The following is a 56,720-nucleotide window of genomic DNA, read 5'->3' as shown; positions in this document are numbered from 1 at the left end:
CGCTGCTGGCCTCCGGCGTCGCCAAGGGCGACCGGGTGGGCATCTGGGCCGTCAACTGCGCCGAGTGGGTGCTCGTCCAGTACGCCACCGCCCGTGTCGGCGCGGTCATGGTGAACATCAACCCGGCCTACCGCACTCACGAGGTCGAGTACGTCCTCCGCCAGGCCGGAGTCCGGCTGCTCTTCGCCTCGCTCGGCCACAAGAGCAGTGACTACCGGGCGATGATCGACCAAGTGCGGCCCGGCTGCGCCGAGTTGCACGAGGTGGTGTACTTCGGCGACCCGAGCTGGGAGGCCCTGCTCGCCCGGGCCGCCCCGGACGCCTCCTTCCCCGAGCTCTCCTGCGACGACCCCATCAACATCCAGTACACCTCGGGCACCACCGGCTTCCCCAAGGGAGCCACCCTCTCCCACCACAACATCCTCAACAACGGTTACTTCGTGGGCGAGATGATCGCCTACAGCGAGCAGGACCGGATCTGCATCCCGGTGCCCTTCTACCACTGTTTCGGGATGGTGATGGGGAATCTGGCGGCCACTTCACACGGCGCCTGCATGGTGATCCCGGCCCCCTCCTTCGACCCGAAGGCCACCCTGGAGGCGGTCCGCCGGGAGCGGTGCACGTCCCTGTACGGCGTCCCGACCATGTTCATCGCGGAGCTCGGACTCCCCGACTTCGCGACGTACGACCTGTCCTCCCTGCGCACCGGCATCATGGCGGGCTCACCCTGCCCGGTGGAGGTGATGAAGCGGGTGGTCGCCGAGATGAACATGGCGGAGGTGTCCATCTGTTACGGCATGACGGAGACCTCGCCCGTCTCCACCCAGACCCGCCGCGACGACGACCTGGAACACCGCACGGCCACGGTCGGCCGAGTCCTGCCGCACATCGAGGTGAAGGTCGTCGACCCCGCGACCGGGGTCACGCAACCCCGCGGCAGCGCGGGCGAGTTGTGCACCCGCGGCTACAGCGTGATGCTCGGCTACTGGAACGAGCCCGAGAAGACCGCCGAGGCGATCGACCCGGGGCGCTGGATGCACACCGGTGACCTCGCGATGATGCGCGAGGACGGCTACGTGGAGATCGTCGGCCGCATCAAGGACATGATCATCCGGGGTGGGGAGAACATCTACCCGCGCGAGATCGAGGAGTTCCTCCACGGCCACCCGAAGATCAGGGACGTCCAGGTGGTCGGAGTGCCGCACGAGATGTACGGCGAGGAGGTGCTCGCCTGTGTGATCCCGCGGGACGCGGCCGATCCGCCGACGCTTGAGGAACTGCGCGGCCACTGCGAGGGCCGGCTCGCGCACTACAAGATCCCCAGCCGGATCCGGGTGCTGGAGGAGTTCCCGATGACGGTGTCCGGGAAGGTGCGCAAGATCGAGCTGCGGGAGACCTACGGCGCCTGAGCCGTGACGCCGTCGCCTCAGGCGCCCTGGGCGTCCAGGGCGGCGGCCTGCGTGTTCACGGGCTGCGGGGTGCCCGTGAGGTCCAGCACGAACAGCGGGACGCGCAGCCGCTCGGCCCCGGCCCTCGCCTCCTCGGCGTACCCGGACAGGGAGAAGTACACGCAGTCCGCGGACTGTGTCATCGCCGTCAGCCACAGGCACTCCACGTCCCGCAGCGAGGCCGGGCTCACCCTCGGGTCCACCTGCGCCAGCAGTCCGCGGGCGGCGAGACCGATCCCGGCGGTGGGCCGCTGGTCGGCCCGCCGGACGTCGCCGTAGCCGAGCCAGCGCAGATAGAGCGCGGCGGCCGTGACGGCGTCGAGAGCGGTGCGTATGGCCACGGACCGGAAGACGGGCCGACGGGGTGTGGTCAGCGGTGCCTCGGTCACCGGGATCCTCAGGGCAGTCCCGCAGGGGCAGCCCAGTTCCGGGCGCGGCCACTGGCCGCGGCGGCCGCAGGCCCCGCAGCGCAGGGTGATCCACTCCTCGTCCCACGCGCGGTGGGCGACCGCCGTGGGCGCCGCCCGCCGGTCGAGCACCGGCGTGACGAGGGCGCCGCACGCGCACGGATAGGACGGCGCTGTGAAGGCACGTTCGGTCCGGCAGGCCGGACAGCGCACCGGCACGCTCTCGGACATGACCCCCATCGTCCTCCTTCGGAACCCTCTTGTCCGTCTCTTGACGACCTTGGCGCACCCACTTGCGCGGCGGGCGCCGCGTTCGTCGATCAGGGCACTCGGGGTCCGGTGATCGACTGATTCAGTACGAGCTCCCGCAGGAGGCCCCTGCGCCGCACGAGAAGCCGCCCCCGGTTCCGCCGCCGCCACCGCGAGGTGCACGGCGGTGGAAGGCCTTGTCGTCCGTCACCTCCGCGCGGGGGACGAGCCCCGCCCGCATCGCGAACCGCGGCACGAGGAGGCTCAGCGCAGCCTCGCCGTGGAGGGCGACCGCCATGACGGCGGCGTCCGCCGCGACCCCCTTCCTGCTCTCCGGGAGGGGGTGCTCGGCGCGCAGGGCCGCGAGTGTCCGCCGGCCGGCGCGGCTTCGGCGCGGCGGAAGGACGCGCAGGAGCCGCGCCGACCGCAGGGCTTTCACCAGGTCGGCGAGGGCCGCGCGCACGGCGGGCCGGGTCGACAGCTCAGGCAGGCCGACGGGCTGGACGAGTGCCTCGCGCACCGCCTCGGCCAGCGGTGGAAGGGGAGGCGGGGCCTGGCCGGCAGCCTCGGAGGCCTCCGAGGTCCGCAGTCTGCCGGGCCGGCCCGCCTCCACGACGCCCCGCAGATGCAGATCGACGACGGCCGCGGTGACGGCGGCCCGTGGGCCGCCGCGCAGCAGCGCGACCTCGTACGGCTGAAGCAGGACCGGACTGTCGACGCTCATGGTGACCCCCTGCGGCGGGGCCCGCCGCCCCCGTGCCGACGGGTCCCGCCTGACCACAATGTGCCCCGCCCCAGGGCCGGTCGAAGCCTCTGGAACCATGTTCAGAGGTTGATTTGAGGTTGTCGTACCCGGCCTACGGCACCTGCGGTCCGTGGGGCTCCGTCAGTCCCGGCCAGTCGTCCGGGCCGCCGCCCTGCCACTCGATGAGGTCGTCCACCTCCACCTCGATCCGGTCCAGGTCGGCCAGGCGCAGGATCTCGACCACGTCGTCGAGGTGCGAGGCGACCCCGAGGACGGTGTCGCCCGAGGTCACCCGGCGGGAACCGTCCAGGGCGGGTGCGTGGACGACGATGTGCGGGTACGGCGTCGGATTGCCCATGTCTTCAGGATGCGTGGTGGCGTCCGGCGGCGCGAGGCCGGGCGCGAGGGCGTTCGCGCCGCCGCACGGGGTCCTTCGCCGTCCTCGACCAAGGGCTCGGCGAAAGCCGTACAGGGCGTTAGGTTGAGGGCGTGCGATTGAAAGTGGAGTTCACCACCGAGCCCTTCGACCTCGACGAGGCACCCCCGCACGCGCTGGCCGCGCGTGAGGTGATCGAGGCCGCGGACCTGGACGCGGTGGACGTCGGGCCGTTCGGCAACACCGTGGAGGGTGGTGCCGAGACCGTGCTCGCCGCCGTGGACACCCTGTTGCGCAAGTCGCTCGGCGCGGGCGCCACCCGGATCTCGCTCCAGGTCAACGTCCTCGGGGAGGGCGAGTGACCGGGGCCGGTGACGAGCCCTTCATCGCGGCCGTGAAACCGCTGGTCGACGCGATGGGCGGGGAGATGGTCCCGCCCGACGAGGCCGGACCTGACGACGTGGTCCTCGCCTGGGAGGGCGCCGACGTCGTCGCCGTGCGGCTGCCCCAGCTCGCCGACTCCCTCGATCACATCCTCGCTGCCATGGAGCGCAAGAAGGGCAGGCCCCTCGCCGACCTGGACCGCAAGGCCAAGCAGGAGGTCGTGCGGACGCTGGAGGCGCGGGGCGCGTTCTCCGTCCGGCACGGCGTGGAGACCGTCGCGAGTGCCCTCGGGGTCAGTCGCTTCACCGTCTACAACTACCTCAACCGCGAGAAAGAGGCCTGATCGCAGGTCTGCGGACGCACGAGGGCTCGTAACCCGGAATTTTCAACAAAGTGTTGACGTGGTGTCGTGGGGAGGCGTTAGCTGACCCCGTGACTTCGACTTCCACGCCCCCGGGCCTGGCTCGGTTCAACGCGCTCGAGGAGTCCGCGGCCCGTGCCGTCCTCCTCGACGCGTGCGCCTCCACGGCGTGGGCGGACCGGCTGCTCGCGGCCCGCCCCTACGCCACCGCCGACGGGTTGTACGCCGCGAGCGACTCCGCCACGGCCGGGCTGACCGCGGCCGACCTGGCCGAGGCGATGGCCGGGCATCCGCCGATCGGCCGCCCCGAGCCGGGTGATCCCGCCTCGGCCCGCGAGCAGCGCGGCATGGCGGACGCCTCCGCGGAGCTCAGGGCGGAGATGCTCGAACTCAACCTGGCCTACCAGGAGAAGTTCGGCCATGTCTTCCTGATCTGCGCCACCGGCCGCACCGGCGAGCAGATGCGCGACGCGGTGAAGGAGCGACTCGGCAACGCGCCGGAGCAGGAACGTGAGATCGTCCGCACCGAGCTGGGCAAGATCAACCGTATCCGTCTGGCCCGACTCGCCGAAGAGGACTGACGAAGCATGAGCACCGGCACCACCGCCTCCGTGTCCACGCACATCCTGGACACCAGCGTCGGCCGCCCCGCCCGGGGCGTCGCCGTCCGGCTCTCCGTCCGTGCGGTCCGTGACGCCGCATGGCAGGCGCTCGGCGGCTCCGCGACCGACGCGGACGGCCGGTGCAGGGACCTCCCGGCCCTGCCGGAAGGGACCACCCAGGTACGGCTCGACTTCGCCGTGGAGCCGTATCTCGCCGAACGGGACAGCGGTGCCGTGTTCTTCCCGGAGGTCGTCATCACCTTCGCGGTGGAACCCGGCGAGCACTACCACGTACCGCTGCTGCTCAACCCGTTCGGCTACTCCGTATACCGAGGGAGCTAGCTCCATGCCCATCCTGGGACAGAACCAGTACGGCAAGGCCGAGAACCGGGTCGTGAAGATCACGCGGGACGGCGCCACCCACCACATCAAGGACCTCAACGTGTCAGTGTCGCTGAGCGGCGACATGGACGAGGTCCACTACTCCGGCTCCAACGCCAACGTGCTGCCGACCGACACCACCAAGAACACGGTGTACGCGTTCGCCAAGGAACACGGCATCGAGTCCGCCGAGCAGTTCGGCATCCACCTCGCCCGGCACTTCGTGACCTCGCAGGAGCCGATCCACCGGGCCCGGATCCGCATCGAGGAGTACGCCTGGGAGCGCATCGACACCCCGGAGAGCCGGCACTCCTTCGTCCGTCAGGGGCAGGAGACGCGTTGCACCCAGATCACCTTCGACGGCTCGTCGTGGGAGGTCGTCTCCGGGCTGAAGGACCTGGTGGTCATGAACACCACCGACTCCGAGTTCTGGGGCTACGTCAAGGACAGGTACACGACGCTTCCCGAGGCACGCGACCGCATCCTCGCCACCGAGGTCTCCGCCCGCTGGCGCTTCGGCTGGTCCGACGACGCCAAGGAGACGCCCGACTGGGACGACTCCTACGCGCAGACGAGGAAGCACCTGCTCCAGGCGTTCGCCGAGACGTACTCGCTCTCCCTCCAGCAGACGCTGTACGCGATGGGCTCGCGGATCATCGACCGCCGCGAGGAGATCGACGAGACCCGCTTCTCCCTCCCGAACAAGCACCACTTCCTGGTGGATCTGGCCCCGTTCGGGCTCGAGAACGACACCCCCGACGGAGCTGTGTACTTCGCGGCCGACCGCCCGTACGGCCTGATCGAGGCCACCGTCCTGCGGGACGGCTGCGAGGCGAAGATCCCGGCGGACCTCACCCACCTCTGAAGGACGGACCATGGCAGCAGCCCAGCGCGTCGTCATCGAGAACTGTTCGATCGCCACCGTCGACGCCGACGACACCGAGTACGCGGCCGGACATGTCGTCCTGGCCGGCAACCGCATCGAGGCGGTGGGTGCGGGCCCGGCCCCGGCGGACCTGGACGACGTCGTCCGGCGGATCGACGCCACCGGCCATCTGGTCACCCCGGGCCTGGTCAACACCCACCACCACTTCTACCAGTGGATCACCCGGGGCCTGGCAACCGACCACAACCTCTTCGACTGGCTGGTCGCGCTGTACCCGATGTGGGCGCGCATCGACGAGGAGATGGTCCGCGCCGCCGCCGAGGGGTCGCTGGCGATGATGGCCCGCGGTGGTGTCACCACCGCCATGGACCACCACTACGTCTTCCCGGAGGGCTCCGGCGACCTCTCCGCCGCGATCATCGGCGCCGCCCGCGACATGGGTGTCCGCTTCACCCTCGCCCGCGGCTCCATGGACCGCAGCGAGAAGGACGGCGGTCTGCCTCCGGACTTCGCGGTCGAGACCCTCGAAGGCGCCCTCGCCGCCACCGAGGAGACCGTACGACGGCATCACGACACGTCCTTCGACGCGATGACCCGGATCGCCGTCGCCCCCTGCTCGCCCTTCTCGGTCTCCACCGAACTCCTGCGTGAGGGCGCGGAGCTGGCCCGCCGCCTCGGTGTGCGCCTGCACACCCACGGATCGGAGACGGTCGAGGAGGAGAAGTTCTGCCACGAGTTGTTCGGCATGGGCCCGACCGACTATTTCGAGTCCACCGGCTGGCTCGGCGACGACGTGTGGATGGCGCACTGCGTCCACATGAACGACTCCGACATCGCCGCCTTCGCGCGGACGAAGACCGGCGTGGCCCACTGCCCGTCCTCCAACGCCCGCCTGGCCGCGGGGATCGCGCGGGTCCCGGACATGCTCGCCGCCGGCGTCCCGGTCGGTCTCGGGGTCGACGGTACGGCGTCCAACGAGTCCGGCGAACTCCACACCGAACTGCGCAACGCCCTGCTCGTCAACCGCCTCGGCGCCCACCGCGAGGCCGCCCTGAACGCCCGTCAGGCCCTGCGGCTCGGCACCTTCGGCGGCGCGCAGGTCCTGGGCCGGGCCCGGGAGATCGGCTCCCTGGAGCCCGGCAAGCTCGCCGACCTGGTGCTGTGGCGGCTGGACACCCTCGCCCACGCCTCGATCGCCGACCCGGTCACGGCACTGGTCTTCGGTGCACCGGCCCCGGTCACCGCCTCGTTCGTGAACGGCCGTCAGATCGTCGAGAACGGCCGCCTGCTGACCGCCGACGAGGACGCCGTCGCCCGCTCGACGAGAGAGCAGGCCCAGCGCCTCGCACGGATCGTGGCCGCAGGCTGAGCGGACGTACCGGGAACGGGCGCGGGATCACCGTGAGGCGTTCGGGCAGGCCGTGACCCGAGTGGTGACTACAGCCCGAACAGACCGGGATCCGACGCCAGTTCCTTGAACCAGCCCTGCGGGTTCTTCACCATCCGGCGTTCCTTCAGGTCCAACAGCCCGCCGACGGCGACGATTTCGGCCGCCACCGTGCCGTCCGTCCTGCGGATGGTCTGGTGGATCCGGAACGTCTTGCCCTCGCCCCACTCGAAGGCGCACGTCACGTCGATCTCGTCACCGGCGAGGAGCTCCCGCTGGTAGCGGATGGTCGTCTCCAGGGCGACCGGACCCACCCCTCTTCCGTTCAGACCGGCCTGGCTGATGCCCGCGGCCTGCAGCAGGGACCAGCGGGCGTGCTCCGCGTAGTTGATGTACACGCTCTGGTTGACGTGCCCCTGCACGTCCGTCTCGTACCCGCGGACGGTGATCCGGACGGAAAACGGCTCGGTCACTGCTTCCCCTTCTCCTCGACGCCATCGATCTTGGCATGCTTGCTACACCCGGCGCGGGGAAGCCAGCAGATAGCGCGCTCTGGTCCGGGGATCGGTGTGCTCGCCGGCCTGCCAGCCCGCCTTCTCCAGCGTCGCCGCGCAGGCCCGCAGAGTCGCCTCGTCAGGCCCGCGCACCGCGACGGCCTCGGGCTGCGGGGTGGCCCGCACCCGATAGCCGGGAGTCCCGGGGCCGGCCGGCGGGTGTCCCGCCGCTTCCAGCGCCAGCGCGGCCGCCCGCACGAGATGCTGCCGCTCCCAGCCGCACGGCCGGTCCGTGGCCCCGTCGGCATTGGTCATCCGGCGCAGCTCCAGCAGCCCCTGCCAGGCGCTGTGCACCTCGCGGGCGCGGGCGGGACCGGAGGGTCCGGCGTCCTCCTCGCCGCCGACGCGAGCCGCGAAGCCGCCGGCGGTGGGCCGCGGGGGTTCGGCAACCGGCTCCCGCTCCGGCTCGGCCTCCCGCAGCCGGTGCCCCGCCGGAGTCAGGAAGTGGTCGTGCGGCGGCCGCGGGTGGCGGAACGCGAGGCCGCGCCCCACCAGTGCCGCGAGCTGCGCCTCCGTACCCCTGAGCCGCCCGGTGACGGGCTCGGCGGCGTCGATCACCCGCCGCTGCGCGGCGGTCGGCGGTCGTGTCACGGCGGCTCCCTCCCAGTCCGGTGTCCTCTTCTCGAAGGCTACGGCTGGGCTCTGACATTCCAGGCGGCGATCACCGGCCGCCCGTGCTCCGTGCCCAGTCGGCCGAGCGTCCCGGTCCCGAGCTGGAACAGCGCCCCCGCCGACGGCGCGAGGCCGAGCCATCTCGCGGTCAGCACCCGCAGGACGTGCCCGTGTGCCACCAGCACCACGCCGGCGGCGGGCTCCGCCTCCACCTTGGCCAGCATCCGGTCCGCGCGCTCCCCGACCTGCTCGGGCGTCTCGCCGGGGTGCTGGGGAGGGCCGGGCGCGACGCCGTCCCTGAAGAGGAACCAGCCGGGCCGGGTGCGCCGGATCTCGAGGGTCGTCACACCCTCGTAGCCGCCGTAGTCCCACTCCCGCAGATCGGCGTCGACCCGCGGCGCCCGCAGCCCGATCAGCTCCGCCGTCTCGCGGGCCCGCCGGAGCGGGCTGACGAACGCGGCGCCGACCTCGAGCGACCGGACCAGCGGCGCGAGCCGCCGTGCCTCGGCCCGCCCGTCCTCGGTCAGCGGGACGTCCGTCCAGCCGGTGTGCCGCCCGGAGCGCGACCACTCGGTCTCACCGTGCCGGACGAGGAACAGGTCGCCCACCGCGTGTCCTCCCTGCCGTACCCCCTGCCTCCCTGCCGTAGGTCTTCTTGCCTGTTTTCTGCTTTTTCTACCGGTTACTGCCGGTATCCGCTGAGGAACCGCCCGATCCGCCCGATGGCCGTCTCCAGGTCCTCCGCGTGCGGGAGGGTGAGGATGCGGAAGTGGTCGGGGGTGGGCCAGTTGAAGCCGGTGCCCTGCACGACCTGGATCTTCTCCTGCAGCAGCAGGTCGAGGACGAACTTCTCGTCGTCGTGGATCGGGTGCACCTGGGGGTCGATGCGCGGGAACGCGTACAGCGCGCCCTTCGGCTTCACGCAGGACACGCCCGGGATCTCGTTGAGCTTCTCCCAGGCCACGTTGCGCTGTTCGTGGAGCCTGCCGCCGGGGGCGGTGAGGTCGCGGATGGACTGCCGGCCGCCGAGCGCGGCCTGGATGGCGTACTGGGCGGGCGCGTTGGCGCACAGCCGCATGGAGGCCAGCATGGTGAGGCCCTCCAGGTAGTCCTTCGCGTGCTGCCTGGGCCCGGTCACCACCAGCCAGCCCGAGCGGAAGCCCGCCACCCGGTACGTCTTCGACAGGCCACAGAAGGTGAGGACCACCAGGTCGGGGGCGAGCGCGGCGGCCGAGTGGTGCACGGCGTCGTCGTAGAGGATCTGGTCGTAGATCTCGTCGGCGAACACCATCAGGCCGTGCCGGCGGGCGAGGTCGAGGATGCCCTCGACGATCTCCTTCGGGTAGACCGCGCCGGTGGGGTTGTTCGGGTTGATGATGACGACGGCCTTGGTGCGGTCGGTGATCTTCGACGCCATGTCGTCCAGGTCCGGGTACCAGTCGGCCTGCTCGTCGCACAGGTAGTGGACCGCCCTGCCGCCCGCGAGAGTGGTCACCGCCGTCCAGAGGGGGAAGTCGGGGGCGGGGATCAGGATCTCGTCGCCGTCCTCGATCAGGGCCTGTACGGCCATCGAGATCAGCTCGGAGATGCCGTTGCCGAGGAAGACGTCGTCGACGCCGACCTCCAGGCCCAGGGTCTGGTAGCGCTGGGCCACGGCCCGGCGGGCGGAGAGGATGCCGCGCGAGTCGGTGTAGCCGTGCGCCTGCGGCAGCATCCGGATCATGTCCTGGAGGATCTCCTCGGGCGCCTCGAAGCCGAAGAGGGCCGGGTTGCCGGTGTTCAGGCGCAGCACGCTGTGGCCGGCCTCCTCGAGCGCGTTCGCGTGCTCGACCACCGGGCCGCGGATCTCGTAACAGACCTCGCTCAGCTTGTTCGACTGCCGGAACTCCATGCGCGCTCGCCCCTCCGGTTCGTGGTGTTGCTTGGTTTTACCAAGTTCCAGCTTGGAAAGTCCAACGACATGTCTAGACTGCGTGCCATGTCACCTCGCCGAAGCTACGACCAGTACTGTTCCGCCGCCCGCGCGCTAGACGTCGTCGGTGACCGCTGGACCCTGCTGATCGTCCGGGAGCTGCTCGCCGGCCCGCGCCGCTACACGGACCTGCACGCCGACCTGCCGGGCGTCAGCACGGACGTACTCGCCGGGCGGCTGCGGGACATGGAGCGCGACGGCCTCACCACCCGCCGCAGGCTGCCGCCGCCGGGAGCGGCCTACGTGTACGAACTCACGCCCCGAGGGCGGGAGTTGCTGCCGGTGATCCAGGCTCTGGGGAAGTGGGGCGAGGGTGAGCTCGGTGAGCGCACGCCCACCGACGCCGTCCGCGCCCACTGGTTCGCGCTGCCGCTGCTGCGCTCGCTGGAGGGGGAGGGGCTCGTCGAAGTCCGGCTGGAGGAAGGGGACTTCCACCTGTATCTCGGGGAGGCGGAGGGGCCGGTCCTCGGCGGTGGCCGCGCCCCCCGGGAGCCCGACGCGCGGCTCTCGCTGGACGCCGACACCGGTGCGGCCGTCGCCCGCGGGGAGCTGGGCCTGCTGGACGCCGTACGCGCCGGGCGGATCGAGGTCACCGGCGAGGGGACGCTCGCGAAAGAGCTCCGGGAGGCATGAGAAAGGGCCCACCGCGCCGCCGCGGTGGGCCCTCCGGGGGAGCGTCAGGCGCCCGGCGGTACGTTGCGCGGCCGTCCCGACCCGCGCGTCAGCGTGTACCCGCCGATTCCGGCGAGCGCGGCCAGGATCGCGCCGATGCCCGTCCACACCCAGCGGTCGGACCACCAGCCGGACGCCCAGCCGTCGTCCGGCTCGATGCTCGACAGCACGGCGGACGCCGACGAATCGTCGTCCTTGGCCTCGGACTTGACCGCGACACCGGGGACGAGCGGCTGGGACAGCGAGCCGTCCACGGCCGCCGCACCGCCGATGTCCTTGGAGTCCACCCGCAGTTCGGCGCTGACCGGCAGCCCCAGGTCGGACGCCTTGAGGCCGGTGGCCGTCAGACGGACGTAGTACGTGCCCGGCAGCGGGTCGTCCGCCCACGGCTCCGACCAGGCGCGCACGGTGCGCAGCACACAGGCCAGCTCGACCGAGGCGCTGCCCTGGGCGGCGGTGCGGGTCTGGGCGCCGTACTGGCAGGCCTGACGGCGCCGCAGACCGTCGTACACGTCGATCTGCCAGGTCTGCGCCACGTGCTCGTCGGGCAGCTTCACCGTCGCCTTCACGGTGGGCCGCTGCCCCGTGTCGGCCGGGAACGACCAGTACAGGTAGTCACCCGTGGAGGCGCTCGCGGTGGCCGTCCGCCCCTGCTCCACCTCCGTCGCCGTACGGAACGACGTGCCGGCCGAGGTGGGCGCGGAGGCGTCGCCCGAAGGGCTCGCGCTCGGGCTGGAGTCGGCCGCGGCCGGACCGGCCGCCAGGCCCAGCGACAGCAGGGCGCCGCTCAACACTCGTGTGATCCTCATCAGTTGGTCCTCCAGACCGCGACACGCCAGCGCGACAGCCAGCCCCAGAGCACACCCGCGAGGAAGCCGACCAGGACCAGCAGGCCGAGCAGCCACCAGCCGCGCCCGAGGCCGAAGGAAGCCACGTCGCTCGCCTGCGAGGGGCCGTCGACCACGTCCACCGTCAGCTCCACCGGCATGCCGGGCGTGGTCTTCACACCGGAGGCCGCCGAGTAGGAGTTCGTCACCTGGAGGCAGACCGTCTCGGCCGGTGCCTCGTCGTCGCTCTCCGCCTTCGGGTAGCGCAGACCGGTCGAGATGACGTCCGTGCGGCCGATGCCGGCCCCCTCGCCGCGCACGATCTCCCGGCCGTGCACCGTCACCGCCCGCAGCAGCACGCCGTAGTCGGGGTTCATGGCCCGGTCCGCCGCGACGCTGACCGAGGCCCGCAGTTCCTGGCCCGGCTTCACGTCCACCCGGTACCAGCGCTCCTGGCCGAACTCCTCACGGTCGGTGTAGAGGCCCGACTTGAGGGTGGGTGCCGCGGAGCAGGAGTCCGTGCCCTCGGTGGCGACCGGCGTGACCACCGGGTCGGCCGCGCGATCCACCAACTGGTTCACCTTGTCGGTGAGTTCGTCGGTGTGCTCCACCGAGGTGTACGTTCCGCCGGTGGCCTCGGCGATACAGCTGAGCTGCTGCCGCATCTTGGTGTTGGGCACCAGACCGAGGGTGTCGATGGTGAGGCCGATCCCCTTGGCCGCGATCTCGCGGGCCACCTCGCACGGGTCGAGCGGCGCGCAGGTGTCCTCGCCGTCGCTGATCAGCACGATCCGCTTCGAGCCGGTCCCGCCGTCGAGGTCGTCGGCCGCCTTCAGCAGCGCGGGACCGATAGGGGTCCAGCCGGTCGGGGACAGGGTGGCCACCGCCGTCTTGGCCTCGGTGCGGTCCAGCGGGCCGACCGGGTAGAGCTGCGCGGTGTCCTTGCAGCCCGTCTTCTGGTCGTCGCCGGGGTAGTTGGCGCCGAGGGTGCGGATGCCGAGCCGGACCTCCTCCGGGGTCGCGTCCAGCACCTCGTTGAACGCCTGCTTGGCCGCGGCCATCCGCGTCCCGCCGTCGATGTCCTTCGTCCGCATGGAACCGCTGACGTCGAGGACCAGGTCGACCTTGGGCGCGAGGGCGGTGGTCTCGTCGGCGACCGCCCCGGCCGGGAACGCGAGCCCGGCCGTGAGCGCGGCGAGCAGGGCGCAGACGCCCGCCGCCAGCCGTTGTGTTCTGATCATCGGCGGATCTTATTGATCAGGGGTGTCCCGCCACAAAACGGGGTCGGCCGCCGTGGCCGCTCAGCGGGTTGGGCAGCAGGGCCCACTGGTCCCCGGGCGCCCCCGGCGACAGCCGCATCAGCGTCAACGCCTTCGCCGGCACCGGCTCCTCGCACAGCGCCACCAGATCGGGTGTGCGCGGCAGTTGCGGTACGACCGCCCCGAGCGCCGCCCCGAGCGCGGTGCCGCTTCCCGTCGTACCCGCGAGAGCGCCCGCCACCAGCGAGCCGAACAGCTTGCGCCGCAGGGCCGTGACATCGTCCGTGCGGATGCGCGCCGGCAGGTCGTCCGGCAGCGGGATGCCGCGCCCGGCCAGCCGGGACGGGCCGACCCTGATGTCGGCGAGGTCGCGGTAGACCAGCCGCAGCGGAGCGCCGGACGCCGACAGCACGACCAGGAGGTTCTGACCATGCGCCTCCAGAGCCACGCCCGCCTCCAGCAGACGCAGCCCGACCGTGAGCGCGAGCCGCGCGAACTCGGCTGTCCAGGACGGGGATTCGGGCAGGCCGGTGGTGGCGAGCGCGGCCACCGGGACGACCTGCTCGCCCGGACCCGCGTACACCGCGGGCGACTCGCGCAGCACCGCGGCGAGATCGGGGGAGTCGGCGGTGACCGCGCCGAACGTGCGGGTGAAGTGCAGCAGTCCGTCCGTGTGCCCGGCAAGCCGCTGGGCGAAGTCCGACAGCGCGGCGGACGCGGCGACGGACCCGACGGAGATGTCCCGCACCGAGGACGTCAGCCGGGCGCTCAGCGCGGTCTTGACGTGCGAGCCGTCCGGCAGCGCGAGCGTGCGCAGCGACATCAGCGGATGTGCTCCGGGCCCCTCCAGCCCCGACCGCTTGAGGACGTGCGCCGCCTGCCACGGATGCACCGGGATCAACAGCCGCTCCCCGTCCCGCAGTTCCACGGGCCAGGTGCCCGACACCAGGCACTCGCCGGCCGGCACCGGCAACAGCCGCAGCCCCACCACCGGCCGGTGCTCCGGACCGTACGCCAGCTGGTCGGCCACCGAGAACCCGGGCCGGGAACGGCAGTTGGGATGGTACGGATGCCCGTCGACGACCCGCTGCTCCCACTCCCAGTCCCGCGCGGGCCACTTGGCGGACGGCGGCTCCTGCGCGGCCCGTGAGAGGGCCAACGAGGCTGCGCTGTGGCCGAGTTCCGCCGCGAAGTCCGTTCCGTGCGGCACCGCGAGATCCGTCATCAGCCGCGCGGCGTCGTCGTACGCCGAAGCGTCCAGCCGCACTTCGGTCACGTACGCGGTGGTCGCGTACGGGTCCGCCGGGGGGCCGTGCAGCCGGCGCCCGTCCGCGAGGTGCAGGGTGAGGCACTCCCCGCCCGCCTCCCGCCGGGTGATCCACGGGAGGGGATCGTGGGCGAGGGCCCGCCACAGCCGGGTCAGCACGGCCGCCCGGGCGCCGGGCAGAGCGGCCGTGAAGCGGGGGCCGAGAGCGGGGCGCACGGCGGACAGTTCGGCCGCCACCTCGGCCTCGGCGGTGGGGGGACGCGGCACGGATGGGCTCCTCGGGTACGGGTACGCAGTCACGAAGGGGGCGGGACGGCAGCGATACTGATCATCTCCGCCCAGAAGAACCGTAGAGCCAGCAGAACCGTGGAGAACGAGTGGATCGCGTGGACCTCATCCCCCCGCCCGCCGAGGCCCCCGGGCCCGCCGAGGGCACCCCGGCCGCCCGCACGGCCGATGTCTGCGCGGCCGCGCCCCTGCTCAACTGTCTTCTGCGCGAGGTCGCCGAGCCTCTGCCCGGACCGGACGGGTCGTGCTCCGGGGGGAACGGCCGGCACGTGTACCGGCTGCTCGGCACCGGGCGTCTGCTGCGGGTGCGGGGGACCCGGCGGCCCGCCGAGCCCGAGGTCCGCGCGGCCGACGGCTGGCGGCGGCTCGGGCACGGCGAGCTGGTCGCCCTGGTCGCCCGGGAGCTGCGCCTGCGCACCGGACTGGCCAACGACGAACTGCCCGCCGAGATGACCGACAGCCGGGACGTCGTCGCCGCGCTGCTCACCGCACGCGCGCACACCACCCCGCCCCCCGGCCTCCATCTCCGCTCCGAGCAGTCCCTGATCACCGGCCACCCCCACCACCCCGCCCCCAAGACCCGCGGCGGCGGCCCGCCGGCCGGCTGGCTGCCGTACGCCCCCGAGGCGTACGCCCGCTTCCCGCTGACCCTGCTGGCCGTGCGCGAGGACCTGGTCGTCGAGGAGGGCGACACCTCCGCGCTGGACGCGCTCGCCGCGGCCCCGCCCGGCTACCGGCTGCTGCCCGCCCACCCCTGGCAGCTCGACCTGACCGGCCCCGCCCTCGCGCCCGCCTTCGCCGACGGCCGGCTGCTGCGGCTCGGCACCACCGCGTTCGAGGCCTGGCCGACCGCCGCCGTACGCACGCTGTACGCGCCGGAGCGGGACCTGTGCCTGAAGTTCAGCCTCGATGTCCGCATCACCAATGACATCCGCCGGCTGTGGCGCCACGACCTGCTGAAACTCCGCCGCACCGACGACGCGGCGGTCAAGGCCTTCGAGGCGATGGACGGCCCCGCGGCCTGGCTGAGCGACCGCGGCTACCGCACCGCGTCCTTCGCCTTCGAGGAGCTGGCCGTCCTCGTCCGCGACGGCCTCGGCGGGCATGTCCTGCCCGGCGCCACCCCGCTGCTCGCCGCGGGCCTGGCGGAGGGCTTCCCCGGCAGCCCCCTCACCGGCGCCGAGGACCCTGCGGCCTGGTGGGAGGCGTACCTCGGGGCCGTCGTCCCCCCGGCGCTCACGGCCTTCGCCGACCACGGGGTCGTACTCGAGGCGCACGCGCAGAACACGCTGATCGCCGTCGACGAGGACGGCATGCCGGTGCAGGCGCTGTTCCGGGACGCCGAGGGCGTGAAGCTGCTGCCGGACGTGGAGCGGGCGGCGGGCTGGGAGCGACTGGTGTACTGCCTGGTCGTCAACCACCTCACCGAGACCGCCGCCGCCCTCGCCGAACACCACCCCCGCCTCGACCCCTGGCCGGCCGTGCGCGCCGTCCTCGCCCGCTCCGCCCTGCCCGAGGCACACGCCCTGCTCACCGCGCCCACCCTCCCCGGCAAGACGAACCTGCTGCTGCGCTGGACCGGCGCGGACGGCGCCGACGCCCGCTACCTGCCGCTGCCGAACCCGCTGGCCGGATGAACGCCGGCTGGACGGCCTGCCTCGCGCGGGGCCTGCCTTACGCTGGCCGGTGTGCTGCGCGAAGTGACTGCTGTCCGATACGTGACCCCGCTGAGGTCCGGCGGCTCCGTGCCCGCGGTCGTGGAGGCGGACGACCTGGGGACGTACGTCGTGAAGTTCACCGGCTCCGCGCAGGGCCGCCGGGCGCTGGTCGCCGAGGTGATCGTGGGTGAGCTGGCCCGCGCGCTGGGGCTGAGGTTCCCCGAGCTGGTGCTGGTGCACTTCGACCCGGCGGTCGCCGACAGCGAGCCGCACCAGGAGGTGCGGGACCTGCACAGCGCGAGCGCGGGCGTCAACCTCGGCATGGACCATCTGCCGGGAGCGAGGGACTTCACTCCGGAGGCCGCCGAGGTCTTCCACGTCGATCCGCTGGAGGCGGGCCGGATCGTCTGGCTCGACGCGCTGACCGTCAACGTGGACCGTACGGTCCACAGCTCCAACCTGATGATCTGGCCCACGTTCGGCACCGCCCCGCCGCGTCTGTGGCTCATCGACCACGGCGCGGCGCTGGTCTTCCACCACCGCTGGGACGGCGCCGACCCCGCCCGCCGCTACGACTTCCGCCACCACGCCCTCGGCCGGTACGGCCCGGACGTGCGCGCCGCCGACGCCGAACTGGCGCCGAAGGTCACCGAGGAGCTGCTGCGGACGGTCGCCGCCGAGGTTCCCGACGCCTGGCTCACCGGCTTCGCGACGCCGGACGAGGCCCGCGAGGCGTACGTGACGCACCTCCACGCACGCGTGCGTGCCTCCGCGGCCTGGCTGCCCACCGACTTCCCCAGCGGGGAGGAGCTCGCCGCCGAGGACGCCCGGCGTGCGGCCCGCAATCAGCGAGGACGTCCCGCGTGGCTCAGACAGGTCCCGGACCTGCACGGGAAGCCCGCGGCCGAACAGGATTGGTCGGTGCACCTGGGATGAGTGGCCGGGTCGAGATCGAGTACTGCACACGGTGCCGCTGGCTGCCCCGGGCGGCCTGGCTGGCGCAGGAGCTGCTGACGACCTTCGAGGCCGAGCTGACCGAACTGGCGCTGCGCCCCGGCACGGGCGGGGTCTTCACGGTCCGCGTCGACGACGAGGTGGTGTGGGACCGCAAGGAGCAGGGGTTCCCCGAGCCGACGGCGGTCAAGCGGGCCGTTCGCGACCGAGTGGCCCCGGGGAAGCCCCTGGGCCACTCGGACGCCTCGGACCCGCCTTCGTGAGCGTCAGCCCCTCAGCTGCTCGTACGCGGGCAGCGTGAGGAAGTCCGCGTAGTCCTCGTCGAGGGAGACCGTCAGCAGCAGGTCGTGGGCCTGCTGCCAGTGGCCGGCCGTGAAGGACTCCTCGCCGATCTCCTCGCGGATGGCGGCGAGTTCCCGGGCGGCGACCTCACGGGCCAGCTCCGGGGTCGCCTTCCGGCCGCCCTCGAACTCCACGCCCGCGTTGATCCACTGCCAGATCTGCGAGCGGGAGATCTCCGCCGTCGCCGCGTCCTCCATGAGGTTGAAGATGGCGACCGCGCCGAGCCCGCGCAGCCACGCCTCGATGTAACGGATGCCGACCTGCACGGCGTTGACGAGCCCGTCGTACGTCGGAACGGCCTTCAGCGAGTCGATCGCGATCAGGTCGGCGGCCTCGACGCGGACGTCCTCGCGGAGCCGGTCCTTCTGGTTCGGCCGGTCGCCGAGGACCTTGTCGAAGGACTCCATGGCGATCGGGACCAGATCGGGGTGGGCGACCCAGGAGCCGTCGAAACCGTCGCCCGCCTCCCGGTCCTTGTCGGCGCGGACCTTCTCGAAGGCGACCTTGTTGACCTCCGCGTCCCGGCGGGAGGGGATGAAGGCCGCCATGCCGCCGATGGCGTGCGCGCCGCGCTTGTGGCAGGTGCGGACGAGGAGTTCGGTGTACGCGCGCATGAACGGGGCCGTCATCGTGACCGCGTTGCGGTCCGGGAGGACGAACCTGGGCCCGCCGTCCCGGAAGTTCTTCACGATGGAGAACAGGTAGTCCCAGCGGCCGGCGTTCAGCCCCGAGGCGTGGTCGCGGAGTTCGTAGAGGATCTCCTCCATCTCGTACGCGGCGGTGATCGTCTCGATCAGGACGGTGGCGCGGACCGTGCCCTGCGGGATGCCGAGGTGGTCCTGCGCGAAGACGAACACGTCGTTCCACAGCCGGGCCTCGAGGTGCGACTCGGTCTTCGGGAGGTAGAAGTACGGGCCCTTGCCGAGATCGAGCAGGCGCCGCGCGTTGTGGAAGAAGTACAGACCGAAGTCGACCAGTGCGCCCGGGATCTGTGTGCCGTCGGCCTGGAGATGACGCTCGTTCAGGTGCCAGCCGCGCGGGCGCATCACGACGGTGGCGAGCTCGGCGTCGTCCTTCAGGGCGTACGACTTGCCGGAGTGCGGGTCGGTGAAGTCGATGTTCCGCGTGTAGGCGTCGATCAGGTTGAGCTGGCCGAGGATCACGTTCTCCCAGGTCGGCGCCGAGGCGTCCTCGAAGTCCGCGAGCCAGACCTTCGCGCCGGAGTTGAGCGCGTTGATGGTCATCTTGCGGTCCGTGGGACCGGTGATCTCGACCCGGCGGTCCTCCAGCGCGGCGGGGCAGGGGGCCACCTTCCAGGAGTCGTCGGCGCGGATCGCGGCGGTCTCCGGGAGGAAGTCGAGCGCGGAGGTGCGGGCGATCTCGGCGCGGCGCTCGCCGCGGCGGGCGAGGAGTTCGTCACGGCGCGGGGTGAACCGCCGGTGCAGCTCGCCCACGAAGGCGAGGGCCGCCTCGGTGAGGACCTCCTCCTGCCGCGGCAGGGGCTCGGCGTCGACGACGGCCGGCGAGGACGGCGCTGGTGCGGACATGAGCTGTCACTTCCTTCAGCGAGCGTGGCACCGGGTGCCCTTCTGGTCAATGGATACTAGTTTCCTCATCGTGGAAGTTCAATCGTTTGTTGATGGCGGCCCGGGTCGGGACTCCTGCGGTCCCGGCGTGAGGTGCGCGAGATCCTCGGGGGTGTCGATGTCGTACGGCCGGGCCACGTCCCCGCACTCCACGAGCGTGACGGCCGCCGAGCGCCCCTTCAGGTAGGCGCGCGCCCCCTGGTCGCCGCGGGCGCCCTCCGCGACGCCCGCCCAGTGCGCCGCGCCGAACAGCACCGGATGCCCGCGTACCCCGTCGTAGGCGGCCGCCGCGAGCGACTCCTCGTCCTCGAAGGCGGCCAGTACCCGGGCCGCCGCCTCCGGCCCGATGCCCGGCTGGTCCACCAGGGACACCAGCGCCGCCCGTGCCCCCGTCCCGGCGAGCGAGGCGAGCCCGGCCCGCAGCGAGGTGCCCATGCCCTCCTCCCAGCGGGGATTCTCCACGACCACGCACCCCTCCAGCCGCGCCCGCTCCCGTACGGCGTCGGCGGCCGCCCCCAGGACCACGTGGACACGCGTGCAGCCGGCCGCGTGGAGCACCCCCACCGCGTGCTCCACCAGCGGCCGCCCCAGGTGGTCAAGCAGTGCCTTGGGGCGCCCGCCGAGCCGCCGTCCGCCCCCGGCCGCGAGCAGCAGCCCGGCGACCCCGTCCGTCTCATGCGTCATGGATCCTGCATACCGCACGCCGTCGGCGGCGCCCGGATCACACAGTGCAGCAACTCGGTGACGCAACGGACTGGCGCATGCGGCCCGAGGTGGCGTTAACTGGGCGCCCGCAGCCGTCCGGGCGCCCGATCGACGCCCGGTGCGGGAGCATGGCGTGGCGCGCACGAGGGGTGCGAGGGGGAGGACTGTGTTGCGGAGCGTGGAGCAGAGGGCTGTGACCGGCAGCGACAACGACCCGCGAGTGGTGGAGCTGCGCTCCGCCGTGTCCCGGCTGCGCCGGGAACTCGCGGCGCATCCCGGGGAGTTCCCGGACCGGGACATCGCGGAGGAGGAGCTCGCCGCACTGGACGCGATGGCGGCCTCTGGCGCCCCCCGGATACCGCACCTGCGCCGTTCCCTGCTGCTGATCGCCGGGGCGATCGGCTCGGTCAGCGCGCTCGCCCGCGGGCTGTCGCACGTGCGCGAGGCGGTGGACCTGTTCGCCGAACCGCCGGGCCGGGGCTGCTGAGATCCCGCCGCGTCAGCCGGTCGCGCCGGTGCTCGCCAGTGCCTGTGCCAGCTCGCCGGCCACCTGCCGCAGCACGGGCACGATCTTCTCCGTGGCCGCCTCGGTGACCCGGCCCGCCGGGCCGGAGATGGAGATGGCGGCCGCGGTGGGGGAGTCCGGCACGGACACCGCGAGGCAGCGCACACCGATCTCCTGCTCGTTGTCGTCGACCGCGTAGCCCGCCCGCCGCACCTCCGCGAGCGCCGCGAGGAAGCCGTCCGGGGTGGTGATCGTCTTCTCCGTCGCGGCCGGCATGCCCGTACGGGCCAGCAGGGCGCGCACCTCGGTGTCCGGGAAGTCCGCGAGCAGGGCCTTGCCCACGCCCGTGGAGTGCGGCAGCACCCGACGGCCGACCTCGGTGAACATCCGCATCGAGTGCTTGGACGGCACCTGCGCCACGTACACGATCTCGTCGCCGTCGAGCAGCGCCATGTTCGCCGTCTCGCCGGTCTCCTCGACCAGCCGGGCCAGGTACGGCCGCGCCCAGGTGCCCAGCAGCCGGGACGCGGACTCGCCGAGCCGGATCAGCCGCGGGCCCAGCGCGTACCGCCGGTTGGCCTGCTGGCGGACGTAACCGCAGACCACCAGTGTGCGCATCAGCCGGTGGATCGTCGGCAGCGGCAGCCCGCTGCTCGCGGACAGCTCGCTCAGCCCGACCTCGCCGCCCGCGTCCGCCATCCGCTCGAGCAGGTCGAAGGCGCGCTCGAGGGACTGGACGCCTCCGCCGGCGGGCCTGGCGGAGTCGGAGGTGCTGGCGCTCGACGTCGGCACGGCGCGTTCCTTTCGAAACAGGCGGGAAGGGCTTCGGGACAGGCGGGGGGAGCTGAAGCCTACCCGGCGGTCGGTTGACTCCCCGCTGGCGCGTGGTTACGTTCTGCTTGCCGGAATCCTATTTCCACTTCATGGAAACATCCAGAGTGGCGGCGATGGATGCACCCTGAAGGGGTGCGCCCTTGACGATGCGGGAGACGAGAGGCAAGACTCCTTCAACAGAACGTTGAATTCCGTTACGCGGAAGTAAACGGCGGCAGAGAGAGGGGTCCGGGTGTCCGACGCTGAACTGGTGCTGCGCTCGACGCGCGTCATACTCCCGGAGGGCATGCGCGCCGCCTCGGTCGCCGTGTCCGCCGGAAGGATCACGGCCGTACTGCCCCACGACGCCCCCGTCCCCGAGGGCGCCCGCCTGGAGGACCTCGGCGACGACGTCCTGCTGCCCGGCCTGGTCGACACCCACGTACACGTCAACGACCCCGGCCGTACCCACTGGGAGGGCTTCTGGACCGCCACCCGGGCGGCCGCGGCCGGCGGCATCACCACCCTCGTGGACATGCCCCTCAACTCCCTCCCGCCCACCACCACGGTCGACCACCTCCGCACCAAGCGGCAGGTCGCCGCCGACAAGGCGCACATCGACGTCGGCTTCTGGGGCGGCGCCCTGCCCGACAACGCGGCGGACCTGCGCCCGCTGCACGACGCCGGCGTGTTCGGCTTCAAGGCGTTCCTCTCCCCGTCCGGCGTGGACGAGTTCCCCCACCTCGACCAGGACGGCCTGGCCCGCTCCCTGGCCGAGATCGCCGGCTTCGGCGGCCTGCTGATCGTGCACGCCGAGGACCCGCACCACCTCGACACCGCCCCGCAGCAGGGCGGCCCCCGGTACGCCGACTTCCTGGCCTCCCGCCCGCGCGAGGCCGAGGACACCGCCATCGCCGCGCTCATCGCGCAGGCGAAACGCCTCCACGCGCGCGTGCACGTCCTGCACCTCTCCTCCAGCGACGCACTGCCGCTGATCGCGGCGGCCAAGGCCGACGGCGTCCGTATCACCGTCGAGACCTGCCCGCACTACCTCACCCTCACCGCAGAGCAGGTCCCCGACGGGGCCAGCGAGTTCAAGTGCTGCCCGCCCATCCGCGAGGCCGCCAACCAGGACCTGCTCTGGCAGGCGCTGGCCGACGGCACCGTCGACTGCGTGGTGACCGACCACTCCCCGTCCACCGCCGACCTGAAGACCCCCGACTTCGCGACCGCCTGGGGCGGCATCTCCGGCCTCCAGCTCAGCCTGGCGGCGGTCTGGACCGAGGCCCGCCGGCGCGGACACGGCCTCGAGGACGTCGTCCGCTGGATGTCCACCCGAACGGCGCAGCTCGTCGGGCTGGACCAGAAGGGCGCCATCGAGGCCGGCCGCGACGCCGACTTCGCCGTCCTCGCCCCCGACGAGACGTTCACCGTCGACCCGGCCGCCCTCCAGCACCGCAACCACGTCACGGCGTACGCGGGCCGCACCCTGTACGGCGTCGTACGGTCCACCTGGCTGCGCGGCGAACGCATCGTCGCGGACGGCGAGTTCACCGAGCCGAAGGGCGCACTCCTGACCCGCACCCCCTGACCCAACCCGTACCGGCCGACTCGCGAAAGGCACCCCCAGTGACGGCGATACCCAGCTTCACCGGCGACGCGCACCCCTACGCCGGCGGCGACCCGTACGCGGACTACCGCACCGCCGACCTCCCCTTCACGCACCTCGCCGACCTCGCCGCCCGGCAGCTCGGGGGAGCCGTCATCGCCGCCAACGACGAGTTCTTCGCCGAGCGGGAGAACCTGCTGCTGCCCCACCCCGCCGAGTTCGACCCCGAGCGCTTCGGACACAAGGGCAAGATCATGGACGGCTGGGAGACCCGTCGCCGGCGCGGCGCGTCCGCGGGCAGGCCCTGGCCGGCCGCCGAGGACCACGACTGGGCGCTGGTCCGCCTCGGCGCGTCCGGGGTCGTCCGCGGGATCGTCGTCGACACGGCCCACTTCCGCGGCAACTATCCGCAGGCGGTGTCGGTCGAGGGCACCTCGGTCGCGGGCACCCCCGCCCCGGAGGACCTGCTGGGCGACGACGTGAAGTGGACCACCCTCGTCCCGCGCACACCGGTCGGCGGCCACGCGGCGAACGGTTTCTCCGTCTCGGTCGAACAGCGCTTCACCCATCTGCGCGTCAACCAGCACCCGGACGGCGGCATCGCCCGCCTGCGCGTGTACGGCGAGGTAGTGCCCGACCCGTCCTGGCTGGCGGCGCTCGGCACCTTCGACGTCGTGGCCCTGGAGAACGGCGGCCGCGCCGAGGACGCCTCGAACCGCTTCTACTCGCCGCCGTCGAACACCATCCAGCCCGGCCGCTCCCGCAAGATGGACGACGGCTGGGAGACCCGCCGCCGCCGCGACCAGGGCCACGACTGGATCCGCTACCGCCTCGTCGCCCAGGCGCGGATCAGCGCCCTGGAGATCGACACGGCGTACCTGAAGGGCAACAGCGCGGGCTGGGCGTCCGTCTCGGTCAGGGACGGCGAGGGAAACGAGGGCGGTGGGGACGGTGGGGACGGTGGGGACACGGGCTGGACCGAGATCCTCCCCCGCACCCGTCTCCAGCCCGACACCAACCACCGCTTCGTCCTCCCGGCCCCGGCCGTCGGCACCCACGCGCGCGTGGACATCTACCCCGACGGGGGCATCTCCCGCCTGCGCCTCTTCGGCTCCCTGACGGAGGAGGGCACGAGCCGGCTGACGGCACGCCACCAGGAACTCGGAGGCTGACGCCGGGCGTGGGCCGAGCGGCGGACGGACACCGGTTCCGGACCCGGCGAAGCAGGGCGGAACTCTTCGCTCCACCTCCCGCGTTCTCCCCACGTGACCCTTCAGCAAGAAATCGTCGGCAACGCCATGCAGATGGCGGTCGTCAACCTGCGCCCCGGCCAGACCGTGTACTGCGAGGCCGGGAAGTTCCTCTTCAAGACGTCGAACGTGACCATGGAGACCCGGCTGGGCGGCCCCGCGGGAAGCGGCGGCGGGCAGCCGCAGGGCGGGGGCGGGGGCGGGGGCGGTATGGGCGGCATGCTGCGCCAGGCCATGGGCACCGCCATGCAGGTCGGCCAGCGGGCCCTCGCGGGCGAGTCGCTGGCCTTCCAGTACTTCACCGCCCAGGGCGGCGAGGGCACGGTCGGCTTCGCGGGCGTCCTCCCGGGCGAGATGCGCGCCCTGGAGCTGAACGGCACGCGCGCGTGGTTCGCCGAGAAGGACGCCTTCGTGGCCGCCGAGTCCACCGTCGAGTTCGGCATCGCCTTCCAGGGCGGCCGCACCGGCATGAAGGGCGGCGAGGGCTTCGTCCTGGAGAAGTTCACCGGGCACGGCACGGTGATCATCGCCGGCGCGGGCAACTTCATCGACCTCGATCCGGCCGACTTCGGCGGCCGCATCGAGGTCGACACCGGCTGCGTGGTCGCCTTCGAGGAGGGCATCCGGTACGGCGTCCAGCGCGTCGGCGGCCTCAACCGCCAGGGGCTCATGAACGCGGTGTTCGGCGGCGAGGGCCTGTCCCTGGCCACCCTGGAGGGCAACGGCAGCGTCATCCTGCAGTCCCTGACCATCGAGAGCCTCGCCAACGCCCTGAAGAAGGCCCAGGGCGGCGACAAGCAGGGCCCGACGGGCGGCATGTTCTCGACGCACGCCGGCTGACACACCGGCCGGCCGAACCGATGAGTTGCGGGTGCCGCCGGGGTCTGAGGTGATGACAACAGACCTCACGCGAGAAAGCAGGCACGCGTCATGGGCAAGCTCGTCTCCACCATCTTCGTCACCCTCGACGGCGTCTACCAGGCGCCCGGCGGCCCCCAGGAGGACACCCGCGACGGCTTCGAGCACGGCGGCTGGAGCTTTCCGTACGGCGACGACGACTTCGGGCGCTTCGTCGGCGGGGTGTTCGGCAGGGTCGGCGCGTTCCTCCTCGGCCGCCGGACGTACGACATCTTCGCCTCCTACTGGCCGAAGGTGACCGACCCCGCCGACCCGGTCGCCGGCAAGCTGAACACGCTGCCGAAGTACGTCGCCTCCACGACCCTCACCGACCCGGAGTGGGCCGGTACCACGGTCCTCGGCGGCGATCTCGCCAAGGAGGTCACCGACCTCAAGGAGCGCACCGACGGCGAGCTCCAGGTGCACGGCAGCGGCGCCCTGGTGCAGTCCCTGCTGGCCCTCGACCTCGTCGACACGCTCCATCTGCTGAGCTTCCCGGTGGTGCTCGGCACCGGCCGCCGCTTCTTCGCCGACGGCGCCGTACCGACCGCCTTCAAGCACGCGGGCGGCAGCGTCACCGCCGCCGGCGTCTCCATCCAGACGTACGACCTGGAAGGACGCCCCCGGTACGGCTCGTACGAGCTTCCGGAGAACGGCTAGGCGGAACCCCCGGCCGTCGGCGGCCGGGGGCGCAGCCGGTTAAATCCCCGAAAACTCAACGGACTTGCCGGGAAAATCCTCGGAGTTGTCATTGACATGCCATGGTCTACGCGCGTCATCATGGAGCCATGAGATTCCCCCCACGAATCACTCGCATCGGCACCTCCGCCGCCCTGCTGTCCGCCCTGCTCGTGGGCGGCGCCGTCTCGGCCACGACGGCGCACGCCGCGGTCGGCAGCATCTGCTACACCAAGCTGCCCTCGCAGGCGTACGACACGCTCGAGCTGATCGAGCAGGGCGGCCCCTTCCCGTACTCGCAGGACGGGGCCGTCTTCCAGAACCGGGAAGGCGTCCTGCCCAGCCAGACGAGCGGCTACTACCACGAGTACACGGTCAAGACCCCCGGGTCGTCGACCCGTGGCGCGCGCCGCATCGTGACCGGGAAGAAGACGGACGAGGACTACTACACCTCGGACCACTACGTCACGTTCAACCTGATCAACTACGGCTGCTGAGCCGGACATCGATCAACGGGTCGACCGCCTGATCAACGGTTGACCGGTCAGGGTTGAGCGAATCGAAGGTGCCCGTCCAGGTGACCGATCAGGAACGGCGCGACCGCCCGGAAGTCCGGCTCCCCACCAGCCGGACTTCCGGCGGCGGCCAGGTGTATTGATCACGAGCGTTGTTGACACTGGCGGCGTCTTGAAGACCCGCCCCCTGCGGCCCGCCGCGACGAAGGTCGCCCCCGGCCGCGACCTTCGTCGACCGCCGCCCGACCTTGGTAGCGGATCCCGTCGGCGAGGGCCTCACGCGGGCCCGCACTGCGTAGATTTGACGGCCATGAGGGCAGACGACGCCGCCGCGGGGACAGCGGCCGTGCCACGGACACCGGCGGGGCTCGTGCGCCGCAGATGGCTGCTGCCGTCCGCGCTGGTCGCCGAGCTCGAAGCCGAACTCGAATCGGACGCGGGGCAGCCCGGGCGGCCCCGGCGCACCGCACGCGACTGGGCCGTCGACCTCACCTGCTTCCTGCTCGCCGTCGTCGCGGGCCTGCTCGCCGCCGAGACCCTGGGCGAGGACACCGGCCTTCCGCACGCCCTCGCCGTCCTCGACCAGACCGTCGGCGCGCTCTCCTGCGCCGCGCTGTGGCTGCGCCGCCGGTGGCCGTCGGGGCTGGCGATCGCCCTGATCGCGGCCGGCTTCGTCTCGAACACCGCGGGCGGCGCCTGCCTGGTCGCCCTGTTCACCCTCGCCGTGCACCGCCCCTTCCGGTACGTCGCCTGGGTCGGGGGCGTCAACCTCGTCCTCGTGCCCGCCTTCTACTGGCTGCGCCCCGAACCCGACATGACGTACCCGGTGTCCGTGGTGAGCACCGGCATCCTCATGGTCGCCGTCATCGGCTGGGGCATGTTCGTACGCTCCAAGCGGCAGCTCCTGCTGAGCCTGCGCGACCGGGCCCGGCGCGCCGAGACGGAGGCGCGGCTGCGGGCCGAGCAGGCGCAGCGACTGGCCCGCGAGGCCATCGCGCGCGAGATGCACGACGTGCTCGCGCACCGGCTGACCCTGCTCAGCGTGCACGCGGGCGCCCTGGAGTTCCGCCCGGACGCGCCGCGCGAGGAGATCGCGCGGGCGGCCGGAGTCATCCGGGAGAGCGCCCACGAGGCCCTGCAGGACCTACGGGAGATCATCGGCGTGCTGCGGGCGGGCGAAGGCGACGACGCGGGCCGGCCGCAGCCGACGCTGGCCGCCCTGGACGCGCTGGTCGCCGAGTCCCGCGAGGCCGGTATGAAGGTCACCCTCGACCAGCGTGTCACGGCCCCCGCCGCCGTCCCCGCGTCCGTCGGCCGCACCGCCTACCGCATCGCTCAGGAGTGCCTCACCAACGCCCGCAAGCACGCCCCCGGCGCGGAGGCCGCGGTGACCGTGACCGGCGGCCCCGGGGAGGGCCTCACCGTGACCGTGCGCAATCCGGCACCCGCGGGGGACGTCCCGCACGTCCCCGGCTCCGGGCAGGGCCTCATCGGCCTGACCGAACGGGCGAGCCTGGCCGGCGGCCGGCTGGAGCACGGTGCGCACGCGGACGGCGGGTTCGAGGTGCGGGGGTGGCTGCCGTGGCCACGGGCGGCCTGATGCCGGCCGGCCTCGCGGACCCCGTGCCGCGAACCGTGATCGTGCCCGCCGTCAACCGTGGTTTCGTAGGGCCATGACTGCGATCCGAGTCCTCCTCGTCGACGACGATCCCCTGGTGCGCGCCGGCCTGTCCTTCATGATGGGCGGCACCGACGACCTCGAGATCGTCGGCGAGGCGGCCGACGGCGGCGAGGCCCTGGACCTCGTCGACCGCACCCGGCCCGACGTCGTCCTCATGGACATCCGGATGCCGGCTGTGGACGGACTGACCGCCACCGAACGGCTGCGCGGCCGCGAGAACGCCCCCCAGGTCGTGGTCCTCACCACCTTCCACGCCGACGAGCAGGTCCTGCGGGCGCTGCGGGCCGGCGCCGCCGGATTCGTCCTCAAGGACACCCCGCCCGCCGAGATCCTCGACGCGGTGCGCCGGGTCGCGGCCGGCGACCCCGTCCTGTCGCCCACCGTCACCCGGCAGCTGATGGACCACGCGGCCGGTTCGGCCGCCGACACCCGCCGCACGCGCGCACGCGCCCGCCTCGCCGCCCTGGGGGAGCGCGAACGCGAGGTCGCCGTCGCGGTCGGCCGGGGCCTGTCCAACGCCGAGATCGCCGCCACGCTCTACATGAGCGTCCCCACCGTCAAGGCGCACATGTCCCGCGTCCTGGCCCGGCTCGGTCTCAACAACCGCGTGCAGATCGCGCTGCTCGCCCACGACGCCGGCCTGCTGGAGGACGACGACCGCTGACCGCGGCCGCCGCACGGGGTCACTCCCCGGGGATCTCCGCCAGCGCCACGGCTCTGCGCTCCCGTCCGGAGACGGCGCAGGCCTCCGCGATCCGGAAGGCCCGCAGCGCCTCACGCCCGTCGCAGGGGTTCGCACGCTCGCCCCGGACCACCTCCACGAACGAGATCAGCTCCGCCTCGTACGCCGGCCCGAAACGCTCCAGGAAACCGGTCCAGGGCTTGTCCGCGGCCGGCGGACCGGACGGCTCGGTGGAGGCGATCGGCGTACGGTCGTCCAGGCCCACGACGATCTGGTCGAGTTCCCCGGCCAGCTCCATGCGGACGTCGTAGCCCGCGCCGTTCAGCCGGGTCGCCGTGGCGGTGGCGAGGGTGCCGTCGTCCAGCGTGAGGACCGCCGCCGCGGTGTCCACGTCACCCGCGGCCCGGAACATCGCGGGCCCGGCGTCGGACCCGGTGGCGTACACCTCCCGCACCTCGCGCCCGGTCACCCAGCGCAGACAGTCGAAGTCGTGGATGAGGGCGTCCCGGTAGATCCCGCCGGACACCGGCAGCCACTCGGCGGGCGGCGGCGTCTGGTCGGAGGTCACCGACCGCACGGTGTGCAGCCGCCCGAGCCGACCGGACCGCACCGCCTCCCGCGCCCCCGTGTAGCCCGCGTCGAACCGGCGCTGGAACCCCATCTGCAGAATCGTCCCCGCGCTCTCCACCTCCGCTATCGCCTGTAAGGTCCCGGCCAGGTCCAGGGCGATGGGCTTCTCGCAGAACACCGGAAGCCCGGAGCGTGCCGCCCGGCCGATCAGTTCGGCGTGGGCCGCGGTCGCCGTGGTGATCACCACGGCGTCCACACCCCAACGGAAGATCTCGTCCACCCCTGGGGCGGCCGTCTCGCCCAGCCGCAGCGCGAGCTCCTGGGCTCGCGAGTGGTCCGCGTCCGTCAGGATCAGGGATCCGACCTCGCGGTGACGGCTGAGAGTGTTCGCATGAATGGTGCCTATGCGGCCCGTCCCGATGACCCCGATGCGCATGATGACAAAAGTGGCTGCGGATCCCGCATGCTGTCAATCCGTATGTCCGGACAATCGAACTACACAACTTCCCGTCAACAGCGCGCGGGGCTACGCTCGGCGGGTGCCGAAACCAGAAGTGGACCCGACCGTGCAGCTCGACCTCCGAGTGGACCGCAGCTCGCCGGTGCCCCTCTACTTCCAGCTGTCCCAGCAACTGGAGGCCGCGATCGAGCACGGATCTCTCACCCCCGGCAGCCTCCTGGGCAACGAGATCGAGCTCGCGGCCCGCCTCGGCCTGTCCCGCCCGACCGTGCGGCAGGCGATCCAGTCGCTCGTCGACAAGGGCCTCCTGGTGCGCCGCCGGGGAGTGGGCACGCAGGTCGTGCACAGCCAGGTCAAGCGGCCGCTGGAGCTCAGCAGCCTCTTCGACGACCTCGAGGCGGCCGGACAGCGTCCCGCGACCACCGTCCTGGTCAACACGGTCGTCCCCGCCACCGCCGAGATCGCCGCCGCCCTCGCCGTCGCCGAGGGAAGCGACGTGCACCGGGTGGAGCGGCTGCGGCTCGCGCACGGGGAGCCGATGGCGTACCTGTGCAACCACCTGCCCTCCGGCCTGCTCGACCTGGACACCGGCCAGCTGCAGGCCACCGGCCTGTACCGCCTGATGAGGGCCGCCGGCATCACCCTGCACAGCGCCCGCCAGTCCATCGGCGCCCGCGCCGCGACCGCCCCCGAGAGCGAGCGGCTCGCCGAGGAGGAGGGCGCCCCACTGCTGACCATGCAGCGCACGACCTTCGACGACACCGGCCGCGCCGTCGAGTTCGGCGACCACATCTACCGCCCCACCCGCTACTCCTTCGAGTTCCAGTTGCTGGTGCGGTCCTGACGGACGCCCCGGAGGGGCCGTCCTCCCGGGGGCGCCGGGCCATGCCGATGTGCGGCTCCGACGCGTGGGCGCGACCGGCCACGACCACCCGCAGACGGCGACGGTCCGGCACCACTCCCTTCCCGCCCCGCTCGGCACCCACCGGGGCGGTGAGGCAGAATCGGGCCTTGATGAGCACCTACGGCAACTTCAGCGCCCCCATCGGCTCCAGGCGCGCCCCCGCGCTGCGGACGGTGGGCACCCGCGAGCGCCGCTCGCACCTGACCGCACCCCGGGTGCCGACGGTCGGCATCGACATCGGCGGCACCAAGGTGATGGCGGGTGTCGTCGACGCCGACGGCAACATCCTGGAGAAGGTCCGCACGGAGACCCCCGACAAGTCCAAGAGCCCCAAGGTCGTCGAGGACACGATCGTCGAGCTGGTCCTGGACCTGTCCGACCGGCACGACGTGCACGCCGTCGGCGTCGGCGCGGCCGGCTGGGTCGACGCCGACCGCAACCGCGTCCTGTTCGCCCCCCACCTGTCCTGGCGCAACGAGCCCCTGCGGGACCGGCTCTCGGGCCGGCTCTCCGTGCCCGTCCTCGTCGACAACGACGCCAACACCGCCGCCTGGGCGGAGTGGCGCTTCGGCGCCGGACGCGGCGAGGACCATCTGGTCATGATCACGCTGGGCACGGGCATCGGCGGCGCGATCCTGGAGGACGGCCAGGTCAAGCGCGGCAAGTACGGCGTCGCGGGCGAGTTCGGCCATATGCAGGTCGTGCCCGGCGGCCACCGCTGCCCGTGCGGCAACCGCGGCTGCTGGGAGCAGTACAGCTCCGGGAACGCCCTGGTCAGGGAGGCCAAGGAACTGGCCGCCGCCGACTCCCCGGTGGCGTACGGGATCATCGAGCACGTCAAGGGACAGATCGGTGACATCACCGGCCCGATGATCACCGAGCTGGCCCGCGACGGCGACGCGATGTGCATCGAACTGCTCCAGGACATCGGCCAGTGGCTCGGCGTGGGCATCGCCAACCTGGCCGCCGCCCTGGACCCGTCCTGCTTCGTCATCGGCGGCGGCGTCTCGGCCGCCGACGACCTGCTGATCAGCCCCGCGCGCGACGCGTTCAAGCGCCAGCTCACCGGGCGCGGCTACCGCCCCGAGGCCCGGATCGTGCGCGCCCAGCTCGGCCCCGAGGCCGGCATGGTCGGCGCCGCCGACCTCGCCCGCCTGGTCGCCCGCCGCTTCCGGCGCGCCAAGCGGCGCCGCGTCGAGCGCTACGAGCGCTTCGAACGGTTCACGGAGGCCGTCCGGCGCACCCAGGACACGGCGTGACCGCCCGGCCACCCGGTCGCCCCCGGGACCCCGGATGACCGGCCCGCCACCTCGCGTGGCACCCCTTCGCACGGCACCGTCCCGCACGGCGGCGCCCCTTCGTACGACCAGGGACCCCGCATGACCGCCTCGCTGCCCCGCCAGGCCGCTTCCCCCGACGAGCCCTCGCCGCCGGAGGACCGCGGCCACGTGATCCGGCGCAGGGCACTCACCCTGCTGATCATCGTGCTGCTCATCGGTGTCCCCGCCGGATATCTGGTGATCTCCGCCAACCAGAGCCGCGACAGCGGCAAGGACAAGGAGGCCAAGTACTCGGCGACCGGCCTGACCGCGGCCTGGCCGTCGAAGGTCCAGCGCCGCCTGTACCAGGTGCCGGTCCCGCACCCCTCCGCCCAGGTCGCCTACTACGAGACCAACAACTGGAAGACCAGCCGGCTCTACGTCCAGTTCTCGACCACCTATGCCGCCCTCGACCAGTTCCTCGCGGACATCGGCCTCGACCGGGACGACCTGCGGAAGGACGACGTCACGATCAGCGCCCGCGACCAGCAGGTCACCGGGTGGCGGTTCAAGGGCCCCGGCTCCCGCCCGGGACAGTACTGGGGGCTCGTCCGCGAAGCGAAGAACCCGACGCCCACGCTGGACGTCGTCGTGAACTACGGCAACCCGGCCTTCCCGTTCGTGTACGTCGTCTCGCGCACGGTTCCCTGACCGGTCCCGCGCGGTCGCCGGAGCCGATTGTCAGACCCCGCCCGTAGAGTCGAAGACGACTGATCCCAGACACGGGCGGGAGGTGGACACGGCGTATGCACGACACGGCTTCGGCGGAACAGTTGACCGCCCCGGCGCGCCTCGCCGCCGTCTTCCTGCCCGCCCCGCTCCCGCGCGAGGGCCGCATCGCCCTCTGGGACCCGGAGGAGGGAGCGCTGCCCGCGCTCGCGGCCGCCGACCCGGCGGAGCTCACCGTCGTCCGCCCGTACGGCGCCTCCGTCCGCCGCCGCCGGACCCCTGCCCTGACCCTGCCGCTCGACCGCGCGCTGCCCCTCCTCGTTCACGCCCGGCGCGACCCCGCCGCCCATCCCGCCACCGCCTGCTGGGGCGCGGCCGCCCTGCACGCGCTGCGGCTCACCGCCCGCGGCCGCCTGCTGCCCGGCCTCACGCCCACCGGCCACGACGCCTGGCGGGCCGGCCCCCTGGACCCGGAGGACGTCGCCCACCTGCGCGCGGTCGCCGCCGCCCTGCCCCACGAGGGCCACGCCGTCCCCCTGCCCGGCCCGGGCCCGCTCCGGCTGCCCCGGCCGGAGGCCCTGATGCGCGCCTTCCTCGACGCCGTGGCGGACACCCTGCCCCGCACCCCCGCCGCGCCGTTCGCCGCGGGCAGGCCGTTCGCCGACCGCCGGCCCCAGCGTCTGCCCGGCGCCCACGACTGGGCGGCGGAGGTCGCCGCAGGCATGGACGCGGGCGTGCGCGTCTCGCTCCGCCTGGACCTGTCGGCGTACGACCTGTTCGACGCATCCGAAGCGGACGGCGGCGGGCGGGCGCCGGGCGCGGGCGCCGCGATCGTCCAGGTGCACAGCCTCGCCGACCCCACCCTGATGACCGACGCGGGGGCCCTGTGGGCGGGCGAGGCGGACTCCGCCTTCGGCCCCCGCGCGCGCGTCGACGCGGCCCTCGCCGTCCGGCGCGCCGCGCGCGTCTGGCCGCCGCTGGCCCGGCTCACCGAACAGGACGCCCCCGACGTACTGGCCCTGTCCGAGGAGGAGGTGGCCGATCTGCTCGGCCGGGCCGCCACCCGGCTCGCGGCGGCCGGCGTCGCCGTGCACTGGCCGAGGGACCTCGCGCAGGACCTCAGCGCGACCGCCGTGGTCCGCCCCGCGCCGGGCTCGGCGACCGACGGCACCGGCTTCTTCGAGAGCGACCAACTGCTGCAGTTCCGCTGGCAGCTGGCGCTCGGCGGCGACCCGCTCAGCGAGGCCGAGATGGACGCCCTGGCCGAGGCCCACCGGCCGGTCGTCCGGCTCCGCGACCAGTGGGTGCTGGTCGACCCCGCGCTCGTCCGCAAGGCCCGCAAGCGTGAACTGGGCCTGCTGGACCCGGTCGACGCCCTGTCCGTCGCCCTCACCGGCACCGCCGAGGCCGACGGCGAGAGCGTCGAGGCCGTCCCCGTCGATGCGCTGGCCGCCCTGCGCGACCGCCTCACGGCCGGCGTGCAGCCCGCCGACCCACCTCCCGGGCTGCGCGCCACCCTCCGGGACTACCAGCTCCGGGGCCTCGGCTGGCTGGACCTCATGACCTCCCTCGGCCTCGGCGGCTGCCTCGCCGACGACATGGGCCTCGGCAAGACGATCACTCTGATCGCCCTCCACCTCAGGCGGGCCCGCACCGAGCCGACCCTCGTGGTCTGCCCCGCCTCCCTCCTCGGCAACTGGCAGCGTGAGATCAACCGCTTCGCCCCCGGCGTCCCCGTCCGCCGCTTCCACGGCCCCGAGCGCAGCCTGACCGGCCTGACCGGCGGCTTCGTCCTCACCACGTACGGCACCATGCGCTCGGCGGCCCCCGCCCTGGCCGGACAGACCTGGGGCATGGTCGTCGCGGACGAGGCGCAGCACGTGAAGAACCCGTACTCGGCGACGGCCAAGGCGCTGCGGACCATCCCGTCCCCCGCGCGCGTGGCCCTCACCGGCACTCCCGTCGAGAACAACCTCTCCGAACTCTGGGCCCTCCTCGACTGGACGACCCCCGGTCTCCTCGGCCCCCTGAAGTCCTTCCGGGCGCGGCACGCGCGGGCCGTGGAGAACGGCGAGGACGCGGAAGCGGTGGAGCGCCTCGCCCGGCTGGTCCGCCCCTTCCTCCTGCGCCGCAAGAAGTCCGACCCCGGCATCGTGCCGGAACTGCCGCCCAAGACCGAGACCGACCACCCGGTCCCGCTCACCCGCGAACAGGCCGCGCTCTACGAGGCGGTGGTGCGCGAGTCGATGCTCGCCATCGAGACGGCGCAGGGCATCGCCCGCCGGGGTCTGGTCCTGAAGCTGCTCGGCGCGCTCAAGCAGATCTGCGACCACCCGGCGCTGTACCTCAAGGAGCAGAGCGCCGAGACCGGCGACCGGCTCGCCGCCCGCTCCGGCAAACTCGCCCTGCTCGACGAACTGCTGGACACCCTGCTCGCCGAGGACGGCTCGGCCCTCGTCTTCACCCAGTACGTCGGGATGGCCCGGCTGATCACCGCCCACCTCGCCGCCCGCGCGATCCCGGTGGACCTGCTGCACGGCGGCACTCCGGTGCCCGAGCGGGAGCGGATGGTGGACCGCTTCCAGGCCGGTACGACCCCGGTTCTCATCCTCTCCCTCAAAGCCGCCGGCACCGGCCTGAACCTCACCCGCGCGGGCCATGTCGTCCACTTCGACCGCTGGTGGAACCCGGCGGTGGAGGAGCAGGCCACCGACCGCGCCTACCGCATCGGACAGACCCAGCCCGTCCAGGTCCACCGCCTGATCACCGAGGGCACCGTCGAGGACCGCATCGCCGAGATGCTCCAGGCCAAGCGGGCCCTCGCCGACGCCGTCCTGGGCTCCGGCGAGTCCGCGCTCACCGAACTGACGAACCGTGAGCTGACCGACCTGGTGCGACTGCGGAGGGAGACGTGATGGCCGAGCCGGAGGACCACAGCCCCGCCGCCGAGGCCCGCCGCGCCCTGCGGGCGGTCCGGGACCGGACGCGACCGCAGGATCAGGTGCCGCAGGAACAGGCTGAGCAGGAGCAGGAGCAGGAGCAGGAGCAGGAGCAGGAGCAGGAGCAGGCGGCGCCTGTCGCGGACGGCCCGGGCCCGGCGCAGCCCCTCGCGGCGCCCCCGCCGCCGAGCCCCGCCCCGAGACCCGGCGACGCCGCCCGCGCGGCACTGCGGCGCAGGGCGCGGGCCGTACCGGCAGCCGATGAGCCGGGCGAGCACGGCGAGTCCGCTGCGTCCGGTGTGCCTGGTGAGGCCGGTGCGTCCGGACTCCGTGAGCCCGGGCCCCCCGCACCGCAAGCGGCGCCCGCAGCGCGTCCCGCGGACATCGCACGGGAGGCACTGCGGGCCGCCAGGGCTCGGGCCCAGCAGTCCGCCCCGGCCCCGCCGGCCGACTCGCCCCTCCGCCGCGCCGGCCGTTCCCGCGACCGGGACGCCCGTGAGCCCGGCCCCCGTGAGCCCGGCCCCCGTGACTCCGTCGCCCGGGACCGGGTGCGTGACGTACGGGAGTTCCTCGCCGGTGCCTTCCACATGCCGCCGGAGGACGCACCGTCGTCCGCGGACCCGGCCCCGCCCGCCGAACCGGCTCCGGACCACAGCGCCGGGGCCGGGGCGGAACCGGGGAATCCCGCGGCCCGGTCCCCGCGCTCCATGGCCGCCCCCTCCCGCGACGGCGAGCACCGCCGCACCTTCCCCGCCTTCCCGCCCCTGCCCGGGCCCGGGGACGCGGCGGACGGCACGCCCTTCGCCGAGACCTGGTGGGGCAACGCCTGGGCCGCCGCCCTGGAGGAGGGCGCCCTCGACGCCAAGAGGCTGGCCCGCGGGCGTGGTTACGCCCAGCAGGGACATGTCGACGCCATCACCGTCACCCCCGGCCTCGTCCTCGCGTACGTCCAGGGCAGCCGACCCCGCCCGTACCGTGTGCAGGTCCGGCTGCGGACGCTCGGTGACGACGACTGGGAGCGGTTCCTGGACGCGGCCGTGGAGCGCCCCGCGCACATCGCCGCGCTCCTCGACAAGGAGATGCCGGAGTCCCTCGCCGAGTGCGGGGTGGCGCTGCTGCCCGGCCCCGGTGACCTCGACCCGCAGTGCAGCTGCCCCGACCGCGCCCATCCCTGCAAGCACGCGGCCGCCCTCTGCTACCAGACCGCGCGGCTGCTGGACGCCGACCCGTTCGTGCTGCTCCTCCTGCGCGGCCGCGGCGAGCGCGAACTGCTGGACGCGCTGTCCCGCCGCAACGCCACGCGGGCGGCCCGTGCCGCGCAGGAGCGGGAACCGGCACCGCTGCCGGGCGTCCGCGCCACCGAGGCGGTGGCCGCCGGCCGGCGACTGCCGCCGCTCCCCGCCCCGTTGCCCGTCCCACCGCACCCCGAACAGCCCCCGGCCTACCCGTCCGCCCCGCACGGCCCCGACTCCTTCGCCCTGGACCAGCTCGCCACCGACGCCGCAGCCCGCGCCCACGCGCTGCTGACGACCGGCCACGACGAGATCGGTGAACTGACCCTCTGGCAGGACGCCGTACGGCTCGCCGCGGCCCGACCCGGCTCCGGACTCACCGCCGGCACCCGCGCCCTCTACGCCTCGCTCGCCTCCGCCGCCGGCCGCACCCCGTCCGAACTGGCCCGCGCGGTCGCCGCCTGGCGACAGGGCGGGCCGGACGGGCTCACCGTCCTGGAGGAGTCCTGGGACCCGCCCGCGGGCCGCTTCGACCGGGCCCGGCCGCTCCTCCTCGCCGCCGACCTCCCGGCCTTCCGCCCCTGGCGCAACCACCTCACGCACCCGCGCGGCCACGTCCAGCTCCGCTTCGGCCGCGACGGCCTGTGGTACCCGTACGAGTCGGAGCCCGGTCACGACGACTGGTGGCCGCGCGGCACCCCCGACCCCGACCCGGTGGGCGCCCTGACGGGCCTCGGGGGCACCGGAGAACCGTGACGGCGGTCCCCGCCGGCCGGTCGTGGTGCCGGGCACCGAAGGGGAGTGTGCTGCCGAATCGCAGGGGCTTGCTGTCGGGCTCGTCAGGCGTGTGTAGTTTCGTCGACGAACCGGCGCAGGTCCGGGCGGGGCGTCGTGCGGAAGGCCCGGAGGAATCCCATCGCAAGGAGGACGACCGATGAGCCTCGCGCTCAATTCGCTGAATCCAGGCGTCGAGTGGCTCGGCGAGCCGGATCTCGCCGTCGCGGGCCGGCTGACGCATGTGGACCAGCCCTTCCGCGGCTTCCAGCCGGACGGCCCCGAAGCCGCGGTGGGCGGGTGACCGGCCGGCCGGCACGCGCGGTGCTGCCCCCGGTGCTGCGTGTGTGGCTCGGGCTGACCGCGGCCCTCGCCGCGCTGGTGGTCGTCGTGCTCGGGGTCCTGTATGCCGGCGACAGCAGGCCCGGCATGGTGGACGCGCGGATCGGGGCGGACGTGGACGGTGTGGGGCCGCCGTGGCGGGACGTCGCTCTGGCCTTGGACTTCCTGGGGGAGCCCGTGGGATCGGTGACGCTGGTCGTGGCCGTCGTCACGGGCTGCCTCCTGCTGCGGAGTCCTCGCGCGGCGGTGCTCGTCGTTGCCGGCGTCGGCATGACCGTGGGGACGGCGACACTGCTCAAGTCGCTGGTGGGACGCACCATCCACGGCGACGGCAACCTGTCCTATCCGAGCGGGCACACCGCCTTCCTCACCGCGCTCGCCCTCATGGTGGCGCTGCCCGCGACCGGCCGGCTCGGCCTCGGCAGGACGGCCGGCACGTCACTCGTGCTCGCCGCGGCGCTGGTGGCCGGCGCCGCCATGGGATGGGCACAGGTCGCCCTGGGCGCGCACTACCCGACCGACGTCCTCGGCGGCTGGTGCACCGCGCTGGCGGTGATACCGGCGACCGCGTGGCTGATCGACCGGACCGCTGACCGGGCGGCTGACCGGCCGGCCGATCGGACGGCCGACGCCGGTCGGCGGGAGAGCCCCTGACGTCACATCACGCCAAGCGGCGGAACACCGGCTTCACCGGCCGTCCGCCCAGCCAGGGGGTGGGGTCGGCGGCGTCCAGTGCCTTCCGGTACACCGCACATGCCTGGGCCACCACGTTGACGGTGTGGTCGATGTCGGCGTCGTCGAGCGCGCTGCTCACCACGAACGACGGGGCCAGCACCCCGCCCGCGAGGAGCCGGCGCAGGAACAGGGTGCGGTACTCCTGCGACGGCCGCAGGTTCTCGTCGAGGGTGGCGTAGACCAGGTTGCTGGCCCGGCCCCGGACGACGATGTGGTCGCCGACGCCCATGGCGGCCGCGGCGTCGCGGACACCGGCGGCCAACCGCTCGCCGAGGGCGTGCAGCCGGGCGGTGACGCCCTCTTCGACGTAGGTGTTGAACACGGCCATCGCGGCTGCCAGGGAGTGCGTTTCCGCGCCGTGCGTGGTGGACAGCAGGAACACCCGGTCGCCGGAGTGACGCAGCCCGCCCCGTTCCATCAGATCGCGGCGCCCGGCCAGCGCGGAGACGGCGAACCCGTTGCCCAGCGCCTTGCCGAAGGTGGAGAGGTCGGGGACGACGCCGTACAGGCCCTGGGCGCCCGCCTCGGACCAGCGGAAGCCGGTGATCATCTCGTCGAAGACCAGTACGCAGCCGTGCCGGTCGGCCAGTTCGCGGAGGCCCTCGAGGTACCCGGGCGGCGGCTCGGTGTGGGTGGCGGGTTCGAGGATCAGGCAGGCGACCTCGTCCTGGTACCGGGTGAGCAGCTCCTCCGTGGCGGCCAGGTCCCCGTAGGGGAACCCCACCGTGAGCTCGTTGGTCGCGGCCGGAATGCCGGCGGACATCGGTGTGGTGCCGATGAACCAGTCGTCGACGGAGAAGAACGGGTGGTCGGCGCAGATGGCCACCCGAGGGCGCCCGGTGGCGGCGCGGGCGAGACGCACCGCGGCGGTGGTGGCGTCGGAGCCGTTCTTCGCGAACTTCACCATGTCGGCCGTCGGCACCGTGGCCAGGAAGCGTTCCGCGGCTTCGACCTCCACGATGGACGGCCGCACGAAGTTGCTGCCGCGGTCGAGTTCCCGCCGCACCGCCTCGGTCACGCGTGGGTGGGCGTGGCCGAGGCTGACCGACCGCAGGCCGGAGCCGTACTCGATGTAGCGGTTGCCGTCGACGTCCCACACGTGGGCACCGCGGCCGTGGCTGATGACCGGGGCCAGGCCCTCGGGGTACTGGTCGTCACCCTTGGCGTAGGTGTGCGCGCCCCCGGGGATCAAGGCGTGCAGCCGCTCGTTCGCCGTCCGTGACCGGGGCAGCAGGAGCTCTGCGGTGTCTTCGGTGTTCACACCGACCTCAACTTTCGTTTTGCTTCAGGACCTCGGAGAGGCTCGGCGCCTCCCGGTCCCGGTGGGACATCGATGTGACCGGCAGCGGCCAGGGAATGGCGAGCTCCGGGTCGTCGAAGGCGATCGTCACGTCCTCGGCCGGATCGTGCCGGCGGTCGATCCGGTACGAGACGTCGGCGATGTCGGTCAGAGCCTGGAAGCCGTGCGCGCACCCCGCCGGGATGTACAGGGCCACCTGCGTGTCGTCGGACAGCTCGAAGAAGGCCCGGTTGCGGTAGGTCGGCGAGTCCGTCCGCAGGTCCACGACGACGTCGAAGATCCTCCCGTACGAGCACCGCACCAGCTTGGCCTCGCCGGCGCCGGAGCGCAGGTGCAGGCCGCGCAGCACGCCCCGGACCGAGCGGGACAGGCTGTCCTGGACGAAGGCGTCCGGGTCGAGGCCCACCGAGCGGACCACGTCGGCGTCGAAGGTGCGGCAGAAGAAGCCGCGCTCGTCGGCGTACGGCGTCGGCTCGAAGAGGTACGCGCCGGTGATCTCCGGGACTTCGGTCGCCTTCATGGAGCCTTCCGCGAGGTGTGTGCGTGGTCGGCCGCAGGGAACAGGGCCGCGTTCAGGGAGTTGAACTGGTGCTCGAGTCGCCGGGCGGCGGCCAGGTTCCGCTCGGTGAGGGTCCGCCGCAGCTCGGCCGAACGCTTCTCCAGCGCACGGAACTGCTCGAGCAGCCGGTCGGCGTCGACCTGGCGCGCCGGGTGGCAGAACGCGCCGAGGCCCATCTCCGCCATGAGCGCGTCGCTCTTCGCCGCGTAGCAGAGAGCGAGCACCGGCGTACCGGTCTTCAGCGCGCAGATCAGGTTGTGGTACCGGACCGCCACCACGGTGTCGGCAGCCGCCATCTCCTTCATCAGGTCGGCCAGTGAGGCCGGCTCGGCAGCGGTGACCAGTGGCGAGTCCACCGCGTCGAGGATCGCGGCGACCACCGACGCGTCGCACTCGTCGCCGGTGAGCAGCCGGACCGGCCTGCCCTCCTCGACGAGCGCGCGGACGAACCGGATCGTCCCGTCGAGGTAGCGCCGGTGTATCTCGTCGGCCCGGGCGCGATCGTCGTTGCCGCCGTGGAAGTCCATGACGCCGACACAGACCGTGCCCGGAGTGTCCGAGGGGGCGCCGGCCTGCGGTGTCGGCAGAGAGAACGCGAGGTCCGGGTAGACCTCGTCGCGCGCGGTGTCCACGCCCATCGCCCGCATCGCGTCGCGGGACTGCGCGTCCCGGTACGACCGGTATGCGGCCAGCCGCGCCGACCAGCGCACCAGGGCCCGGGTCGGCCGGTCGCCGATCGTCGCGGCGCCGACGCTGACCAGCGCCACCCGGGTGCGCAGCAGCCGGCCACTCGCGCAGAGCAGGAACAGCGAGTACGGGAAGCCCCACGGCCGCAGCGGCAGCGTGGCCTCCAGGACGCCCATCCCCGGCACGATCACCACGTCGTGCCGGCGCACCCAGGCTGCGGTGCGGAAGACGTCGACGAGTTTGCCCAGACCCTTCGCCGCGATCGAGCCCGCACGCGACGCGGTCCGGTACTCCCCGCGGTACCAGTGCAGCCGCGTCGCGGGGATCCCGAACCGGGTCGTCACGGCCTCGGGTCCGCCGCACAGCGCGTCCACGACCGCATCCGGGTGTTCGGCCCGGAGATACCCGAGCACGGCTTCGAGCGATCCGTCGTTGCCGAGGTTGCCGGAGCCGAGCAGGCCGAACACCCCGACGCGCACCGGGGTGCTGTCCGAGGCCGTCATGCCTGCCTCCCCTCACGGCCGGCGACGAGGGCGTCGACGGACACCGTGAGCAGGCCCGGATCGACCGGGGCGCGGTCCTCGACCCGCTCGCCGGCGCCGGGCCGGACCCGGCTGGTCATCCACGCGGCCAGGTGGCGGTAGCAGGCGCGCCGGTCGGCCGGGGACAGCGGCGCCCGCCGGATCGCCGAGGCGAACCCCCAGACGTACTCGGCGAGCAGCCGGGGCGTCGGGTGCAGCGGGCCCGCCCGGCGCGGGTCCAGGTTGACGCACCGGGAGCGCTTGGAAGGGTTCGCCCGCTCGGCGCGCGTGGGGTGGTCGCGGCGGAAGTACAGCAGCTCCGGCTCCTGGTGGAAGGGCCCGTGCAGGGTGATCTCGGCGACGAACGTGCGGTCCGCGTGGTGGTAGCTGTCGAGCGGCTTCACCCGGCGCAGCATGTCGGCCCGCATCACCCCGTAGAAGTCGTCGCCACCCGGCTCGAACAACAGACTGCGGAAGCGCTCCGGCGCGTGCGGCGAGTCGGTGGCGAGCCCGTACTCGTAGGGCACCTTCACCTGGCCGTCGCCGTCGATGACCGCCTGGTCGGTGTGCGCGAGGATGACGTCCGGCCGCTCGTCCAGCGCCTCGACGCAGCGTTGCAGCAGGTCCCGGCCGTACAGGTCGTCGTGCGAGGCCCACTTGAACAGCTCGCCGCGGGACTCGGCGAACACATGGTTGTGGTTCGGTGTGGCGCCGATGTTCCGGGGCAGCCGGAGGTACCGGATGCGTGAGTCCTTCGCGGCGTACTTGCGGCAGATGTCCTCGGTCCCGTCGGTCGAGGCGTTGTCGGAGATGACCAGCTCGAAGTCCTCGTAGGTCTGGCCGAGCAGGGCGTCGAGCGACTCGGCCAGGTACTCCTCGCCGTTGTACACGGGCAGGCCGATGCTCAGCCTGGGTTGGGCTGTCATGAGGTCCTCACTTCGGGAACGGAGTTGTGGTGCCGCTCGCGCAGGGCGGACCGCAGCTGCAGCCACCACACGGCCGAGCCGCTGACGGTCGCGGCGGCGACGCCCCAGGCCGAGCCGACCGTGCCGGCGGCGGCCGCCCCGCCGAGCCCTCCGCCGACATAGCAGGCGGAGGCGAACAGCTGGCAGCGCAGGCTGCGCCGGGCCGCGCCGAGCGCGCGCAGCCCGGCCGCCGCGCCGGTGCCGAGGCCCGCGCCCGCGACACCGAGGGTGATCGGCACGATGAGCTGCGAGGCGGAGTGCCAGACGTCGCCGAGCACCAGCTCGCCGAACCGGCCGGGCATCAGCAGCAGCGCCCCGCCCCAGAGCAGCGCGCCGGCGGCCTGCCCCCCGCCGAGGAGGAGGCAGAACCTGCCGAGCCGGTGCGGCGCCTGCCGCAGCACCCGTGCCGCCTCCGGAACGGTGACCAGCGACAGCCCCATCAGCACGGCGAGGAACGGGCCCATCAGGAGCTCGGCGCCCCGCACCGCACCCACCGCACCGACCCCGACGATCACGCCGAGCCCGTACGCCCGCAGCTGGCTCGCGCCGCTGAGACTGACGTTCTCGACGAGGTACCGGTAGCCGAGATCGCGCTGCTCGCGAAGCCACCCGCGCGCCCCGGTCATCCGGGGCCGGATACCGGACTGGAGGCAGCCGTACGCCGCGGCCACCGCGGCGGACGCGCCCCAGGCGAGCACGAAAGCGGCCACGCTGCCCACGTGGGCCGCCACGACCATGGCCGGGACGAGCGCGATGCCCCACACGAGGTCGTTGACGAACGCCTTCCGGCCGGCGCCGGCGGCGAAGAACGAGAACCGCCAGGCGTCCTGGAGCAGCAGCCCCGGCAGCATGACCCCGAGGCAGGCGAACGCGGGACCCACCCGGCCGCCGAGAGCAAGGCCGGCCAGCAGACACGGCACGCCGATGGCGGAACCGACGCCGAGCGCGGTACCCGACGACCGGGCCACCGCGCCGCGCCAGGACGCGTCCGGCGCGCCGCTGAAGCGCACCACGAGCGGGTCGGTGGCCAGCCCGCGGGAGACGTTGAGCACCACGCCGTAGGTCACCCAGGCCAGGCTGAACACGCCGAACGCGGTCACCCCCAGCGAGCGGGCCACGTAGATGCCCACCGCGAAGTTGGAGATGCTGGAGGCCGCCTGGTCGGCCAGCCCCCAGGACAGCCGGCCGACGAGGGCCCGCTTGGCGGATCCGGCCGGTGCCATCGTCTTCCCCTCGGTGGTCATCGGCGTCACACCTTGATCAGTTCGGCGCCGTGCAGGGCGCCGGCCGCGGTGGCGACGGCACTGAACGGCAGCCCGGACCGCTCGGCGACGTCCAGCAGACTGTGCTCGCCGTCGGAGAGGCTGAGCACCCAGAGCATGGCCATCTGGGCCTGCTTGGTGTCGCTGCGGCCGCCGAGCGCGTCGTACAACCCGCGCCGGCCCAGCTGCGGCTCGCCGTAGGGGCTGAGGTTGACGTACCGCCGGTTGCGGTCAAGGACGGCGAACGCCTCCCGGCAGAGGGCGAGTGTGTCGGCCATCGCCTCCGGGGAGACGAAGTCCAGGTTGTCCGCCGAGGTGTGGTACTCGGGGTAGCCGGCGTACGGGGTCCGGCTGAGCGAGCCCACGCCGAGATCGAACCCGGGCGAGCAGTACTGCCGCTCGTCGTAGCCGTACGGAGTGAACTCGGCGACATGGTGCGGGCGTTCGGAGGCGGCGAGGACGTGCCGCATCACCCGGTCGATCTCCGCGTCACCGCGTCGGCTCTGTTTGTACGTCAGCCGGCCCGGGTCGCCGGCGCAGGCCAGCACCAGTCCGTGCTTGACCCGTTCCACCCGTTCCGCGTTGCGGGCCAGCCAGGTGATCGCCCCGATGGTGCCGGGCGCGTAGATGAACCGGTAGGTGTAGTACGGCGTCTGCTCCGCCAGCGCCCGGGCCAGGAACGTCGCCACCGCGATGCCGGCCAGGTTGTCGTTGGCCAGCGAGGGGTGGCAGACGTGGCAGGAGACGATCACCTCGTCGGAGACCTGACCGGGGACCACGTGCTCGGCGTAGGTGAGGTGGCCGTCCGCGAGTGTGGAGTCGATGCGGACCTCGTACTCGCCGTCCGGCAGCGCGTCCAGGGTCTCCTGGGCCAGGCAGAACCCCCATTCCGGCTTGTAGTAGCTGGTGCGGTACGGCACCCAGGACGGGTGGTCCGGCAGGGTGTGCAGGTGTGTGCGCAGTTCGGACAGCGGCATGGTCTGCGACACCGGGACGCTGTAGCCGAGCACGTGCAGGCTGGACGCGGCGAAGTCGACGACCCGGTTGCCGGCGGTGTCGGCGATGTAGGCGTCGCGGATGTTCCACTCCTGCGGCACCGTCCAGTCGAGCACCTGGGTCCCGGTCGGCACCTCGTGCACCTGCAGCGGGACGTACTCGCCGACGATGTCCAGGGTGGCGCGCACACCGTCGCCGGTGATGCTCCGGCACAGCGGGTACAGCCGCTCCACCAGCGCGTACATCTCTTCGCCGGCGTCGGTCATCGGCGCCACCGCAGGGTGTCGTCGACGGAGCCGGCTTCGGAGGCGGCGCGCAGCACGGCGAGGCGGGTGAAGCGTCGCTCGAAGTTCTCCCGGTTCAGCGCGAACTTCTGGTAGGCGTCGGCGAGTTCGAGCGCGCCCTGCTTCACCGTCCACTCGCAGTCGAAGCCGGGAATCGCGGCGCGGAACCGGGAGAAGTCCACCCGGTACGACCGCGGATCGGCGCCGTTCTCCCCCGTGATCACCACCTTCGCGCCGGACACCGCCTCGGCGACCTGCTCGGCGATCTCGGCGACCGTGACGTTGTTGATCTCACTGCCGATGTTGAACGCCCGGTCGTGGACCGCTTCCCGTGGCGCGGTCAGCGCGGCCGCGAAGGCCTGTGCGATGTCGGCGGCGTGCACCAGCGGGCGCCAGGGGGTGCCGTCGGAGAGCACGAGGACCTCGCCGGACAGGAGCGCGTGGCCCACCAGGTTGTTCAGCACGATGTCGGCGCGCAGCCGGGGCGAGTAGCCGAAGGCGGTGGCGTTGCGCATGAACACCGGGGTGAAGTCGTCGTCGGCCAGCGCGTGCAGGTCGTCCTCCACCCGCACCTTGGACTCCGCGTACGGCGTCACCGGGCGCAGCGGGGCGTCCTCGGACACCAAGTTCGACAAGTCGGGGTCGCCGGCGGCGCCGTAGACCGAGCACGTCGACGCGTACAGGAAGCGCCGCACTCCTGCGTCGCGGGCCAGCCGGGCCAGCCGCACGGACGCGTGGTGGTTGATGTCGTAGGTGAGTTCCGGCGCCAGCGATCCCAGCGGGTCGTTGGAGAGCGCGGCCAGGTGGATCACGGCGTCCACCCCGGCCACGTGGTCGGCCGTGACGTCGCGCAGGTCCACCCGGTGCCCCGGCGGGTCCGCGGGCGGCTCGCCCAGCACACAGTCGGCGAACAGGCCGGCGTCGAGGCCGACGACCTCGTGCCCGGCGGCCGCGAGGACCGGGGCCATCACGGTGCCCAGATAGCCCTGGTGTCCGGTCAGTAGTACGCGCAAGGTTCAACCCCCCAGGTTGAGCGTGAGTTTGGTGACGGCGAACGCCTCGGCGTAGCGCGCGTGGCATTCGATACCGCGGATCCGGGCCAGCCCGAGGAAGGCTTCCCGGTCGTACCAGGGCCGGTGCCGCTGCGAGGGGTAGTGCTCCTGCAACAGCCGCACCTTCTGTTCGGCGGTCTCCGGCGACAGCGGCTGGTACGCCGTGGGACGGCCGAGATCGCCGTCCCACTTGACGATCTCGTAGCCGAGGACCATGTGGTCGCGGAACGCGGTGGGTATCAGCTTCGCCAGGCCGCGGTGGTCCTGGTGCGCGTCCTCGGTACGCGGGGCGAGGACCAGATCCGGGTCGGTCTGCAGACGCAGCTCCTCGACCGCGGCCTTGGCCTCCTCCCAGTGCGCGGGCAGCCGTCCGTCCGGCAGCTTGTGCACGGTCAGCCGCAGGTCGGCGCCCGGGCAGAAGGCGGCGAGCGCGGCCCGCTCCTCCTGCTCCCGGTCGGTGCCGCCGCCGGAGAGCACCAGCGCGTCGACGCGGACACCCGGCCGCGCGAGGCACAGCGTCAGCAGCGTGCCGCCGGCGCCGATGGCGATGTCGTCGCAGTGCGCGCCCACCGCGACGATCCGGTCCAGGGGTCCGGCCCCGAGCCGGATCACGCTCTCGCTCCGGCGGTGTCCCGCTCCCACACGGCCCACGGACGGTCGCCCCTCGCGTAGGCGTCGTCGAGCGCGGCCCGCTCCTTCACGGTGTCGGTCGGCTTCCAGAAGCCGCGGTGCTGATGCGCCACCAGCCGGCCGCGCTTGGCCAGTTGGGCACATCCGTCGGCGACCAGGTCCCCGTTCTCCGGGATGTGGTCGAAGACCTCCTGGCGGAGCACGAAGTAGCCGCCGTTCTCCCACAGCGGCAGTTCGCTCACCGCGGTGATGCCTCCCACCAGGCCGTCCTCGCCCAGCTCCACGCAGTGGAACGAGGACTGCGGCGGCACCACCATCATCGACGCACCGGCGTCGCGCTGAGCGAACCGGTCGATCATCTCCGGCAGCGGGGCGTCGGTGAGCACGTCGGCGTAGTTGGCGAGGAACATCTCGTCGCCGTCCAGGTGGTGACGCACCCGGCGCAGCCGCTCCCCGATCGGTGACTCGATGCCGGTCTGCGCGAACGTGATCGTCCAGTCCGAGATGTCGGTGGACAGCAGCTCGGTCCGCCCGCCCCGCAGCACGAAGTCGTTGGACGTCGTCTCCTCGTAATTGAGGAAGAAGTCCTTGATGTGGTGGGCCCCGTACCCGAGACACAGGATGAACTCCGTGTGCCCGAAGTGCGCGTAGTAGCGCATGACATGCCAGATCAGCGGTCGCGGCCCGACCATCGCCATCGGCTTGGGCACGTCGTCGGAGGTTCCGTTGCGCATGCGCATCCCGTAACCGCCGCAGAACAGAACGACCTTCATGACTTGACCTCGACAATGCTCAGTTCCGGGATGGGAAAGACCAGACGACCGCCCCAGTCGTGCACGAAGGACAGCTGCTGGACCAGCTCGGCCCGCAGGTTCCACGGGAGGACGAGGACGTAGTCCGGCTTGTCGGCGGCTATCTGCTCGGGCGACAGGATCGGGATGCGGGTGCCCGGGGTGAACCTGCCGTGCTTGTAGGGGTTGCGGTCGACCGTGTACGGGAGCAGGTCCGGCCGGATGCCGCAGTGGTTGAGCAGGGTGTTGCCCTTGCCCGGGGCGCCGTAGCCGACGACCGTCTCGCCGCGCTCGGCCGCCTCGATGAGGAACCGCAGCAGGTCCCGCCGCACCTTGGCCACCCGGGCGGAGAACTCGGTGTACCCGGACAGCTCCTGCAGCCCGGCGGCCTTCTCCCGGGCCAGCACGTCGGCCACCCGCTGCGTCGGCTCGCCGGCCACATCGTTCGGCCGGGCCCACAGCCGGATGGAGCCGCCGTGCGTGGGCAGCAGCTCGACGTCCACGAGCGCGAGTCCGCCGCTCGCCAGCGCCCGGATCGCGGACGCCACCGTGTAGTACTGGAAGTGCTCGTGGTAGATCGTGTCGTACTGGTTCTCCTCGATCAGGGTCAGCAGGTGCTGCACCTCGATGGAGACCCAGCCGTCGTCGGCGACCAGGGCACGCAGCCCCTGGGTGAACCCGACCACGTCGGGGATGTGCGCGTACACGTTGTTGGCCACGACCAGGTCCGCCGGGCCGTGCTCGGCGCGGACGGCCGAGCCGGTGTCCGGGGAGAGGAACTCCGTGAGCGTGGGCACACCCGCGTCGCGCGCCGTGGCGCCGACGTTCACCGACGGCTCGATGCCCAGGCAGCGGATCCCCCGGTCCACCACATGCCTCAGCAGGTACCCGTCGTTGCTCGCGACCTCGACCACGAAGGCGTCCGGGCCGAGAGCAAGACGCTCCACGGCGTCGGCGACGAAGGTGCGCGCGTGCTCCACCCAGGAGGTCGAGTACGAGGAGAAGTACGCGTACTCCTTGAACGTCTCCTCCGGCGTGATCAGCGGAGGGATCTGCGCGAGCCAGCAGTCGGTGCAGACCCGCAGGTGCAGCGGGTACGCCGGCTCCGGCTGGTCCAGTTGGTCCGCGGCGAGAAAGCTCTCACATGGCGGGGTCGCCCCCAGATCGACGACGCTCGCGAGCGCCGCCGAGCCGCAGAGTCGGCATCGTGTCATTTACTGCCCCCCATTAGTTCTGTCCGACCCGCGATCGCGGTGCGGTACCCCTCCACCAGGCGCTCCAGCCCCACTGCCGGGCTGAAGCCCTGCTCGTAACGGCGCCGGGCCACCTCGCCCATCTCCCGGTTGCGGGCCGGCTCGGCCGCGATCCGGCGTATGCAGGACGCGAGCGAGGCGGACTCGCCCGGCCGGTGCAGCAGCCCGGTCACCCCGTCCTCGACGAGTTCGACGAACGCGCCGTGACCGGCGGCGACGACCGGGACCCCGGCCGCCATCGCCTCCACGACCACCAGGCCGAACGCCTCCAGCCACGTCGAGGGAGCCACCACGGCCACCGACCGCGCGATGGCCTTCTGGCACTCCGCCGTGTCGTACAGGCCGACGTAGCGCACGTCGTCCCGTCCCGATGCCCAGGCGGTCACCTCGCCCTCCAACGGCCCCGCCCCGGCGATGACGAGCGGCACGCCCACACCACCGTCCGCGGCGATCTCGTCCCATGCGGCCATGAGCAGCCGCACCCCCTTGGCCTCCGCGAGCCGGCCGAGATAGAGCACATGCTCGCCGTCGCCCTCCCGGCAGGCGCCCGGGTCGGGCACGAAGTTGTGCTTCACCGCCAGCCGTTCGGCCGGCATGCCGGCCCGCACCAGGACGTCGCGCTGCGCCGCGGAGATGCAGAAGAACCGCTCCACGCCGGACCACCACCGCCGCCGGTTGACCGACAGGCTGACCGCGAGCGGCACCGTCGCGAGGCGGGAGCTGCGGTAACAGCCGTGCCGGACGGCGGGCAGCGGCGCGGACCCGACGCACTCGGTGCACGGCCGGCCGTCCCGCTGCAGCGTGCCGGGCGGGCAGACCTGGGTGTAGTTGTGCAGCGTGGCGACGGCGGGCACACCGGCGTCGGCGCAGGCGGCCAGCACCGCCGGCGACAGGAGCGGGAAGACGTTGTGCACATGCACCACGTCCGGCCGCTCGGTGCGAAGCCGGGCGGCGAGTTCCGCGCGGACCGCCGGGTTCCACGGCACGAGGAGCGGTACCGCGGCCTTTCCCAGCAGGGACCGGGCGGCGATGTCGTCGCTGCGCCGCTCGAACACGTCGACCCGGTGGCCGGCCGCGCGCAGCAGCGCGACCTCCTGGTCGACGACTTTGTTCTCGCCGCTCGGCTGCGCCGAGGCGTAGCGGTTGTGCACCACGAGGACGTGCATGCTCAGGTCACCTCCGAGCTTCGGGCCCATCGCGGGACGGGGCGTCGAGTGGGTTCGGGCGTCGGCAGGGGAGCGGCCTCGGCAGGTGCCGCCAGCAGCGAGGCGGCCACGGCCAGATGCAGCAGATACGGCGAGGCGTCGCCCAGTCCGGCCTCGGTGTACGAGGCGATCGCGCAGTAGCTGATCAGGAAGATCGCGCAGGCCCTCGACAGCGACGGCGGCCGCAGCAACGCGACGCCGCCCAGCACGATGATGATCGCCGCCACCAGGGCGATCCCGGTCATGCCCTGCTCGTTGTAGACGGCCAGCCAGCTGTTGTCGATCGGCAGCCCGCCGAACGACTTGTCGCCCAGGCCCGTGCCGAACAGGTTCTCCGAGGTCGTCCGGGGTGCCGTCAGCAGGGCGTGCCAGACCTTGGCCCGGCCGGTGAGGCTGGCGAAGTTCTCCTGGCTCTGCCCGCGCAGGAACCACGCCTGGAGCGCGGAGCTGAACCCCACCGCCGCCACCGCGGCGCACAGCACCGCCCAGGAGAAGAGCCGGCGGGCGGCGGCGCTGGTCAGGACGAGGGAGGTGATCGCCAGCACCAGCGCGATGATCAGGCCGAGCGTGGCCGTCCGGGTGTGGGTCAGCGCGAGCAGGACGAGGGAGGGCACGATGACCACCGCCGCGCTGGTCCGGTCGGTCCGGCGGCCCAGGAGGAGCAGCACGGTGAGCCCGATGATCACCGCGGCGTACTGTCCGATCTGCGGCGGGGTGAGCGGCCACAACGCGCCGACCAGCCGCCCGCCGTAGAGGTCGGGCATGGCGGCGCCCGGTGAGACGACCAAGCCGGCGGCCACCGACGCGAGCACCGCGAAGTACATCCGGATGTGGTGCCTGACGAATGTCGTGCCGCCGTCCCACCAGCGGCTGAGCAGCCACAGCGTGCCGATGAAGAGAGCCAGCCGGGCGCAGCGGAACAGCGCGCCGAACCCGGCCCCCTGGTCCACGCTGGAGATCAGGCTCGGCACCAGCAGCAGGGTGAGCAGGAACACGTAGGCGCTGGCCCGGATGCGCACCCGGGGGTTGAGCACGAGCGCCAGCGCGAACGCGGCGGCCAGCGAGCCCATGGTGACCATCTGGATGAGGGAGCGGGGCAGCGGGACGATGGTCCTCGCCCCGGCGGAGCCAAGGGTGTTGAGGACGAGCAGTCCCCAGACCGTCCCGACGATCTTCGACGTGTGGTCCGTGCCGGTTTTCGCGGATCTCATCTCAACCACCGTCCCCTGCGCGGAAGGTGCTGCCCGCGTCCTGCCGGTACGGCGTGGCCTGCCACTGCTTGAAGCCGACCGTCCGGCTCGCGTCGTGGACGACGAAGGTCCATGGTCCGACGTAGACGTTGTCGTGCCAGCGGTTGTGCTGCTCGAGGGTGATCGCCTCGGCCACCCGCTCGCCCTTGTACGGCGACCAGTCCGGATAGGTGCCGTAGTTGGACAGCACCGCCATCCGGTCGCACTTCACCGTGCAGTCGACGGCGGACTTGTCCAGCACGAAGCGGTTGTCGTGGATGTCCACCCGCTGGGTCTTCCACCGGCAGTCGGCGTAGAGCGGTGCCTTGGCGATCGCCGGCTGCGCGCAGCGGTCGGGGTTCTTCACCAGCAACGTGCAGTCACCGGACGAGGTGTTGGCCGGGCTGTTGCAGAACCGGTCGGCGTTCTCCCACAGGGTGATCCCGTTCCAGTTGTTCTCCAGCACGTTCCGGTAGATCTCGATCTTGTCCGTGCGGGCTCGGATCCGCGGTTCGCCGCCGGACTCGGAGAGATAGACGGTCGCGAACGGGAAGGTGTCGCCGTCGGCGGCGTAGGCACGGCCCTCGACCCAGTTGTTCCGCCGGATCGTGTTCTTCCGGATGACCGCGTTGTAGCTGATCTCGTAGATCAGCGCGGCACCGTCGTTGTCCTCGATCAGGTTGCCCTCGATCAGGAAGTCGTTGTTGTCGGTGTCCGCCCACAGCCCGGTTCCGCGGTTGTCGTGCACCCAGTTGCCGCTGATGTCGGCGCCGTCGACGGCCCAGAATTTGACGCCTCCGCTGCAGCCGCAGTCCGGCCGCCGCCGCTCCCAGTCGTCCTTGTTGTTGCCCACGATCTCGTTGCCCTCGACCACCAGGCCGCTGATGACGCCGGCGCCCTTGTAGGCGTTCATGCCGTACTGGCCGTTGTCGCGCAGGCAGCTGGCGCGGACCCGCTGGCGGGCACCGGCCATCAGCCCGGCGCCGGAGTTGTTCTGGATCGTGGCGTGTTCGATCACCCACCCGTCGGCCGAGTCGTGATTGACCACGCCCTCGTCACGGGGCGCGTCGAATCCCTGCACGGTCAGGTAGCGGATGGTGACGTCGCGGGCGGTGCCGACGAACGCGTACTGGTTGGTCTTCCGGCCGTCGAGCACCGCGCCCGGCGCGCCGAGGTAGACGTCCCCCTCCTTGGGGCTCACCTGGTCGTAGCGCTCCGACATGAGCGTGTGCCTGCCCGGCCGAAGCCAGAAGGTGGTGTGCGGGGGGCTGCTCTCGGTCTTCGCGGCCAGGTCGCCGGGCACCGCCGGGTCGACGGTCACCGCGCCCGCCGGTGCCTTCGCCGGCCCGGCCGCGGGCTTGGCGCACACCCGGGCCACGGACGTGGACGGCGCGGCGGTCGGCTTCGGCGCCGCGTCCGTCGTGCCGCTCTCACAGCCGGTCGCCGCCAGCAGGGCCAGCGCCAACGGTGCCGCAGGCCACGCCCGGTGCAGCCACTTGATCCCCACGCGCCCCCCTAACCGTGGAACCCGAGCACGGTGGTGAATCCGTCCGCGCCGTCGGCGAAGCCGGTGCCGACCAGCGTCGTGGTGGGTTCCTTGCGCCCGAAGCCGGCGGAGTACCAGCCCAGTGGCGGGTCGCTCTCGCCGCGATGCGCCCGCCAGCTCAGCTGTCCGGGCAGGTCGAGCGCCGCGGAGCGGTCCTCGCCGTCCCGGGTCCAGGTGAGCACTGCCCGGTTCCCCACCAGGTCCGCGGCGATCTCCGGGCCGAGGTGGAACGCCAGCCGCACGGCCCGGCGCGGGCCGCGCACCTCGTCGACGATCCTCAGCTCCTGGCTCGCGGCCGTGAGCTCCACCCGGCGGCGGTGCACGGAGGGCCGGTAACCGTCGTGCTCGGCGCACCAGCGGGCCGTCCCCCCGTCGGCGGCGCCGGAGGTGTCCGCGACCAGGACTCGGCTGCGGGCTTGCCGGGTCCACAGGAACGGGCCGCCGGAGACGGACTGGTCGCCGCCGTCCAGTTGCAGGGTGTTGTGGCCGAGGGTCGACCGGAAGTACTGCCGCCACTCGGGCTGCCCGTGGTAGCAGAACGTCCCCGGGTCGGCGAGCACGTCGACCCCGTCGTGCCGGACCTCCACGGACAGCGCGTCCGCGTGAGCGTGCGCGGCGATGGACAGGAATCCGTGCGGACCACCGTCGCAGCGGCACCAGATCCCCGCCGGGCCACGCAGGATGGTCATGCCCGCGTCGGCGAAATGCGCCGGCCGGCTCGCCGGGCGGGACACGGCCGGTGCGGCTGCGTTCTTCGAGTACGGCTGGATGAGCGCGGCCAGCAGCGGGGTGCGCACATCGGTGCCGGTCACCTCCGGCCACCAGGCCAGCCGGCCGAACACGGCGTCCCCGGTGGCCAGCAGCGAGCCCCAGCGGTCGGTGCCCGCGCCGTCCACGACCAGACCGTGCCCGTCGTCCGCGTCCCCCTGCCGAGGCGGCCGCAGCCGGCTGTCCACGACGGCCGCGAGCGCGTCGGTCATCCGCAGCAGCACCAGCCGGATCGACGCGGGGACCGGCACGCCCGCGGCATCCGCCTCGGCCACCGCGGCCAGGCCGAGCTCCAGCACCAGTCCGTGATACTCGGTGGCCAGCTCGCGGTTGAGGCCCGAGCCGAAGGTGTTGGCGCGCAGCTGCCGCTCCAGCGAGCGCAGCGCGTTGGCTCGCCAGCGCGCCGAGGAGGGGAACCAGCCGAACGCGCAGGCCGCGGCGAACTGCCCGGCGGCCTCGGCGACGACATGGTTGTTCGCCGAGGACCCCCGGCTGGGGAAGGCGGCCAGCCAGCGCTGGTGGTGCCAGATCTGGTCCAGTGCCACCGGGTCGCCCTCGAACAGAGCGGCCGCGCCCGCCCAGCCGTCGAGCAGCCGGCGGATCCACACCCAGGACAGCAGCCGGATCCCCAGCTCGATGCCGCTGGTCCAGTGCACTCCGCGCAGCGGCGGGTTGGCCGCCCACCACGACCGCAGGTGCTCGGCCACCCGCTCGGCGTACCGCTCGTCCCCGGTGACCGCGTAGGCGGCGGCGAGCCGGGTGAGGTACTGATGCCGGGAGGGCTCCCAGATCTGTTTGATGTCCCCGACCGCGCCCTCGTCGCGGTACGGCACGTCGAAGGCGTAGCCCGACGGCGCCCGGCGCCCCGTCTTCGGGTCGTACGACCAGTCCGGGTCGGCCAGGTCGTCGCGGTCCACGCCGAAGAACTCGCCGTGCCCGTCCATCAGCCGGTCCGCCTCGGCGACGAGGCGTTTCGCGGCGTCCGGTGGCACCGCGGCGATCGTCCCCGCGGGCAGTACGGCGGTGAAGCGGGCGCCGGTCACGCGCGGGCCGTCCGGCGGCGCCGACCGCCACCGCCGCCTGCGCACCGCGTCGCCCACGCGGCCGCCGACCTCCCGCGGTCCCATCCGGGACAACCGCCGCAGGTACCAGCCCGCACTCCCCGCGACCACGGTCATCGCGCCCCCGCCAGTGTCACGGGCACGCCACCGGACAGGCCGGTCTGCACGGCGAGGGTGGCCGCCGTGGTCGCGACCAGCGACTCCAGCGGCACCGGCATCGGCCCGCCGGTCCGCACGGCCTTGATGAACGCGGCCAGTTCGGCGGACTGGCCCTTGTCCCGGGCCTTCGGCAGCCGCGAACCGACCCACTGCTTGCGGCGGCCGTCGTACACGGTGGCACGGACGAAGTCGTCGAGCCGCAGCACCTTGCCGTCCGCGACGAGGTCCAGCGTCTCCTTGGGGAAGCCGGACGCGCCGGTGGTGACGTAGCTGATGGTGGCGGTGGACCCGTCCGGGTAGCGCAGCACGACCTGCAGATCCTCGTTGCCGGACGTGGCGACCGCGTACACCGATACCGGATCGGCCTCGAGCAGCGCGCTCGCCGTGTCGATGAAGTGCCCGCCCTCGCCGGCGAACCGCGAGCCCTCGGTGCCCTGCTGGAGATACCAACTGCCGTGCTGCAGCCGGCCCGCGTTGACCAGGTAGCGCAGGCTCGCCGGACCGGTCCGGGCGCCGAACCGCTTCCCGGCCTCCTGCAGCAGCGGCGCGAACCGGCGGTTGAAGCCCACCTGCAGCCGGTCGTTGCCGGATTCCTCCACCGCCGCGAGCACGTCGGCCAGCTCGTCCTCGGTGAGCGCCAGCGGCTTCTCCACGAACACGGTCTTGCCGGCCAGCAGCGCCCTCCGGGTCAGTTCGGCGTGCGAGCTGTGCCGGGTGACGACGAACACCGCGTCGATGGACTTGTCGCCGAGCACGGCGTCGAGATCGGTGGTCGCCTCGGCGAAGCCGAACTTCCGCTGCGCGTTGGCCGCGGACAGCGCCGTCGTGGTGACGACCGTCGACAGCTCGACGCCGTCGCGCTGTGCCAGGTGCGGCAGCAGCATCGACGTCGCGTAGTTTCCCGCGCCGACGAACGCCAGCCGCACCGGCGTCCCGGCCGACCGGGCCGGGGCGGACGCGCCGCCGCCGCGTCGCACCGCGGGCACGGTCACCGCCGGGGCCTCCGCTTCCCCCGCCTCCTCTTTCTGCTCGGGGTACCGGAACAGCACGGCCACGGCCTTCAGGTCGCCGTCCTTCAGGCGCTGGTACGTCTCGACGGCGTCGTCGAAGTCGGCGATGTGGGAGACCAGGGGTTCCACGTCGACGCGGCCGCGGGCGACGAGGTCGAGGAAGCACGCCAGGTTGCGGCGCTCGGTCCAGCGCACATAGCCGATCGGGTAGTCCCGCCCCTGGAGCTCGTACTCCGGGTCGTAGCGCCCGGGGCCGTAACTGCGGGAGAACCGGACGTCGAGTTCCTTCTCGTAGTACGCGTTCCACGGCAGGTCCAGGCGGCACTTGCCGATGTCGACGACCCGGCCGCGGTCCCGGCTCAGCCGGGCGGCCAGCTCGACGGGCTGGTTGCTGCCGCCGCCGGCGGCCAGGTACACCTGGTCCACGCCATGACCGCCGGTGAGTTCGGCGACGGCGGTCTCCACGGCCGCGGAGGCGGGATCGCCGCAGGCCGCCGCGCCCAGGCGCTCGGCGAGCTCGCAGCGCGCCGGGTCGGGGTCGACCCCGATGACGCGGACTCCCGAGGCGCCGAGGAGTTGCACCACCAGCTGCCCGATCAGCCCGAGGCCGATGACCAGCGCCACCTCGCCGAGCTGCGGCTCGCCCTGGCGGACGCCCTGCATCGCGATCGACCCGACGGTGCCGAAGGCCGCGTGCCGCGGCGCGAGGCCGTCCGGCACCCGGGCGTAGAGGTTCTTCGGCACCCAGTTCAACTCGGCGTGCAACGCGTGCTCATTGCCGGCGCAGGCCACGAGGTCGCCGACCTTCACATCGTCGATCCCGGTGCCGACCTCCTCGACCACCCCGCACAGCGAGTAGCCCAGCGGCGTGTAGGAGTCCAGCTTGCCCATCACCTTGCGGTAGGTGGCGGGCACCCCGTTGGTGGCCACGCTCTGCAGGACCTTC

At 72.8% G+C, this 56,720-nt stretch carries 55 protein-coding genes (2 of these 55 running past the window's edge); 26 read left to right on the top strand and 29 right to left on the bottom strand.

What is annotated here, in order from left to right:
• Positions 1-1,409: the 3' portion of an AMP-binding protein gene (locus tag ABT057_RS10270; RefSeq protein WP_352342048.1), read on the top strand. 175 nt of this gene lie to the left of the window's left edge; 1,409 of the gene's 1,584 nt are visible here — the last part of the coding sequence; its start codon lies beyond the left edge, outside the window; the stop codon is at positions 1,407-1,409.
• A gap of 17 nt (positions 1,410-1,426) precedes the next feature.
• Here ABT057_RS10270 and ABT057_RS10265 read toward each other — a convergent pair whose 3' ends face one another.
• The 3 genes from ABT057_RS10265 to ABT057_RS10255 all read right to left on the bottom strand — a co-directional run bounded on the left by ABT057_RS10265 (position 1,427) and on the right by ABT057_RS10255 (position 3,207).
• Positions 1,427-2,086, bottom strand: a complete 660-nt coding sequence (locus ABT057_RS10265) for a hypothetical protein (protein WP_352342047.1) — start codon at positions 2,084-2,086, stop codon at positions 1,427-1,429.
• A gap of 121 nt (positions 2,087-2,207) precedes the next feature.
• Positions 2,208-2,927 (bottom strand): TIGR04222 domain-containing membrane protein, encoded by a 720-nt coding sequence (locus ABT057_RS10260; RefSeq protein WP_352342045.1) that lies wholly within the window; start codon positions 2,925-2,927, stop codon positions 2,208-2,210.
• A 34-nt stretch (positions 2,928-2,961) separates the two neighbouring features.
• Positions 2,962-3,207 (bottom strand): hypothetical protein, encoded by a 246-nt coding sequence (locus ABT057_RS10255; RefSeq protein ID WP_352342044.1) that lies wholly within the window; start codon positions 3,205-3,207, stop codon positions 2,962-2,964.
• A gap of 131 nt (positions 3,208-3,338) precedes the next feature.
• Here ABT057_RS10255 and ABT057_RS10250 point away from each other — a divergent pair, with 131 nt between their 5' ends.
• The 6 genes from ABT057_RS10250 (at position 3,339) to ABT057_RS10225 (ending at position 7,208) form a co-directional block, all read left to right on the top strand.
• Complete coding sequence (locus ABT057_RS10250; RefSeq protein WP_352342042.1) at positions 3,339-3,587, top strand: YkoF family thiamine-binding protein; 249 nt, start codon at positions 3,339-3,341, stop codon at positions 3,585-3,587.
• Positions 3,584-3,952 (top strand): helix-turn-helix domain-containing protein, encoded by a 369-nt coding sequence (locus ABT057_RS10245; RefSeq protein WP_352342041.1) that lies wholly within the window; start codon positions 3,584-3,586, stop codon positions 3,950-3,952. The genes ABT057_RS10250 and ABT057_RS10245 overlap by 4 nt, the downstream gene beginning before the upstream one ends.
• Before the next feature lie 89 nt (positions 3,953-4,041).
• Positions 4,042-4,551 carry a 2-oxo-4-hydroxy-4-carboxy-5-ureidoimidazoline decarboxylase gene (gene uraD, locus ABT057_RS10240; RefSeq protein ID WP_352342039.1) on the top strand — a complete coding sequence of 170 codons (510 nt, stop codon included), beginning with the start codon at positions 4,042-4,044 and terminating at the stop codon, positions 4,549-4,551.
• Positions 4,552-4,557: 6 nt separating this feature from the next.
• Positions 4,558-4,914, top strand: coding sequence for a hydroxyisourate hydrolase (gene uraH, locus ABT057_RS10235; RefSeq protein WP_352342037.1), 357 nt, complete (start codon positions 4,558-4,560; stop codon positions 4,912-4,914).
• Positions 4,915-4,918: 4 nt separating this feature from the next.
• On the top strand, positions 4,919-5,818 hold the full coding sequence (gene pucL, locus ABT057_RS10230; protein ID WP_352342036.1) for a factor-independent urate hydroxylase: 900 nt from the start codon (positions 4,919-4,921) through the stop codon (positions 5,816-5,818).
• 10 nt (positions 5,819-5,828) lie between these two features.
• Entirely contained in the window at positions 5,829-7,208 is a 1,380-nt protein-coding gene (locus ABT057_RS10225) for an 8-oxoguanine deaminase (protein WP_352342035.1), read from the top strand.
• 68 nt (positions 7,209-7,276) lie between these two features.
• On the opposite strand, the gene ABT057_RS10220 is transcribed toward ABT057_RS10225, so the two are convergent.
• The 4 genes from ABT057_RS10220 to ABT057_RS10205 form a co-directional block, all read right to left on the bottom strand.
• Positions 7,277-7,699: an acyl-CoA thioesterase gene (locus tag ABT057_RS10220; RefSeq protein ID WP_352342034.1), complete on the bottom strand. Its 423-nt coding sequence runs from the start codon at positions 7,697-7,699 to the stop codon at positions 7,277-7,279.
• A gap of 42 nt (positions 7,700-7,741) precedes the next feature.
• Entirely contained in the window at positions 7,742-8,371 is a 630-nt protein-coding gene (locus ABT057_RS10215; RefSeq protein WP_352342032.1) for a hypothetical protein, read from the bottom strand.
• Between the two features lie 38 nt (positions 8,372-8,409).
• Complete coding sequence (locus ABT057_RS10210; protein ID WP_352342030.1) at positions 8,410-9,000, bottom strand: histidine phosphatase family protein; 591 nt, start codon at positions 8,998-9,000, stop codon at positions 8,410-8,412.
• Positions 9,001-9,074: 74 nt separating this feature from the next.
• Positions 9,075-10,283 carry a pyridoxal phosphate-dependent aminotransferase gene (locus tag ABT057_RS10205; protein ID WP_352342029.1) on the bottom strand — a complete coding sequence of 403 codons (1,209 nt, stop codon included), beginning with the start codon at positions 10,281-10,283 and terminating at the stop codon, positions 9,075-9,077.
• Positions 10,284-10,370: 87 nt separating this feature from the next.
• Between ABT057_RS10205 and ABT057_RS10200 the strand changes: the two genes are divergently transcribed.
• On the top strand, positions 10,371-10,997 hold the full coding sequence (locus ABT057_RS10200) for a winged helix-turn-helix transcriptional regulator (RefSeq protein WP_352342028.1): 627 nt from the start codon (positions 10,371-10,373) through the stop codon (positions 10,995-10,997).
• Between the two features lie 44 nt (positions 10,998-11,041).
• On the opposite strand, the gene ABT057_RS10195 is transcribed toward ABT057_RS10200, so the two are convergent.
• From ABT057_RS10195 to ABT057_RS10185, 3 genes are read right to left on the bottom strand one after another with little or no spacing between them, the layout of a single operon-like run.
• The gene (locus tag ABT057_RS10195; protein ID WP_352342026.1) at positions 11,042-11,845 is read right to left on the bottom strand and encodes a hypothetical protein; all 804 of its coding nucleotides are present in this window, start codon (positions 11,843-11,845) and stop codon (positions 11,042-11,044) included.
• Positions 11,845-13,104: a VWA domain-containing protein gene (locus tag ABT057_RS10190; RefSeq protein ID WP_352342024.1), complete on the bottom strand. Its 1,260-nt coding sequence runs from the start codon at positions 13,102-13,104 to the stop codon at positions 11,845-11,847. Before ABT057_RS10190 ends, ABT057_RS10195 begins: the two co-directional genes overlap by 1 nt.
• Before the next feature lie 16 nt (positions 13,105-13,120).
• The gene (locus ABT057_RS10185) at positions 13,121-14,656 is read right to left on the bottom strand and encodes an IucA/IucC family protein (RefSeq protein WP_352342022.1); all 1,536 of its coding nucleotides are present in this window, start codon (positions 14,654-14,656) and stop codon (positions 13,121-13,123) included.
• 110 nt (positions 14,657-14,766) lie between these two features.
• On the opposite strand from ABT057_RS10185, the gene ABT057_RS10180 reads away from it, so the two are divergent.
• From ABT057_RS10180 to ABT057_RS10170, 3 genes are read left to right on the top strand one after another with little or no spacing between them, the layout of a single operon-like run.
• On the top strand, positions 14,767-16,314 hold the full coding sequence (locus tag ABT057_RS10180) for an IucA/IucC family protein (RefSeq protein WP_502973842.1): 1,548 nt from the start codon (positions 14,767-14,769) through the stop codon (positions 16,312-16,314).
• A gap of 51 nt (positions 16,315-16,365) precedes the next feature.
• On the top strand, positions 16,366-17,271 hold the full coding sequence (locus ABT057_RS10175; protein WP_352342021.1) for a HipA family kinase: 906 nt from the start codon (positions 16,366-16,368) through the stop codon (positions 17,269-17,271).
• Entirely contained in the window at positions 17,268-17,552 is a 285-nt protein-coding gene (locus tag ABT057_RS10170; protein WP_352342020.1) for an Rdx family protein, read from the top strand. Before ABT057_RS10175 ends, ABT057_RS10170 begins: the two co-directional genes overlap by 4 nt.
• Positions 17,553-17,555: 3 nt before the next feature.
• Here the strand turns inward: ABT057_RS10170 and aceB are convergent, their stop codons facing one another.
• The gene (gene aceB, locus ABT057_RS10165) at positions 17,556-19,178 is read right to left on the bottom strand and encodes a malate synthase A (protein WP_352342019.1); all 1,623 of its coding nucleotides are present in this window, start codon (positions 19,176-19,178) and stop codon (positions 17,556-17,558) included.
• Between the two features lie 78 nt (positions 19,179-19,256).
• Positions 19,257-19,901: a nucleotidyltransferase family protein gene (locus ABT057_RS10160; RefSeq protein WP_352342018.1), complete on the bottom strand. Its 645-nt coding sequence runs from the start codon at positions 19,899-19,901 to the stop codon at positions 19,257-19,259.
• A 187-nt stretch (positions 19,902-20,088) separates the two neighbouring features.
• Here ABT057_RS10160 and ABT057_RS10155 point away from each other — a divergent pair, with 187 nt between their 5' ends.
• Positions 20,089-20,409 (top strand): DUF5955 family protein, encoded by a 321-nt coding sequence (locus ABT057_RS10155; protein ID WP_352342017.1) that lies wholly within the window; start codon positions 20,089-20,091, stop codon positions 20,407-20,409.
• A gap of 12 nt (positions 20,410-20,421) precedes the next feature.
• On the opposite strand, the gene ABT057_RS10150 is transcribed toward ABT057_RS10155, so the two are convergent.
• Entirely contained in the window at positions 20,422-21,219 is a 798-nt protein-coding gene (locus ABT057_RS10150) for an IclR family transcriptional regulator (RefSeq protein WP_352342016.1), read from the bottom strand.
• Positions 21,220-21,493: 274 nt separating this feature from the next.
• On the opposite strand from ABT057_RS10150, the gene allB reads away from it, so the two are divergent.
• From allB to ABT057_RS10115, 7 genes are all read left to right on the top strand, one after another.
• Entirely contained in the window at positions 21,494-22,831 is a 1,338-nt protein-coding gene (gene allB / locus ABT057_RS10145; RefSeq protein ID WP_352342015.1) for an allantoinase AllB, read from the top strand.
• 38 nt (positions 22,832-22,869) lie between these two features.
• Complete coding sequence (gene alc / locus ABT057_RS10140) at positions 22,870-24,021, top strand: allantoicase (RefSeq protein ID WP_352342014.1); 1,152 nt, start codon at positions 22,870-22,872, stop codon at positions 24,019-24,021.
• Positions 24,022-24,114: 93 nt separating this feature from the next.
• Positions 24,115-24,939 (top strand): AIM24 family protein, encoded by an 825-nt coding sequence (locus ABT057_RS10135; protein ID WP_352342013.1) that lies wholly within the window; start codon positions 24,115-24,117, stop codon positions 24,937-24,939.
• A 90-nt stretch (positions 24,940-25,029) separates the two neighbouring features.
• Entirely contained in the window at positions 25,030-25,656 is a 627-nt protein-coding gene (locus tag ABT057_RS10130; RefSeq protein ID WP_352342012.1) for a dihydrofolate reductase family protein, read from the top strand.
• Positions 25,657-25,784: 128 nt separating this feature from the next.
• Positions 25,785-26,171 (top strand): guanyl-specific ribonuclease, encoded by a 387-nt coding sequence (locus tag ABT057_RS10125; RefSeq protein ID WP_352342011.1) that lies wholly within the window; start codon positions 25,785-25,787, stop codon positions 26,169-26,171.
• Positions 26,172-26,499: 328 nt separating this feature from the next.
• Positions 26,500-27,789 (top strand): sensor histidine kinase, encoded by a 1,290-nt coding sequence (locus tag ABT057_RS10120; RefSeq protein ID WP_352342010.1) that lies wholly within the window; start codon positions 26,500-26,502, stop codon positions 27,787-27,789.
• A gap of 73 nt (positions 27,790-27,862) precedes the next feature.
• Positions 27,863-28,534 carry a response regulator transcription factor gene (locus tag ABT057_RS10115; RefSeq protein ID WP_352342009.1) on the top strand — a complete coding sequence of 224 codons (672 nt, stop codon included), beginning with the start codon at positions 27,863-27,865 and terminating at the stop codon, positions 28,532-28,534.
• A 19-nt stretch (positions 28,535-28,553) separates the two neighbouring features.
• On the opposite strand, the gene ABT057_RS10110 is transcribed toward ABT057_RS10115, so the two are convergent.
• Positions 28,554-29,558, bottom strand: a complete 1,005-nt coding sequence (locus ABT057_RS10110) for a Gfo/Idh/MocA family protein (protein ID WP_352342008.1) — start codon at positions 29,556-29,558, stop codon at positions 28,554-28,556.
• Between the two features lie 130 nt (positions 29,559-29,688).
• Between ABT057_RS10110 and ABT057_RS10105 the strand changes: the two genes are divergently transcribed.
• The 7 genes from ABT057_RS10105 (at position 29,689) to ABT057_RS10075 (ending at position 38,415) form a co-directional block, all read left to right on the top strand.
• Positions 29,689-30,426 (top strand): GntR family transcriptional regulator, encoded by a 738-nt coding sequence (locus ABT057_RS10105; protein WP_352342165.1) that lies wholly within the window; start codon positions 29,689-29,691, stop codon positions 30,424-30,426.
• Positions 30,427-30,596: 170 nt separating this feature from the next.
• Entirely contained in the window at positions 30,597-31,745 is a 1,149-nt protein-coding gene (locus ABT057_RS10100) for an ROK family glucokinase (RefSeq protein WP_352342164.1), read from the top strand.
• 120 nt (positions 31,746-31,865) lie between these two features.
• On the top strand, positions 31,866-32,456 hold the full coding sequence (locus ABT057_RS10095; protein WP_352342007.1) for a sugar kinase: 591 nt from the start codon (positions 31,866-31,868) through the stop codon (positions 32,454-32,456).
• A 95-nt stretch (positions 32,457-32,551) separates the two neighbouring features.
• Positions 32,552-35,389, top strand: coding sequence for an SCO1167/SCO6262 family helicase (locus tag ABT057_RS10090; RefSeq protein ID WP_352342006.1), 2,838 nt, complete (start codon positions 32,552-32,554; stop codon positions 35,387-35,389).
• A complete protein-coding gene (locus tag ABT057_RS10085) occupies positions 35,389-37,401 on the top strand; it encodes an SWIM zinc finger family protein (protein ID WP_352342005.1) in 2,013 nt (670 codons plus the stop codon). Before ABT057_RS10090 ends, ABT057_RS10085 begins: the two co-directional genes overlap by 1 nt.
• Before the next feature lie 178 nt (positions 37,402-37,579).
• Complete coding sequence (locus tag ABT057_RS10080) at positions 37,580-37,723, top strand: hypothetical protein (protein ID WP_352342004.1); 144 nt, start codon at positions 37,580-37,582, stop codon at positions 37,721-37,723.
• A complete protein-coding gene (locus ABT057_RS10075; RefSeq protein WP_352342003.1) occupies positions 37,720-38,415 on the top strand; it encodes a phosphatase PAP2 family protein in 696 nt (231 codons plus the stop codon). Before ABT057_RS10080 ends, ABT057_RS10075 begins: the two co-directional genes overlap by 4 nt.
• A gap of 7 nt (positions 38,416-38,422) precedes the next feature.
• On the opposite strand, the gene ABT057_RS10070 is transcribed toward ABT057_RS10075, so the two are convergent.
• The 15 genes in view from ABT057_RS10070 to ABT057_RS10000 are tightly spaced (at most 8 nt apart) and all read right to left on the bottom strand, a layout consistent with a single transcriptional unit that may run on beyond the window.
• Positions 38,423-39,757 (bottom strand): glutamate-1-semialdehyde 2,1-aminomutase, encoded by a 1,335-nt coding sequence (locus ABT057_RS10070; RefSeq protein WP_352342002.1) that lies wholly within the window; start codon positions 39,755-39,757, stop codon positions 38,423-38,425.
• 7 nt (positions 39,758-39,764) lie between these two features.
• Positions 39,765-40,316 carry a dTDP-4-dehydrorhamnose 3,5-epimerase gene (gene rfbC, locus ABT057_RS10065; RefSeq protein ID WP_352342001.1) on the bottom strand — a complete coding sequence of 184 codons (552 nt, stop codon included), beginning with the start codon at positions 40,314-40,316 and terminating at the stop codon, positions 39,765-39,767.
• Positions 40,313-41,545 (bottom strand): polysaccharide pyruvyl transferase family protein, encoded by a 1,233-nt coding sequence (locus ABT057_RS10060; protein ID WP_352342000.1) that lies wholly within the window; start codon positions 41,543-41,545, stop codon positions 40,313-40,315. The genes rfbC and ABT057_RS10060 overlap by 4 nt, the downstream gene beginning before the upstream one ends.
• Entirely contained in the window at positions 41,542-42,489 is a 948-nt protein-coding gene (locus ABT057_RS10055) for a glycosyltransferase family 2 protein (RefSeq protein ID WP_352341999.1), read from the bottom strand. The genes ABT057_RS10060 and ABT057_RS10055 overlap by 4 nt, the downstream gene beginning before the upstream one ends.
• Positions 42,486-43,772, bottom strand: coding sequence for an MATE family efflux transporter (locus tag ABT057_RS10050; RefSeq protein ID WP_352341998.1), 1,287 nt, complete (start codon positions 43,770-43,772; stop codon positions 42,486-42,488). The genes ABT057_RS10055 and ABT057_RS10050 overlap by 4 nt, the downstream gene beginning before the upstream one ends.
• 5 nt (positions 43,773-43,777) lie before the next feature.
• The gene (locus ABT057_RS10045) at positions 43,778-45,061 is read right to left on the bottom strand and encodes a DUF4910 domain-containing protein (RefSeq protein ID WP_502973840.1); all 1,284 of its coding nucleotides are present in this window, start codon (positions 45,059-45,061) and stop codon (positions 43,778-43,780) included.
• Entirely contained in the window at positions 45,049-46,083 is a 1,035-nt protein-coding gene (locus tag ABT057_RS10040) for an NAD-dependent epimerase/dehydratase family protein (RefSeq protein WP_352341996.1), read from the bottom strand. The genes ABT057_RS10045 and ABT057_RS10040 overlap by 13 nt, the downstream gene beginning before the upstream one ends.
• Before the next feature lie 3 nt (positions 46,084-46,086).
• A complete protein-coding gene (locus ABT057_RS10035; protein ID WP_352341995.1) occupies positions 46,087-46,734 on the bottom strand; it encodes a PIG-L deacetylase family protein in 648 nt (215 codons plus the stop codon).
• A complete protein-coding gene (locus ABT057_RS10030) occupies positions 46,731-47,525 on the bottom strand; it encodes a sugar phosphate nucleotidyltransferase (protein ID WP_352341994.1) in 795 nt (264 codons plus the stop codon). The genes ABT057_RS10035 and ABT057_RS10030 overlap by 4 nt, the downstream gene beginning before the upstream one ends.
• Positions 47,522-48,757, bottom strand: a complete 1,236-nt coding sequence (locus ABT057_RS10025) for a class I SAM-dependent methyltransferase (RefSeq protein ID WP_352341993.1) — start codon at positions 48,755-48,757, stop codon at positions 47,522-47,524. Before ABT057_RS10025 ends, ABT057_RS10030 begins: the two co-directional genes overlap by 4 nt.
• Entirely contained in the window at positions 48,754-49,962 is a 1,209-nt protein-coding gene (locus ABT057_RS10020) for a glycosyltransferase (protein WP_352341992.1), read from the bottom strand. The genes ABT057_RS10025 and ABT057_RS10020 overlap by 4 nt, the downstream gene beginning before the upstream one ends.
• 2 nt (positions 49,963-49,964) lie before the next feature.
• On the bottom strand, positions 49,965-51,212 hold the full coding sequence (locus tag ABT057_RS10015) for an O-antigen ligase family protein (RefSeq protein ID WP_352341991.1): 1,248 nt from the start codon (positions 51,210-51,212) through the stop codon (positions 49,965-49,967).
• Between the two features lies 1 nt (position 51,213).
• A complete protein-coding gene (locus ABT057_RS10010; RefSeq protein ID WP_352341990.1) occupies positions 51,214-52,737 on the bottom strand; it encodes a right-handed parallel beta-helix repeat-containing protein in 1,524 nt (507 codons plus the stop codon).
• 8 nt (positions 52,738-52,745) lie between these two features.
• Positions 52,746-54,722, bottom strand: a complete 1,977-nt coding sequence (locus ABT057_RS10005) for a heparinase II/III family protein (protein WP_352341989.1) — start codon at positions 54,720-54,722, stop codon at positions 52,746-52,748.
• A protein-coding gene (locus ABT057_RS10000) for a bi-domain-containing oxidoreductase (RefSeq protein WP_352341988.1) crosses the window boundary here: on the bottom strand, positions 54,719-56,720 show its 3' portion. The gene runs 194 nt beyond the window's last position; only the last 2,002 of its 2,196 coding nucleotides appear in the window; the start codon falls outside the window, past its right edge — the gene reads right to left on this strand; its stop codon occupies positions 54,719-54,721. Before ABT057_RS10000 ends, ABT057_RS10005 begins: the two co-directional genes overlap by 4 nt.

Origin of the sequence: Streptomyces sp. NPDC002588 (assembly GCF_040295925.1) — a bacterium.
Classification (GTDB): domain Bacteria; phylum Actinomycetota; class Actinomycetes; order Streptomycetales; family Streptomycetaceae; genus Streptomyces.
This window is presented reverse-complemented; position numbering and strand designations above follow the sequence as displayed.

Coding starts and splice junctions, on each gene's coding strand:
- ABT057_RS10060 (WP_352342000.1), bottom strand. CDS start 41,545: ATGACGGCCTCGGACAGCACCCCGGTGCGCGTCGGGGTGTTCGGCCTG.
- ABT057_RS10200 (WP_352342028.1), top strand. CDS start 10,371: ATGTCACCTCGCCGAAGCTACGACCAGTACTGTTCCGCCGCCCGCGCG.
- ABT057_RS10225 (WP_352342035.1), top strand. CDS start 5,829: ATGGCAGCAGCCCAGCGCGTCGTCATCGAGAACTGTTCGATCGCCACC.
- rfbC (WP_352342001.1), bottom strand. CDS start 40,316: ATGAAGGCGACCGAAGTCCCGGAGATCACCGGCGCGTACCTCTTCGAG.
- uraH (WP_352342037.1), top strand. CDS start 4,558: ATGAGCACCGGCACCACCGCCTCCGTGTCCACGCACATCCTGGACACC.
- ABT057_RS10095 (WP_352342007.1), top strand. CDS start 31,866: ATGACCGCCTCGCTGCCCCGCCAGGCCGCTTCCCCCGACGAGCCCTCG.
- ABT057_RS10160 (WP_352342018.1), bottom strand. CDS start 19,901: ATGACGCATGAGACGGACGGGGTCGCCGGGCTGCTGCTCGCGGCCGGG.
- ABT057_RS10100 (WP_352342164.1), top strand. CDS start 30,597: ATGAGCACCTACGGCAACTTCAGCGCCCCCATCGGCTCCAGGCGCGCC.
- ABT057_RS10120 (WP_352342010.1), top strand. CDS start 26,500: ATGAGGGCAGACGACGCCGCCGCGGGGACAGCGGCCGTGCCACGGACA.
- ABT057_RS10260 (WP_352342045.1), bottom strand. CDS start 2,927: ATGGTTCCAGAGGCTTCGACCGGCCCTGGGGCGGGGCACATTGTGGTC.
- ABT057_RS10110 (WP_352342008.1), bottom strand. CDS start 29,558: ATGCGCATCGGGGTCATCGGGACGGGCCGCATAGGCACCATTCATGCG.
- ABT057_RS10030 (WP_352341994.1), bottom strand. CDS start 47,525: ATGAAGGTCGTTCTGTTCTGCGGCGGTTACGGGATGCGCATGCGCAAC.
- ABT057_RS10080 (WP_352342004.1), top strand. CDS start 37,580: ATGAGCCTCGCGCTCAATTCGCTGAATCCAGGCGTCGAGTGGCTCGGC.
- ABT057_RS10020 (WP_352341992.1), bottom strand. CDS start 49,962: ATGCACGTCCTCGTGGTGCACAACCGCTACGCCTCGGCGCAGCCGAGC.
- ABT057_RS10170 (WP_352342020.1), top strand. CDS start 17,268: ATGAGTGGCCGGGTCGAGATCGAGTACTGCACACGGTGCCGCTGGCTG.
- ABT057_RS10205 (WP_352342029.1), bottom strand. CDS start 10,283: ATGGAGTTCCGGCAGTCGAACAAGCTGAGCGAGGTCTGTTACGAGATC.
- ABT057_RS10190 (WP_352342024.1), bottom strand. CDS start 13,104: ATGATCAGAACACAACGGCTGGCGGCGGGCGTCTGCGCCCTGCTCGCC.
- ABT057_RS10255 (WP_352342044.1), bottom strand. CDS start 3,207: ATGGGCAATCCGACGCCGTACCCGCACATCGTCGTCCACGCACCCGCC.
- ABT057_RS10265 (WP_352342047.1), bottom strand. CDS start 2,086: ATGTCCGAGAGCGTGCCGGTGCGCTGTCCGGCCTGCCGGACCGAACGT.
- ABT057_RS10015 (WP_352341991.1), bottom strand. CDS start 51,212: ATGAGATCCGCGAAAACCGGCACGGACCACACGTCGAAGATCGTCGGG.
- ABT057_RS10130 (WP_352342012.1), top strand. CDS start 25,030: ATGGGCAAGCTCGTCTCCACCATCTTCGTCACCCTCGACGGCGTCTAC.
- ABT057_RS10050 (WP_352341998.1), bottom strand. CDS start 43,772: ATGACCACCGAGGGGAAGACGATGGCACCGGCCGGATCCGCCAAGCGG.
- ABT057_RS10125 (WP_352342011.1), top strand. CDS start 25,785: ATGAGATTCCCCCCACGAATCACTCGCATCGGCACCTCCGCCGCCCTG.
- ABT057_RS10115 (WP_352342009.1), top strand. CDS start 27,863: ATGACTGCGATCCGAGTCCTCCTCGTCGACGACGATCCCCTGGTGCGC.
- ABT057_RS10085 (WP_352342005.1), top strand. CDS start 35,389: ATGGCCGAGCCGGAGGACCACAGCCCCGCCGCCGAGGCCCGCCGCGCC.
- ABT057_RS10005 (WP_352341989.1), bottom strand. CDS start 54,722: ATGACCGTGGTCGCGGGGAGTGCGGGCTGGTACCTGCGGCGGTTGTCC.
- aceB (WP_352342019.1), bottom strand. CDS start 19,178: ATGTCCGCACCAGCGCCGTCCTCGCCGGCCGTCGTCGACGCCGAGCCC.
- ABT057_RS10055 (WP_352341999.1), bottom strand. CDS start 42,489: ATGACAGCCCAACCCAGGCTGAGCATCGGCCTGCCCGTGTACAACGGC.
- pucL (WP_352342036.1), top strand. CDS start 4,919: ATGCCCATCCTGGGACAGAACCAGTACGGCAAGGCCGAGAACCGGGTC.
- ABT057_RS10090 (WP_352342006.1), top strand. CDS start 32,552: ATGCACGACACGGCTTCGGCGGAACAGTTGACCGCCCCGGCGCGCCTC.
- ABT057_RS10195 (WP_352342026.1), bottom strand. CDS start 11,845: ATGAGGATCACACGAGTGTTGAGCGGCGCCCTGCTGTCGCTGGGCCTG.
- ABT057_RS10025 (WP_352341993.1), bottom strand. CDS start 48,757: ATGACACGATGCCGACTCTGCGGCTCGGCGGCGCTCGCGAGCGTCGTC.